The following is a 57,671-nucleotide window of genomic DNA, read 5'->3' as shown; positions in this document are numbered from 1 at the left end:
CTGCTGTACGTTGAGAGAAGATCTTATGCAGGAAGTCGAGAAGTTGGTTACTCGTGGAGACATCGACTGCATCGTAATCGAATCTTCGGGAATCAGCGAGCCACTTCCAGTAGCTCAGACCTTTTCATATATGGATGATGGAATGGGAATTGATTTAACGAAAAGCTGTAGGTTGGATACTTTAGTCACCGTAGTGGACGGCTATGCTTTTTGGCAGGATTTTGCATCGGGGGAATCACTGCTCGAAAGAAAGCAGGAAGCAGCGGCAGGAGACGTCCGTGAAATTTCAGACTTGCTGATTGACCAGATAGAGTTTGCTAATGTCATTTTATTGAACAAAGTAGATTTGGTGGCCCCAGAGGAGCGGGGGCGATTGAAAGAGCTGCTTGCAACTTTAAATCCGGATGCGCAGATAATTGAAACCGAGCATTCGAAAGTGGCTTTGAAAAATGTAGTGAACACCGGTTTATTCGACTTTGTTAAATCGAGTCAGAGTGCGGGGTGGATCAAAGAACTGAATGAAGAGCATATTCCAGAATCCGAGGAATACGGCATAGATTCATTTGTTTACCGGAGCCAGCAACCGTTTCATCCGGAACGGCTGATGGATTGGGTCAAGGAATGGCCGGTGGAAATTGTCCGCGCCAAAGGATTTTTGTGGTTGGCGACAAGAACCGAGTCGGCTGTTTTGCTGTCCCAGGCTGGACCATCACTCGGCATTGAGCATGCGGGCCGATGGGAACTGGAAAAAGGAGTGAAAATGACCGAGCTGGTATTCATTGGTATTGATATGGACCAGGCGGACATCGTCAGCAGGCTGAATCTGTGTTTGCTGACGGATGAAGAAACTGCACAGGATTGGAAAACATTCTATGACCCACTTCCAGCATTTCAACTACTTGAGGAGGAAAAAAGATGAGAGTCAATATTACATTAGCATGTACAGAAACCGGGGACCGGAATTACAGCACAACAAAAAACAAGCGGACCAATCCGGAACGTATTGAATTGAAAAAGTACAGTCCGCGTCTAAAAAAGGTCACGATTCACAGAGAGACAAAATAATTTTTTATAAAATCCAAATGATCATCATTACTTTTAGGAGGAAAAAGAATGGCAAAGAAATCGAAAATTGCACGTCATCATAAGCAACAGGCCATGGTTGCACAATTTGCAGAGCTGCGGCAAGAATTGAAGGAAAAAGGCGATGTTCAGGCCTTAGCTGATTTGCCGAAAGATTCGTCTCCGGTTCGTCTGAACAATCGATGCGAAGTGACAGGAAGACCGCGTGGCTTTATGCGTAAATTCGGGATGTCACGCATCGTGTTTAGGGAGTTGGTCCATAATGGCCGGATTCCAGGTGTGAAGAAGGCCAGCTGGTGAGGCGATTTTTTTAAGATTATCCTTCTAAAGGCATTAAAAGAAGAGCCGTTGGTTCAGCTCAAGAAAGTTCCATATCCTCGGAAGCAGCAGACGCCAGTCTGCTGCTTTTATTAGTTGTATAAGAAGCTGATTCAAAGGAATGGGTTTTTCGAAGTAGGGCGAATATTTTTAGGTAATACCCGGTTAAAGGAGTCTATTGATGCTATCATAAGGTTATATTTTACTTTTAAATAATATATTAATCCTTTCAATAGGTATCTTCGTAGGGGGCAAGAAACGTAATGGGAATGGATGTTTTAAAGCGTAATAATGTTCGGGTCACGGGCCAAGGGCAAAAGACAATAATGTTTGGACACGGCTTTGGCTGTGATCAGCAGGTTTGGAACAATACGATTAAGGATTTTGAGGGGGACTACCGTGTCGTCACATTCGATTATATCGGTTCGGGAAATAGTGATAAGGCTGCTTATTCAAAAGAACGCTACAGCACATTGAACGGCTATAAACAGGATCTGTTGGATGTCTGTGACGGGCTGGAGATTAAGGAAATAATCTTTGTGGGGCATTCTGTCAGTGCCATGATCGGCATGCTGGCTTCAATTGAGCGTCCGGAATTGATGGAGAAAATGATTATGATCGGACCATCTCCTTATTATATGAATGAACCGGGCTATAATGGCGGATTTGAACGCAGTGATATTGATGAACTGCTGGATATGATGGAAACCAATTACAAGGAATGGGCCAAATATTTGGCGCCTGTGGTTATGCAGAATGAAGAGCGCCCTCAGCTGGCGGAGGATTTTGAGCAACTGTTGTGTTCGAATGACCCACTGATTGCCCGGCAATTCGCGGAAGTGACATTTACTTCGGATCTCCGAGACAAATTGGATCAAGTAACAGTTCCTACGTTGATTCTCCAGCCGAAGTTCGATGCGATTGCGCCGCTGGAAGTTGGGCAATATGTCCACGACCACATCAAGGGCAGCCAAATGATCACAATGGAGGCTGTGGGCCATAATCCACACCTGAGTGATTCAGGAGAAACGGTCAAATACATCAAGGCATACCTGAAACAATAGAGGAGTGGATACAGTGGAACAGCAACTCGATAGGGCGCCTTGCGGTTATTTAGTTCTGGACCAGGACTTGCGTATCGTCGAAATGAACAAAACGCTGCAGAAGATGACCGGGGTAAAGAATCCACAGCATATGCATGATTTATTGACAATCGCTTCGCGGGTTTATTTCCAGACCTATTTTACGCCCTCCATTAAAATGCACGGGACGGTAAATGAAATGTTTTTGACCTTGAAAAGTGACGAGGGTCCAATGCCTGTGCTGATGAATACGGCAGAACGAGACGGATTTTATGAATGTGCTTTGATTCAGATGAGCGTCCGAGGAGAATATGAAAAAGAGTTGCTGCTGGCCAAACGCAATGCAGAACAAATCAACCGGGAAACAGCAGAAGCTTATGAAAAACTGCAGGCCTTACTGGCTGAAGTGGAATGCAAACAGCAGGAGCTGATGGATCTTAACCGGAAACTGCAGCAGTTGGCTACGACAGATCAGCTGACAGGCTTGAAAAACCGCCGCTACTTGGAAGAAAGGCTCGCTGAGTTTTTAGCGCAGGCGGAAAATGGCAGAAAAGTGGCTGTCCTGATTTTGGACATCGATCATTTTAAGCAAGTCAACGATACATATGGACACCTGATGGGGGATGCCGTGCTGCAGGAATTAGCCTGGCGCTTGGAAACGGAAGTAGGACCTGAAGGGATTGTAACGCGTCTCGGTGGTGAAGAGTTCGTGGTGGTCATGCCGGATGCCGGAATAGAGGAAAGCCTTAAACTCGGCAATACTTTATGCAATCTTATGGAAACAGCTGATTGGCAGCACGTGCCGGTCACGGTCAGCATCGGTGCCGCAGCTTATGCAGCTGGAGATGGAGTGGATAGCCTGTTGGCGCGGGCTGATGGATTTCTCTATAAAGCCAAGGCCAATGGGAGAAACTGTGTGTTTGGAATCGAATAAAAGCTGAGCTAATCATCCGTTTTTAAAACGGGTGGTTTTTTATGCGGAAAACTCCTTACAATCACCGGCTCAAGAGCTATAATAATGGCATATGAAAATATCTTCACCTTTGGGGGTAATGATGGAAAATAAGAATCGATTGCTTGGTGAACGGGTGTCAGCGGATAAAGAATTGATCGCTCAATTGATTCATGAAGAAGCGGTCCGGGATGTTCCAATGGAGCAGCTTGAAATGAACAAAGCTTTTATCGACATTGTCAATAAGACTCGAATCGATTTTGTGGAACTTATCGGAAAGTCGATCAGCAATAGTTGTGATGTACAAAAAGTCTACGCGGATATTCAAGAATGGGGAGAAAAGACAGGGAACTTTTTTCTTGAAACGGGAAGGTCGCTTGAAGAAGCGCTCGCAGAAACATCACTTTACCGCAAACATATCGGAACAATCATTAAAACGGAAGCGGTTCGAAAAGACATGGAACTTCAGCTTCTTTTTAATGTCATGGAATTTTTCCATTCTCTACTGGATCATGCAGCTTATTCGTATACCCAAGCCTACACGGCCTCTTATCAGCGGAAATTGAAATTGGCAAGAAAAGAATTTCTCGAACTTTCCGCACCGGTCGTCCCTGTCAGTGACCAGATCGCGATTTTACCGTTAGTGGGAAGCATTGAAATTGACCGGGCGCGCTATATACTGGAACAGACTTTGCTTGCCGCAAATGAACTGAAAATCAAAGTGCTGATTGTGGACCTCTCGGGAGTGGTGAGAGTGGATTCGATGGTAGCCGAGCAGATCATCAAAATCATCCGATCGCTGAAGCTTGTCGGGGTACGCTCGGTTCTGACCGGCATCCGTCCGGAAATTGCCCGGACACTCACGGAAATCGGAGTCGATTTGAAGGACTTGGAGATCGGCGGCAGTTTGAAGCGCGTGCTTCATCAGATGAAAATTAATTGACCCTAAAAAAAACGCTGAAGCCTTTAGGCTCCAGCGTTTTTTTAGTAGTCAGTTAGTTACAGCTTCAGAATGCAGGTCAGGCAATGACTTGCGTAAAGTGACAGTTTCTTCTTCGGTCAATGGAATCATCGGCAAGCGTACACCGCCAACATCCACCCCCTTCATGTTAAGTGCCGCTTTGACCGGAGATGGATTAGGTGCAGCGAACAATGCTTTCATCGTCGGCACCAGTCTGCGGTGGATAGCAGCAGCAGTGCTCACATCGCCTGTTTTGAAGCTGGTGATCATGTCCTGCATATCGTTGCCGATGATATGCGCGGAAACTGAGACGATGCCAGTACCGCCAATTGACAGCAGCGGCAAGGTCAGGCTGTCGTCGCCGCTGTATACAGAAAATGTAGCCGGTGTTTTTTCGATGATCTCTGCAGCAGCGTCCAAGTCTCCACTCGCTTCTTTGACAGAAACGATATTGTCGATCTTGGACAGGCGAATGATCGTTTCTGGAGACATATTGACCACACTGCGCCCTGGGATGTTGTACAGCATGACCGGCAGGCTTGTAGACTGGGCGATCGCTTGGAAATGCTGGAACATGCCTTCCTGTGAAGGCTTGTTATAATAAGGCGTGACCAGCATGATCCCATCAACGCCTGTTTCTTCAGCCTGTTTCGTCAAGGAGATGGAAGCTCGTGTATTGTTGGAACCGGTTCCTGCAATTACCGGAATCCGTCCGGCGACTGTGTTGACGGTAAACTCAAATAACTCCACTTTTTCCTCTGTCGATAAAGTTGGGGATTCCCCTGTTGTTCCTGCGACGACAAGGCCGTCTGAACCGTTTGCGATCAAATGCTCTATCAGTTTTTGTGTTGCCGGAAAATCGATTTCTCCATGTTGGTCGAACGGCGTCACCATTGCTGTAATTACTTGGCCGAAATTCATAATGAACACACCCTTTTCTAATTTTTGTCGAAACTTAGAGGTGAGGGGCCAGTCAGGAATAAACAAAAAAAGCAGCAACGAGGGGGGTCCCGTTGCTGCAGTAGAAACAATGTTTAACATTCGTTCCTGTGCATCAGATAGCCCTCCATATAGTTTCCTATATGACAGTCCTGCATTTATTGAATGCAGACCCAGCGCACGGAAAAATGAGATTTCCGCCACTTCGGCAAATCCCCCTTTCGGCAAACGTCAATGGATCTCATCATCCTCGTTTTGCGTACTGATGGTTTTTGCGCCTCTATCCTACTCCATAAAAGCTGGAGCAAGAAATATTTAATTAGCTGTACTATAACAAATTTCCTTGTCAATTGCAAGACGAAAAACGTAAAATCTTATGAAAAAGGAGGGGTTCGGATGAACGAACAGCTACATGACCGCCGGTTGAATATTGCAACTGCAGGAAATCAGCAGGGTTTCACGGATTCCCTGCACCATAACCGATATGAACCAACTCCTTATGAGCTGCTGGACAGGCTGTTCGATAAGTACAGCTTGTCTTCTGGAGACCGGCTGGTGGATGTTGGGTCTGGAAAAGGGCGGCTGAATTTTTATGCCCATCATCTATTTGGTGTGGAAAGTGCGGGCATTGAGATGAATCCGGAATTCTACGCCGAAGCTTTGGAAAACAAAAAGAACTATGCAAAAAAACATAAAAGCGCTGAGCAGAGCATTGCCTTCTATAATTGCCTGGCACAGGATTATCCAATCGATGCGCGGGACAATAAATTTTATTTCTTCAATCCATTCTCAGTGCAGGTATTCATCAGTTTTATTAATAAGGTTTTGCGCTCTGCCGAAACAAATCCGCGGATGGTGGAACTGTTTTTGTTTTTTCCTCCACAGGAATACAGTGATTTCCTGGAAAACAGTACGGCCTTTGAGTTAGTGGAGGAAATTCAGCTGCTCGGTTTCCATAAAGAGCCACGCGAACGTTTTTTAATATACCGGCTGCCACATATGGATTAGAAGACAAGCGATAATGGGTATGCTTTAACTAAAAACAAATTTGAAGCGGGGGACCCTATATGGAATGGAAAGGCAGAAAAGCCAGCAGAAATGTTGAAGACCGAAGAGGGAAAGGCGGCGCCATGGTTGCAGGAGGAGGCATCGGCGGCATCTTGATTGTTCTGCTGGTGGCGTTTTTGGGCGGCGACCCGGGCGTTATCCTGGATCAATTAGGCGGATCGGCCGGAACAACTTCAAACGAGCCGTATGTAGCGACGCAGGAAGAAGAGGAGTTGGCTGAATTCGTATCGGTCGTTTTGGCCGATACCGAAGAGGTTTGGACAGAAGTATTTGCAGAAGAAGGCATGGAGTACGTTGAACCGACCCTTGTTCTGTATACCGGAAGCGTCGAGTCAGCCTGCGGAACGGCAGGTGCCGCCGTCGGTCCGTTCTATTGTCCCGGCGACTACAAGCTATACATCGATTTGAGCTTCTACAATGAATTGCAGAATCAGTTTCAGGCACCCGGTGATTTTGCCATGGCTTATGTAGTGGCGCATGAAGTAGGGCACCATGTCCAAAATCTGCTTGGCGTCATGGAAGAAGTGCAGCCTCTCCGCAACCAGTTAAGTGAAGAAGAATACAATAAAATACAGGTTCGCCTGGAGCTGCAGGCGGATTATCTATCCGGTGTCTGGGCACATCACGCCCAGGGAATGGGTTATTTAGAGGAAGGCGATCTGGAGGAAGCGTTGACAGCGGCAAGCGCGGTAGGGGATGACACAATCCAACAGCGCTCCCGTGGCTACGTAGTCCCGGAAAGTTTTACCCACGGCAGTTCCGAGCAACGCCAGCGCTGGTTCTATAAAGGCTTTCAGGCGGGAAATCTCAAAGAGGGCGATACCTTCAATGCAACTGACTTGTGATTCCAAAGCGCTTTTTGGCAGAAATCCAAGGGTGCGGCATTGATATTTTCGCTGTTGTGATTCATTATAAAGAATAGACAGTCTTTTCATCTATAATTGAAAAGAAATTCAGTTCTATAAAGGAAGTACAACATGACGCAAGATAATATTACACGCATAGAATACGGCGATAAAGAATTGATCCTGATCGGCACGGCACACGTTTCTAAGCTCAGTGCGGAACAGGTGAAAGAGGTTATTGAAGCTGAGCAGCCCGATTCAGTGTGCATCGAATTGGATGCACAGCGCTATGAATCGGTCACACAAGGCAGTAAGTGGAAAGAAACGGACATTTTTAAAGTCATCAAAGACAAAAAAGCCAGTCTGCTGCTGATGAACCTGGCAATTTCCTCGTTTCAGAATCGCCTGGCAGATCAGTTCGGCATCAAGCCTGGCCAGGAAATGATCCAAGGAATTGCGTCAGCTAAAGAAACAGGCGCGGAATTGGTGCTGGCTGACCGCAATATTCAGGTGACATTTTCACGCATCTGGGGAAATATCGGCTTTATGGGGAAAGCACAGCTCTTGACTTCGGTCTTCTTCAGCATCTTCAGCAAAGAGACGATTTCGGAAGAGGACCTGGAAAAGATGAAGTCCCAGGATACCCTGAATGCGGTCATGGATGATTTCACCCAGTCCTTCCCTAAATTGAAAGAACCGCTGATCGATGAACGGGACCAGTACTTGGCGCAGAAAATCAAAGAAGCACCGGGCAAAAAAGTTGTCGCAGTCCTCGGTGCTGCCCATATTCCGGGGATTATCAAGGAAGTCCACAATGAACATGATTTGGCGGAATTATCAAAAGTTCCACCGAAATCGAAGTGGCCGAAAATCATCGGCTGGGCCATTCCATTGGCTCTTGTCGCCATGATTGCCATTACATTCATGAACAATCCCGCAGCTGGGATTGATCAGACCGTCAGCTGGATTTTATGGACAGCTTGTCTCGGAGCTATTGGAGCCGCTGCAGCATTCGGCCATCCGTTGGCCATACTGACTGCTTTTGTGGGTGGACCGATCGGCGCCTTGCACCCGCTTTTGGCCGCAGGCTGGTTTTCCGGACTTGCGCAAGCCTATATCCGTCGGCCGAATGTCGGAGATTTCCAGACATTGTCGAAAGACGTTTTTACGCTCAAAGGATTTTGGGACAATAAAGTAACGCGTGTCCTGCTGGTCGTCGTGTTGACCAATATTGGTACTGCGGCCGGTAATGTCATCGGCGGTGTAGATGTCATCCGCTTGTTTTTCCAGAATCTATAATCGATTTTTCAACCGGACAGCTGAATTTGCTGTCCGGTTTTTTTTTTACTGGATGATGTTTATTTTTCAAAAAGGGGTATAGATTAAATAGAAGATTGACGAATGGGGAGGCGCGAAAAGGTGGGCTTCTTTTTAGTTGGGATTGTCTTATGGTCGCTTGTCATTGGTGGAATTGTCTTGGCAATTGTCGGTCTTTGGAGGAAGTCATGGCAAGCACTTGCCTGGAGCGGAATCGCTTTGCTGCCACCGATGCTGCTCATTTTTATGGGTGGAGAAGGAATTTGGTTCCGACTGTGTATTCTGTTGCCGTTGGTGTTGTTTATCGCCGCTTTTCTAATGAAACAGCAAAAAATGCAGAGCTTGTAGAACCGGATGGAAATTTCATCCGGTTTTTCTGTGCATTATACTGGCATTTTCAAAATCACAGTTATACAATTGTTATACAAAAAGTAGAGGGGCAAAGCTGATGAATTACATATTAGAGCGCAGCAAATTATTTATTTTCCTGATTCTGATCCTTTCAATAATAGGAGCTTACACGTTCCTGACCTTGCCTCAACGTGAAATTCCGGAAACACCGTCGAGCCTGGTACTGGTTTCGACGATTTTGCCGGGAGCGGGGCCGGAAGAAGTGGAGACATCCATCACCAACCCGTTGGAGCGTGAAATCCAGAAAGTGGATGGCATTTCATCCATGCAGTCCATATCATCCAATTCGGCATCCATCATCACCCTGGAACTTGAGGACGGTGAAAATCCGGATGAACTGATCAACAGCATCCAGCAGCAGACGGGAAGTGCGGCTTCGGGATTTCCCGATACAGCGCAGGAACCCACAGTTGAAAAGCTGGATCTGACTTTCCCATTGGTCTCCTACATGTTCTATGGAGATGAAGAAGAGCTGGTCACTATGGCTAATGCGTTATCCGATTTGTCAGATCAAGTGGAAGCCGTTTCGGGTGTTGCGGGAACGACGGTAAAAGGGCTGAACACGCAACAAGTACTCATCGAACTGGACAGTGAAGAACTGGCAGCCAATAACCTGCAGCCGTTCGAAGTGCTTGAATCGCTTCAGCAGGCCAACCAGCCCTTATCGCTCGGAACCCATGACAATGGCAATGAACAGGTGACCTTGACCATTCAGCAAAGTGAAGGCATCGAAAAGCTGGAACAGCTTCAGGTGGGTGGAGCAGCGGTTCCGCTTGCTGACGTGGCGACCATTGAAACGGTAGACCAGGAAACTGCGGATATCGTCACTTTCGAAGGAGAACCTGCGATTTCCTATACAGTCTTTTTGCAGACAGAGCAGGATGTTCCTTCTGTTGACGAAAATGTTTCAGAAGTAATTGAAGAATTCACCGAAACGCTGCCGGCAGGTGTGCAGGCAGAAAAATACGAATCCCAAGCGGATAATGTCAACACGATTTTTGATAGCTTGTATGTTTCATTGGCCATCGCGGTGCTGGCAGTTTTGATCGTCACCACAGCCGGCCTGACTTTGTACGGAGCTTTTGCAGTTGCTTTGACCGTGCTGGCTTCCGTATTGATCGGCATGATTCCGATTCCGTTCATGGGTGTCGACTTAAACCAGATTTCGGTCATCGGCCTCATCATTGCCATCGGGATTCTGGTTGATGACAGCATCGTGGTCAACGACAATATCCAGCGGCGCTATAAATTAGGGGATTCGCCGCTCAATGGAGCCATCACCGGCGTCCGTGAAGTGTACCCGTCGATTATTTCCTCCAGTTTGGCGATAGTCGTGACGTTTTCGCCATTGCTGCTGTTGTCGGGCGGCAACGGGGCATTCATCAAAGCTCTGCCAAGCATTCTGATCACCACCATTTTGGCTTCGACCGTGCTGTCGATTACGCTGGTGCCAATGATGCAATACTTAAAAACGAAAAGAAGAGCGAAGAAAATTTCAGACACTCCCGGATTTTTAGGGAAACCACTCGAGAAAATCGCCTTGTTCTATTCCAATAAAGTGCTGCGCGGCGTCTTGAAACGCCCGATTTTGGTAGGCGTTGGCGGGTTATTGGTAGCGACGGGCTTATTGTCCCTTGCACTCTTTACGCCATTTGAATTTTTCCCGGCAGCTGACCGCGAAGAGGTGACGATGGATGTCCGCCTTGCGGAAGGTACCACTATTGAAGAAACGAATGTATTCCTGACAGACTTGACTGAGCAGGTCGCTTCAGAAGATGGCAATGTGGCGGAAACAGCCATTTTCGCCGGTGAAGGTTTGCCGAACCTGTTCTCCGCATCGATGGACAATACTGGCGGCAATACTGGCCAGGTAGCGTTCCGGATCGATCGTGAAAGCACGACGGCTGCAGATTTCATCAGCAAATGGCAGTCGGAGCTGCGCGACCGTTTCCCGGAGGCTGAAATCTTCCTGGATACGATTGTCCAAGGGCCGCCTGTTGGTGCTCCAGTCACCGTCGACATTAAAGGTGAGGACATCGAGGAATTAGAGTCGCTTCGTGATGTACTGAAAGAGCAGATGCTTGAAAACGGCGCAACCATCGTCACGGACAATCTGGGAGATCCGGTGCCGGCGATCGAATACGTACCGAACCAGGATGCGCTGCAGACAAATAATATAGCGCTCAGTTCGGTGACCAACCAGCTGCAGCTTCTGACGCAGGGTGTGCCGTTGTACACCATTTACGAAGGGCAGATGCCATACGAAGTGTACCTGAAACAATCAGGCATTGAAGACGGGGAACCGATTGACCTGTCTCAGTTCGGTGTTCCTTCACTCGCTGAACAAGGGCCGCCGCAATTGGTGCCGATGGATGAGTTGCTGACAGCTGAAGAAACAGATCGCTTGGCTCAGATTCCACATAAGCAGGCCGATCGTTCCATCACGCTTCGCGCATTCGGTGAAGTGGATGACTTTGAAAACAAAATGCTGGATGTAGTGGATGCTGAACGTGAATCACTGCCGGAAGGCTATGAATTGTCGACTGGCGGCGAGAACTCGGATCAGGAAGCGTTCTTTGCGGAAATCGGCGTGCTGTTCCTGGTCGTGCTCCTGTTGGTTTACCTGGTCATCGCTTTCCAGTTTAAATCATTCAGCTTGCCATTCCTTGTGTTGATTGCCGTGTATTTGGGTATTTCCGGTGCGATTCTAGGCTTGTTCCTGACACAGACACCGCTCAGCTTCCTGGGTGTTATGGGAATTGTTTCCCTGACGGGGATTGTTGTGCGCAACGCGGTCGTTCTTATCGACTTTGTGGAAGCGCGCCGTTTGTCGGGTGACTTCGATATCAAAGAAGCCATCATCGAATCAGGCTATGCCCGCATCAAACCGATTCTATTGACCTCGATTACGTCGATCATTGCACTCGTGCCGGTCGCTTTGTCGGGCGATCCGTTATTTGAACCACTGGCAGTGACCATCATTGCCGGATTGGCGTTCTCAAGCTTGTTCACCTTGGTGATGATTCCATCATTGTACTTGGTGTTCTATCGTGTGAACCGCCGCAGAAATCAAGTTACAGAATAACTAGCGACTGCGCTGCCCTTGGGCTGCGCAGTTTTATTTATATCGGTGAATATTTGGAAAGTGAAGGGGTAAGCAATAAAGTAAAGATGATCTTAGGGGGAAGAGGCGATGATGGAAATCCGGCAGAAGGAAACAGAAAACGATATTGCGAAAGGGCCCTTCCTGGCGGTGCTGATGGCTGGGGTTTTTGTGGCTATTTTAAATCAAACCCTACTCGCGACAGCTTTGCCGCATATCATGGATGATTTAAGTATTTCTGCAAATACGGCACAGTGGCTGACGACCGTCTTTATGCTGGTCAACGGCGTCATGATTCCGATCACCGCTTTTTTGATCGGAAAATTTTCGACGCGCAACCTGTTTTTTGTGGCGATGGGTTTATTTGCGGCCGGCACGATCATTTGTGCTTTTGCTCCGGGCTTCTCGATCCTCATGGTCGGCCGGATTGTCCAGGCGGCTGGAGCAGGGATCATGATGCCGTTGACCCAGACAGTGTTGTTCATCATTTTCCCGGTGGAAAAACGCGGGCAGGCGATGGGCTTGTTCGGTTTGGTCATTTCCTTTGCTCCGGCGATCGGCCCTACGTTGTCAGGCTGGATCGTCGGCCAATACCCATGGCGCGCCCTGTTTTATATCGTCATCCCGATTGCCTTGCTGGATTTGATCTTGGCGTACTTCTTCCTGAAAAACGTCACCAAGCAAACCTTTCCGACTTTGGACTATTTATCGATTGTCCTGTCGACGCTGGGGTTTGGCGGAATTCTTTATGGCTTTTCGAGTGCCGGCTCGCTCGGTTGGGACAGTCCAGCGGTGTCTGTTTCCATTATCGTCGGCATCATTTCACTAGTGTTCTTTATCCGCCGGCAATTCCGGTTGGATGAGCCGATTTTGGAGTTTCGTGTATTTTCCTACGGCATTTTCACTTTATCCACTATCCTAAGTGTCATCGTTTTCATTTCCATGATCGGCAGCGCCACCATCCTGCCGATCTATATGCAGAACATGCACGGTTTTACCGCGCTTGAATCGGGGCTGATGCTGTTGCCGGGAGCGATCATCATGGGCTTGATGAACCCCATCACGGGCCGGGTCTTTGATAAAATTGGCGGCAAGTGGCTGGCGGTCGTGGGCTTATCGATCGTGACGGTGTCGACTTTCCAATTTACGGTGCTGACCGCGACCACTTCTTTCCTCTATTTAACCGTCATGCATGCCATCCGCATGTTCGGTGTAGCGATGGTCATGATGCCGGTGACAACGGCCGGCCTCAATCAGCTGCCTGAACGGCTGATTCCACATGGCACGGCAATGAGCAATACCATGCGGCAGGTATCGGGCTCAATCGGGACGGCACTTCTGGTGACCGTCATGACAAGCACTGCGCTGGATCCTGATCAATACGGCGTGCAAGGCCTGATACGAGGGGTCAATATTTCGTTTATCGTCGTCGGTATTTTGAGCATCATCGGTGTTGGATTGGCGTTTTTCCTCAGAAAAACCGGTCCAGGGATGGAAGCGGCGGATAAAGGCGAGTAAGAAGAATTGTATATGGAATAAAAACTGATGAATGCGTTATCATTTTGTCACACGATAGCCATTTACTTCTTTCGCTAGATTTGGTAAGATGTCTGACGACAGTGGAGTTAAACATATTATTTGCTTAATTTTCTGATAAAAAATATACCGATGAGGTGAAGTTGTGAATTTATTGTGGGGCATCTTTGGCGTATTCGTTGTTCTCGGAATCGCCTTCCTATTATCAAGCGGCAAGAAGTCTATTAAGCCACGGACAATTCTCGGCGGATTAGCCATCCAAATCACGTTTGCATTTATGGTGTTGGAATGGGACTTCGGCAGAAGCCTCCTTTTGGGTCTTTCGAATCTGGTTCAGAACGTCATCAATTATGCAGGTGAAGGAATCGCTTTTGTATTCGGCCCAGCGGCGGATACACAAGGATTCGGTTTCGTTTTTGCTTTTCAAGTATTGACGATCATCATTTTCTTTTCTTCTTTAATTTCAGTACTTTATTATCTTGGTGTCATGCAGATTATCATCAAACTTCTGGGAGGCGCGTTATCGAAGCTTCTTGGAACCAGTAAAGCGGAATCGATTTCAGCTGCAGCGAATATTTTCGTCGGCCAGACGGAAGCGCCGCTTGTGGTACGACCATTCATCGCGGGGATGACCAAATCTGAGTTGTTCGCTGTCATGACGGGTGGACTGGCATCTGTTGCCGGTTCGACCTTGGCGGGATATGCGCTTCTTGGCGTACCGCTTGAATACTTGCTTGCTGCAAGCTTCATGGCTGCACCAGCCGGTTTGATCATGGCTAAAATGATGATGCCGGAAACAGAGGAAGTCGAAGAAAAAGACTTCGTTATGGAAAAAGACCAAACGTCGGTCAACGTCGTGGATGCAGCGGCACGCGGTGCGTCTGACGGTCTTCAACTGGCGTTAAACGTCGGTGCGATGCTTCTTGCATTCATCGCGTTGATCGCATTATTGAACGGGGTGCTTGGCGGTATCAGCGGCTGGTTCGGCTTTGAAGGCCTGACTATCCAAGCTATTCTGGGTGTCATTTTCGCACCGCTTGCCTGGGCGATCGGTGTGCCTTGGGCAGAAGCTGTCCAAGCGGGTAGTTTCATCGGACAAAAATTGGTGCTTAACGAGTTTGTAGCGTACACAGCCTTTGCTCCGGAAATTGCTGACCTGTCACCTAAAACCGTCATCGTTGTCAGCTTTGCCCTTTGTGGATTCGCTAACTTGAGCTCACTCGCAATTTTGCTTGGTGGACTTGGTGCAATGGCGCCAAGCCGCCGCCCGGACATCGCCCGCCTCGGCATTCGCGCCGTTGCGGCTGGTATGCTCGCTTCGTTATTGAGCGCAGCCATCGCCGGAATGTTCGTCTAAACTTGATAATGTGAGGGACCTGCAGCTGCTGCAGGTCCTTTTTTTTAGGTTTTAGTGCTTTTCGCTTGCGGAAAGCGGGTATTCTGGGGGTTTTGGGTGGTTGGTTTTCGGGTTTAAATTGCCTGTTGAGCGCGAAAATGATTTTATGGGCGGTCAAATGGATTTGTGGGCGGTTGGAAGAGATTTGTGGACGCTCAAAAAAATTTATGGTCGTGCAGCCGGATTTATGGGCGTTCAGCTATTTTTGCATAAAATATCATGCAAAAAGCCCCGCAATTTGCGGGGCTCCATTCTCACTATTCTCTAAAATGATAGACGCGATTTTTGAGGGCGCCGGTGCTATCTAAATCCAGCCGTGTCAGTAAGCGTTTAGCCACAGTTCGAGATGCCAACCCACAAAACTCCCGAAGCTTTCGATTGGTGATCTCCAGCTCCACAAAAGTAAAGTATTCCTGGATCGCCAAAAGATGAGCGGAAGGGTCGCGCGCGCCGCACCTGCTGCAGATCCAGCTGCGTTGGTCCCGCTGCATCGACAGGGACTTGCAATGTCGGCAATAAACGCCGGGCCGCAAATCTTTTGGGTCGATGAAATAGTAGGTGCATAAAGGGGCTTGTTTATAAGGGGTTTGATTGGTCAAAATCGTTTTTTTTGATCTTCGCCAGTTTCTTATTGTCGGCTTCATGGGGGAAAGCCTGCAGGATCTTCAGGAGATATTCGACCATTTGATAGGTTTTGCAGATAGAGGCGCGATGCGGTTTCGACGCGAATTCGCAATCTTTGGCAGTAAAAACGATCAGGCCGGATACCGGCAGATTTATTTTTTTCATTTGGAAGAACTGCTTCAGAAAACGGATATGCTTATTCAGCTGTACGCGAGGGTCTTCCATGACGGTTTTTTCTCCAGCAGTATTAATTCGGAAAAATTCGCCCGTCTTTTCATCAAAATAGAGCTGGCCGTTGATGTTTTTGGACTCGATGATGACCGCGCAGCGCTCAGTGAGCAGCAGGCCATCCATCTGAACGGACCAACTGCCGATTTTCAAGCTGACGTCCCAAAGGATCTGGAATTCTTCCTCCGAATAGAACTCGTGGAACTTTTTCTGCAGGCGATCTTCGCCTCTTGTTCCAGCAGCGGCCCAGTGGAGTTCCCGCTCAATAAATGGCCGTTGAGGATGATGTTCGCCGAGCCGTATTAGCAATAGTTCCAATGCTTTCGCACGCGGTAATAAATCTACTATATGAATCCCTCCTTTTTAAATTAATAGAATTATAGCATTGCTCCTTTCCTTGCGGCTATCTTATTTTAAGAGCCGATGAAAAACCTGAATACCGGCTTTTCGCAGGCGAAAAGCGACCAACACCAAAGCTGTTCAGCCAAATGCAACCATTCTTGGAGATTTACAATCGTTCAAAAGGATTTGCAGTCGCTCATCCCGATTTGCAGCCGTTCGCAGAGATTTGCAGTCGTTTAGAAGGATTTACACTCGCTCGAAGAGATTTCCCACCGTTCAAAAATTCCAACCATTTACGCCATCAAGCATATCCTCTTGACACCCTAATCTTTTTAGATTACACTCCTATCTTGGCTTACCTATTTCGATAGGCAGAGCGGGTAGGGAGAGGGCTAATTTAATAGAAGGTTTTGGCTATGTTTAATTGGATGGACCGATATTTTGGTCTTCAGGAAAACGATACAACGGTCAAACGCGAAATGACAGCGGGATTGGTCGGCTTTTTTACGGTCGTCTATATCATCGCGGTCAATTCGCTGATCTTATCGGAAGCGGGAATGCCGCTTGAAGCGGCAATTGTCGCAACGATTGCGGCGTCGGTCTTTGGCTGTCTGATCATGGGATTTTGGGGCAATGCGCCGATTTTATTGGTGCCCGGTATGGGAATCAATGCGTTATTCTCATACACCATGGTCCAGTCGATGGGCTTGTCGTGGCAGGAAGCACTGGCGGTCGTGTTTGTTTCAGGCGTGATCTTTGTGGCGGTGGCATTCACGCGTTTCGCGAAAATGCTGAGCGCGGCAGTGCCTCATTCGCTGAAAGAAGCGATTACGGTTGGACTGGGTTTATTCCTGATGCTGATCGGCCTTGAGAAAGGCGGTATCGTGGAGCGGGGGACGAGTTCGATTCTGGCGCTCGGTTCACTTGCGGAAGCGCAGGTGCTGGCGACAGTGCTGACGTTCCTTATCGCGATCGTGTTGTTCATCCGCAACGTGCCGGGGAATTTCCTGATCACGATTGTGGTGGGAACGGTCATCGCTTCGTTTTTTGGCCTAATCGACTTCGGCAGTATGAACGAATCATCGATCAACGCGACGGAAGCATTTGCGGTATTTGGCGCATTGTCGTTCGGCAACATCCTGTCCATGACGTTTTGGGTCGCGGTATTTTCGCTGACGATGGTGCTGGTGTTTGAAAACATCGGCCTTGTCCACGGACAAGTGGCATTCATCGAGCGCCCGGAGAAATTTGGCCGCGCGTTCCAGGCGACTTCCGTGTCAGCGATGACATCCGGTATTTTCGGTACGAGCCCAACAGTGGCGACGGTCGAAAGTGCTGCAGGTATGACTGCAGGCGGCCGGACCGGATTGACGACGATTACGGCCGGCTTATTGTTTCTGGTCGCTTCGTTCTTCATTCCCGTCATCAAACTGATTCCGGATAGCGCAATTGCGCCGATTCTGATCATCATCGGCGGGTTGATGCTGCAGAACATCAAGAATCTCGATATGAAGGACATGACCGAAAGCTTTCCGGCTCTGTTGATTGTGGCATTGATCCCGTTTACGTACAGCATTGCGGACGGCATCGCTTTCGGATTCATCCTGTATCCGATTTTGAAAATCGCAACTGGCAGAGGGCGTGAAGTTTCGCTGACCCTGTTTGTGATTGCTGGCTTGTTCCTCGCAAATTTCGTGTTTCATTTTTTGGGTTGAGACCCGTCAACAGTAGCGCACTTGCTGAAGCAAGTGCGTTTTTTTCTATAGCAGTGTACAATGAAAGAAGAAGATCCAAAAGGAGCGGATAAAGATGAAATACACCAAATCCAAAATGGAGCAGTTGGTCAGCGATCATCCGGAATTGAAGAAGCGGTTGAAAATATTGATGAAGGAAATGGAGCTTGAAAAAGGCTTTGCCTTAAAAGCGCTCTACCATTCAGAAGTAACGGACAACGGAACTTACCAGAAAGACTATCAAGACCTCGACTGGGAATAAACTTATAAAAAATCTATACAAAAACGCCCTCAATCATCGATTTGAGGGCGTTTTGCATGTTGCTAAAATTTTTGTTGATCCAGCCATTGCTGCCAAACTTTGACATCGCTGCCCAAGTACCAGCGGTTGCCTTCAGTCTGCTCACAATCGACGCCTTGTCCCCCGAGGATAAAATGCATTTCAGGGTTGGCTTTAGCTAAGGCGTCAATGTACTTATTAGCTACCGGCAGGAGTTTGGGGGAGGCGATGGACATGCACATCAATTTGAAATTCTGTTTGGTGACCATTTCCTCTAAGCCTTCGAGAGGTGTATCCGGTCCAATGTAAACGACCGAAAACCCGTTCTCCCGCAGGAATAAAGTGAATAGCAGCAAGCCTAATTGATGTTGTTCACCGCTTGGGCTGAGCGCCATGACTTTCGGCAGATTAGGGGAAACCGGGAAAACACGGAAAAATTGATTGAAGCGTTGTTGGACGATGTGGGTGATCATATGCTCATGAGCCACACTGATGACGCCATTTTCCCAAGCCTCTCCAATACGCACCATCAACGGCGCGATGATATAAAAAAAGACTGTTTGGTGATGGAATAAAGAAAAATGAAGATCCAGCAAATAATTGAAACGTTCCGTATCCATCTCGGCAGCAGCCTGAAAAAGTTGATTTATTTGTTCTTCGTATTCCATTGCTTCTTTTTGAGGGAGTTCAGTATTCGGTACGATGAACTGCTTGCGTGAAGCATGAAGCTTTTTTACAGCTTCACTGATTTTCATGCCGTTGTCCTGGACTTGTATTTTTAGCCATTTCAAATCTTCCAGATTTTGATCCGAATACAAGCGGTGTCCAGATTCCGTACGGGCAGGCGTAATCGCACTGTAACGCGTCTCCCACGAGCGGATTGTCACTTTCGGCATATCTAAGATTTTGGCAGCTGCTTTAATATTATACATAGCATTACCTTCATTCTATAGATTTATGGTTAGGTGTTGTACAAATATTATACAACGTATAGACAGACCCGTAAAGCTGGAGACATAATTCGACAAAAAGGATGAAAAAAAATAGACTCTCCGGAGAGAGCCCATCATTAATGGATCTTTATACAGCTGCAGAAGCTTTGGCGGCGCGCGAACGCTGCCAAGAGACCGTGATGAACATGGTGATCATCAACATGATCAGACCCAAAATAAATGGATAAATGATATTGATATCGTAAAGGACACCTGCAAGCAATGGCCCAATCACATTCCCGATGCTCATATAGGCGTTGTTCATGCCCATGGCGAAGCCGACTTCACCGTCAGCCATTTTCGAAATCAAGGTATTCAAGACTGGACGCAAAATGGACGTAGCCATGAAGATCACCAATGAAACAACGAAGAACATGATGTAGCTTCCCGCGAACAGGGACATCAGGAAACCGAATGCCGCAACACCCAGAAACGCAACCAGGATGGCAACTTCTCCGTAACGGCGAACAATCCGGTCAACAATAAACAATTGCACAATAACGCTGACGACACCTGTTGCGGTAATCATGAAGGCGATGTCTTTTGCGGTCGAGTTGAATTGATTGTCCAGATACAGGCCAACTACGGATTCATATGCCAATAAGCCGAAGCTCATGACGAGTGTAATGACCAATGGAATGAAATACGGCATCTTGGTGGAGCGGCCGATTTTAGTGAACATGGATTCCTCATCAGTCAATGTAGCAGCCAATACAGGATTGGCATCTGTTGCATCATGTTCCTTCAGCCAGATGACCGAAAAGAGTACTGCGCCCAGGGATACCAATGCAGAGACAAGGAATGGCAGCTTCAAGCCATAATCAGCTAAAAATCCGCCGATGCCAGGCCCTACGACAATCCCCAGCGACATGGCGGCAGACACCAGGCTGGTTCCTTTAGCTCGCTGGTCAAAGGTCGTGATATCTGCAATATAAGCGAAAATAGCGGGGATCAGCATCGCTGCTCCCACGCCACCGATGACACGGGATAAGTACAATACCCAAATAGAGTCAGAAGCGTAGAAGACGAACATGGAAATCGTTAAACCGAGTAAGCCGTAAATGATCATCTTCCGGCGTCCATATTGGTCGGCCCATTTTCCGGCAATCGGAGAAAAGACGAATTGGGCAGCGGCGAAAATAGCGATCATCAAACCTGCCGCCATACCGCCTTGGTTGATGGATTCCAGATAGGAAGGCAGGATCGGGATGACGATTCCAAAGCTTGCGATGGCGATGAACATATTGATCATCAGGATAAAAATTTTCTTTTTTTGGTCTGCAGACATGACAGATTTCCTCTTTTCTTCTATGTGTTTATACGAAGTTTTTTTCTTCAGCTTTTCCATATTATTTGAGCTTCCACTTCTTGTCAATAGAACAGACTTGAACGGATTATTGACTTTTAAACCCATAAAAAAAGGAATCTCTAGACCAGAGATTCCGCTTCAGCTGTTTCATTCGCTTTGAGTCAAAGCAAGCGTTTTGGCTGCGCATGAACTGCGCCAAGCCACGGCGATCAATAAGGTGATGGTCAGCAGTCCGGCCGATAAAGGACTCAGCACATTGCCGAGGCTCATAAGCACAATTATCTTAAGCAAAGATAAAATACTTTATTATATTTTAGTAAGAGGAGAGGGCAAACGCAGTTAGGAAAAAGTTTGGTTGATTTTTAGAGATCAGGGAATAAGACGTAATAAATGGAAAAGCTTTAAAAACTAAAGTTTTTGAAGGGTGATAAAGGTGGACAAAAAACTTCGTCGTATAAAGGCTATCGAATTACAGAATCGGGTTGTCTCTCCCGAAGAGGCAGCTTCTTGGATCGAAGATGGAATGACGTTAGGGCTAAGTGGATTCACGCGTGCTGGCGATGCCAAAGCCGTACCGTATGCATTGATTCGCCGTGCAGAAACAGAGAAGTTTAAAGTGAATGTCTTTACCGGCGCTTCGCTGGGTTCGGATGTCGATAAACTCATGGCAGAAGCGGGGATCATCCATAAGCGTTTGCCCTTCCAAGCAGATCCGGTGATGCGAAGAAAGATAAACAGCGGCGATCTGCTGTTTGTCGACCACCATCTGTCCCAGACCGCTGAATGGATTCGGGCAGGTGTCATTGAACCGATCGACTTTGCGGTAATCGAAGCTTTGGAAATCACAGAAGATGGCATGATCATTCCAACGACATCGGTCGGGAATTCATCGGTTTTCGTAAAACATGCCAAAAATGTCATAGTGGAAATCAACCTGTCACAGCCTGAATTGTTTAAAGGAATCCATGATATTTACGAACCGGGAATGCAGGGGCAGCGTTCGCCCATTCCATTGACTCGTGTCGATGACCGCATCGGAACAATCGGGATACCAGTAGATCCAGAAAAGGTCCGGGGCATTGTCTTTACTGCACAGCAGGATTCCCCTTCCACTATTCTTCAGCCCGATGCCGAATCGGAAGTGATGGCTGGCCATCTATTGGATTTCCTGCGAGCGGAAGTGAAGTCGGGGAGGTTGACCAATCGACTCGCTCCTCTGCAGTCGGGAATCGGTTCGGTTGCGAATGCCGTTCTTCACGGCTTGATCGAGTCTGAATTCAATGAGTTGGACGTATACTCAGAAGTTCTCCAGGATGCGGTTTTCGATTTGATGGATGCAGGAAAGGTGAAGTTCGCTTCCGCTTCCTCGATTACGCTGTCTCAGGAGAAGATGAAGCAGGTATTCGGAAACTTTGGCGAGTACCGGGATAAAATCATCTTGCGTCCGCAGGAAATTACGAATCATCCAGGATTGATTCGCCGTCTCGGTTTGATTTCCATTAATACAGCACTGGAATTCGATATTTACGGCAATGTAAACTCGACCCATGTGTCCGGCATTAAAATGATGAACGGCATCGGTGGGTCCGGTGATTTTGCCCGCAATGCCCGTTTGTCCATCTTTGTTACAAAATCAATTGCCAAAGGCGGCATCATCTCAAGCGTAGTCCCATTCGCCACGCATGTAGACCATACCGAGCACGATGTCGATGTTGTCGTGACCGAGCAGGGCTACGCGGACTTGCGCGGACTCGCTCCGCGTGAGCGGGTGCCTCTGATCATCGAGAACTGTGTCCACCCGATGTACCGGGACCAAATGCAGGCTTATTATGAGGAAGCACTGCTGCGTGGAGGGCAGACGCCTCATGTGCTGGAAAAAGCCTTTTCCTGGCACACTAATTTAATGGAAAATGGAACAATGCTCATTTCTGAATAATCGTACAAAACCAGTCCTTGCGAAGGGCTGGTTTTTCTAATAGAAGAAGGGCTTTTCGTGTATAATCAAAGCATTGAGTTGAAACAGGAGGGTTATAATGGAGAGCTTTACACTAGGTTCACTATTGGATGTCATGGGGGAATTATTCTCTGACGAAATTTCAATAGCTGTGACCAACACAAAAGAATATATCTATTACAGGCCGAGCAAGCGTGTAGATCTGAAAATAAAATCAGGAGACCAGGTGAAGCCGGGGACCATCGCACATAAAGCGCTGCTGTCGAATCAGAAAACTTCCGAATTCATCAATCGGGAAATTTTCGGCGTCCCTTACCACGGAATGGCTGTACCGTTTGAACACGAAGGGGAACTGCAGGGCTGTGTCATGGCCATCTATCCAGCATTTACGGAAGGAAAGTCCGTTGTGACGGTGAAAAGCCCCGATGGCTGGAAACCGATTCCTTTTACCGAAGTTAAGTATCTGGAAGTGAAGGACCGCAAAACCCATGTCCATGCTGAGGGTTATTCCGGAACCAATAAAAACTCCCTTCAGGAATTTGAATTCCTGCTGCCCCGTGAATCGTTCATCCGGTGCCATCGTTCGTTTATCGTCAACGTACATCATATAGAAGAAATTTATCCGGATACCCATTCCACATTCGTCCTGGCAATGAATAACGGAGAGCGAATCCCCGTCAGTCAGTCCTATTCCAGCTACTTCAGAAAACTATTGGGGTTCTAAAGAAAAGCGGAAGCGCCCATCTAGATTCGGCGGGCATAAGACAGACCAGCAGTGTGGCGTTCTTTGCCACGCAGCTGGGTTGGCTTATGACCCTAGAATCTGGGCGCTGGAGCTGGACAATAGAAAAGTGAAAGTGCCTGTTCAGCTCTAACAGGAAAGAGATGGTTCAAAGGTAGTTTGAGCCATCTCTTTGCGACGAAGCATGAAGTGCTGCAGGAGCAGTAAGTTTTTTGGCGAAGCGGCATGTTTTCAGCCGCACAGCCAGAGTGGCTTACATCCCGAAGAGCTAGGCACTTGCAACTGGACAGCATAGAAAAGCGGAAGCGCCCGTTTAGCTCTGCCGGGCATTAGACAGACCAGCAGTGTGGCGTTCTTTGCCACGCAGGTGGGTTGGCTTATGACCCAACGTGCTGGGCGCTGGAGTCTGGACAACATAGAAAAGCGGAAGCGCCCGTTTAGCTCTGCCGGGCATTAGACAGACCAGCAGTGTGGCGTTCTTTGCCTCGCAGCTGGGTTGGCTTATGACCCAAAGAGCTGGGCGCTGGAGTCTGGACAACATAGAAAAGCGGAAGCGCCCATGTAGAACCGACAGGCTTAAGGCGGTTTGCCGAAGCGGCGTTTTGTGCCGCACAGGCAAATTGACTTAAGACCCCGAGGTTCTGGGTGCTGGAGCTGGACAAGAAAAGCGCCCGCTCCTGCTGGAACTGAAAAATGCTAAGCATCGGTACAATCCTTTCAAGGATTGTCTCGATGCTTTTTTGCGTTATTAAAAATATGCTGCTTCAATCGCCTTTTTAACTGCTTGGCAGAAATAAACTCTTTTCCAATCTGCAAAGCTCAATAACATATCAAAACAAGTTAAAATTATCTAATAATTAAGTTGTTGATAGATAATGAAAAACTATACCCATTTTTGTACGGATTGCGATTTTCAACTGAGCGGCCGCTCATGAAAACGCTTTATCAAGCGAGCATTATTTAAAACTAAAATTTGAAAGAGAGTGATTACAATGGAAAAGAAACTTGAGCGCATCAAAGCGAAACAATTACAGGACCGGGTGGTTACACCAGAAGAGGCAGCTTCATGGATACAGGATGGAATGACATTGGGTCTTAGTGGGTTTACACGCGCTGGAGACGTGAAAGCGGTTCCTTTGGCATTAGTTAAACGTGCGGAAGATGAAAGCTTTAAAGTTAATGTTTTCACAGGCGCTTCTTTAGGTTCAGACATCGATCGATTGTTCGCGGAAGCGGGAATTGTCAACAAACGTTTGCCATTCCAGGCAGAACCAGCAATGCGCAAGAAAATCAACGACGGTGAAATGCTGTTTGTGGACCATCACTTATCGCATACTTCAGAATGGATTCGCTCTGGAGTGACAGAATCGATTGATTTTGCAATTTTAGAAGCTCTGTCCATTACGGAAGATGGCATGATCATTCCGACAACTTCTGTCGGAAATAATGCTATTTTTGCAAAACATGCTAAGAACATCATTCTAGAAATCAACATGGCACAGCCTGAATGGTTTGAAGGGGTTCATGACATCTATGATACCGGCAAGCAAGGCGAGCGTTCGCCGATTCCATTAACTGCTGCAGATCAGCGTATCGGTACCATCGGAATTCCGATCGATATGGAAAAAGTCAGAGGCATTGTGTTCACTGAGCAATTGGATTCTCCTTCAAACATTGTACCGCCGGATGAAGAAACAAAAATTATGGCTGACCATTTGCTTGAGTTCCTGCGTTCTGAAATTCGTGCAGGCCGTTTGACAGAAAAATTAGCTCCTTTGCAGTCAGGAATTGGATCTGTAGCGAATGCTGTTTTGCATGGCATGATCGACTCTGAATTCAAAGATTTGGAAGTATACTCGGAAGTTCTTCAAGACGCTGTCTTTGATTTGATGGATGCCGGAAAAGTAAGTTTCGCATCTTGCTGTTCAATTACATTATCTGAACCGAAAATGAAGCAGGTTTTTGCTGAATTTGAAAACTATCGTGAGAAAATCGTGATGCGTCCTCAAGAAATCTCAAACCATCCTGAGATTATCCGTCGACTCGGATTGATTTCAATCAATACTGCTTTGGAATTCGATATGTATGGAAACGTCAACTCCACGCATGTATCTGGTACGAAAATGATGAACGGCATCGGGGGTTCAGGTGATTTCGCACGAAATGCCCGTTTGGCGATTTTTGTCACAAAATCAATTGCCAAAAACGGAAACATTTCAAGCGTAGTACCGTTTGTATCCCATGTGGATCATACAGAACACGATGTGGATGTGGTAGTAACAGAGCAAGGATATGCAGATCTTCGCGGACTGGCTCCACGTGAACGTGTAGAAGTCATCCTTGCAAACTGCGTACACCCGTCGTACCGCACTCAACTTCGCGAGTATTACGACGAAGCTTTGACACGCGGCGGACAAACACCGCATGTGTTGGAAAAAGCATTCTCATGGCACGCCGATTTAGCGAAAAACGGCACAATGCTACAGAAGAAAGAGCAATTGGTATAAGAAAAGCGGAAGCGCCCGTGTAGCTCTGCCGGGCATAAGACGATCTGGCGAAGCGGCGTACTTTGCCGCATAGCCAGAGTGGCTTATGACCCAAAGAGCTGGGCGCTGGAGCTGGACAAAAGAAAAGCGAAGGCAGCCGTCTAGCCCCGACAAGCGCTGGAAGCCTTACCGGTAATGGCGTTCTTTGCCATTGCAGGTAGGGCTGAAGCGACTCGAGGGGCTGGCTGCCGGAGTCTGGACAATAAAGAAAAGCGAAAACACCCGATAACTTAGAAAAACCAGACAGCCTAAATAAGCTGTCTGGTTTTTTCAATTACTTGTTTCCATAGATTTCAGAAGTGCTGCGAGTGTACAGTTCAACCACATGGCCGAAAGGGTCTTCAGTATAAACCAAATAATGAGGTTTGCCTTTATTGATATTCCAGATTTTACTGCGTTGTTTACCACCATGCTGCACGGCTTTTTCGATGGTTCCGACAAGATCATCGACAACCAGACATATGTGGATAAAACCGGCATGTGGTGAGTAATGATCGCTGTAATATGTAGGATCCTGGAATTCAAAAAGCTCGATGCCGACGCCGCCTGAAGACATCAGGTGGACGTTGCGCATCTTCTTCAGCTCGCTTCCTTGCAAATCCAATGTCATGGCACTCGCTTCTTCCTCAGCATTAAAGTCGAACGGACCAGCCAATATATAGAAATCAAACACTTTTTTGTACCAATCGATGGCTCGATTCAAGTCGGGAACGGCAAGTCCCACATGTGTAATGGTGCTCATAAAATCCACTCCTTCCTATCATTCTCTACCCATACAAGAAGCAGAATAAGCACTATTTAAATCAGAGTTTTCTGTCTAAACAAAAATAGTTGTTGTCAAGCGTTATTTTTAGTATTATAATAAGCAATTGTGAAATTTGAAATGAGGGTACTAAAATGAAAAATTCCATCTATGGATTAACGATAGATCAGTTAAAAGAATGGTTTTTAGAAAACGGCCAGAAAAAATACCGTGCGGAACAGGTATGGGATTGGCTGTATATTAAACGCGTCACCGAATTTTCAGAGATGAACAATCTTTCGAAGGATTGCATTCAATTGCTTGAAGATAACTTTGCGATCCGCACTTTGAAAGAAACCGTTAAGCAGGAATCGGCAGACGGCACGATTAAATTCCTGTTCCAAATGCAGGACGGCAACTTGATTGAAACTGTATTGATGCGCTTCAAATACGGAAATTCGGTCTGTGTAACGACACAGGTTGGCTGCAACATCGGCTGCAGTTTCTGCGCCAGCGGACTTTTGAAAAAGAGCCGCGATTTAAATGCGGGCGAAATCGTTGAACAGATCATGCAGGTACAAGCGCATTTCGACTCCCAGCAAAAAGACGAGCGTGTCAGCCATATTGTCGTAATGGGTATCGGCGAACCGTTCGATAACTACACGAACTTGATGGGCTTCCTGAACATCGTCAACTCACAAAAAGGTTTGGCTATCGGAGCTCGCCACATTACGGTATCGACAAGCGGTATCGTACCGAAAATCTACGACTATGCAGACGAAGGCCTGCAAGTGAACTTGGCCATTTCAATCCATGCGCCGACCAATGAATTGCGTACGCGCATCATGAAAATCAATAAAGCTTATCCGATTGAAAAATTGATGGCATCCATCGATTATTACCTGGAGAAATCCAACCGCCGCATCACGTTTGAGTATATTTTATTGCGCGACGTTAATGACCATGTTGAAGAAGCGAATCAATTGGCGAAATTGCTGGAAGACAAACGTCATCTGTCATACGTCAACCTGATTCCCTACAATTCAGTTGATGAGCACGATCAGTATCAGCAAAGCACGCCGGAAGCGATCACTGCTTTCTATGATGCTCTGAAAAAGAAAGGCATCAACTGCGGTGTCCGCCACGAGCAAGGCGCCGACATCGATGCAGCTTGTGGACAATTACGAAGCAAGCAAATCAAAAAAGAGAAAAAAGTAGCAACCGTCTAATAATATAAAAAAAGCGTTCCTGAAATTTCAGGAACGCTTTTTCTTATTGTCCAGACTCCAGCAGCCAACTCCTCGGATCATAAGCCAATCTGGTGTCCAGTTTCAAGTACCTAGCTCTTCGGGTCATAAGGCGGACCAGCTGCGCGGCAAAGAACGCCGCACTGCTGGTCCGCCTTATGCCGGTCAGAGCTGAGCAGGCACTTTCACTTTTCGTGCTATGCGGCTGAAAACATGCCGCTTCACCAGCCTGTCTTATGCCTTTCGGAGCTGAACGGCTGCTTCCGCTTTTCCTATTTCCCGCCAGACGACAGGTTGATTCCTTGGATAAAGTACTTCTGAAAAAAGAAGAACAGCAGAATGACGGGAAGGAGCACGAGAAGCGATCCGGCCATCAGGTAATTCCATTGTGTACTGAGCTGTCCTTTGAATACCGCTAGCCCAAGCTGCAGGGTATAGAGATTTTCATCATTTAAGTAAAGCAACGGTCCGAGGAAATCATTCCAAGCGCCGTTGAACGAGAAAATTACAACAGTTGCAAGTGCCGGCTTTGTTAAAGGAAGGCCGATTTTCCACCAGATATAGAAATGGCTTGCCCCTTCCATTTTAGCGGCTTCGATCAATTCAGTTGGAATGGTCATGTAGAATTGCCGGAGCAGGAAAATGTAAAATGCGCTTCCAAAGAAATGCGGGACAATCAACGGGTAATACGTGTTGACCCAGCCCAAATTGGAAAATAGGATGTATTGCGGAATGAGCGTTACAAATCCGGGAATCATCATGGTCGATAGCACAATGGCGAACCAAATACTCTTCCCCCGAAAAGGTATCTTGGCAAAGCCGTAAGCAATGAACGAATTCGCCATGACACTGCCGATCACCACAAAGGTCGTAATCGTGATTGTGTTAATGGTATAGGTGGTAAAAGGTGCGGCGTTCCAGGCGCGTATATAATTGGTCCATTCCCAGGATTCCGGGAAGAAGGACGGCGGATAGGACATGACTTCTGCCATGGTCTTTAGTGACGTGGCGAACATCCACCAAAGTGGCGACAGGATCAGTAGGCTTCCTGCAGCCAGCAAGACGAAATTGAATATCCGCCACATATTATTCCGGTTTCCACGGTGTTCCAAATAGCGCAATTTTGTGTTGGGGACAGATCGGTTTTCGATTTTATCTTCTTCATCAAGAAACTTGGTTTCTTCGTTGGTTTTAGCCATTTATTTCTCCTCTCCTTCGTAATGTACCCAGCGAGGAGCCAGCTTCAGGTTGATGATTGTCAAAACAAAGACGATAACAAATAAAATCCAGGACATTGCCATGGCATAGCCCATGTTGAAATTCTCGAAGGCTTGATTCCACATATAAAGGTTGTAGAACAGCAGGGAATTTGCAGGTCCGCCTTCACCGTTCCCTGACATGATGTAGGCTTCCTGGAAAATCTGGAAGCCTCCAATCGTGCTGGTGACTACATCGAAAAATATGACTGGAGTAATCATGGGAATTGTAATATGGAAAAATTGGCGCAATCTGCTCGCTCCATCAATTTCAGCTGCTTCATAGAGATTTTTTGAAACCCCCTGCATACTGGCAAGATAGAGGAGCATTGATCCGCCGACACTCCAAAGTTTCATCAAAATTAAGGATGGCTTGGTCCAATCCGGATCATACAGCCAGTTCGGACCGTCGATGCCGACCCAGCCAAGAACGAGATTGACCATCCCGGTTCCAGGTTCAAGCAATTGCATCCAAAGCAGGTAAACGCCGACACCTGACAGTACAGCGGGCAAATAATACAAGGTCCGGAAATAACGGATGCCTGGGACCTGCTGATTCAACAGCGAAGAAATGAAAATAGCGCCTATTGTTGTCAAAGGGACGGAAAACGCAACGTAATAAATTGTATTCCAAAGGGAAGTCCGAAAAAGACCATCTTCCGTGATGAGCGATTGGTAGTTTTCCACTCCGGTGAAATTCATCTGTGATGTAATATTATAGTCTGTGAAGCTTCCTGCTAAAGAAAACAATAAAGGTCCGGCAGTGAAAGCGAAGAATCCGACAATAAACGGCAAAATGAAAATATAGCCGTATATGCTTTCCTTACGCCTCATGGTCAATTTTCTTTTTCCCATGGGATTTCCTCCTAGCTCACTGGTTTTCCTCGATTAAATTTTTCACATCCTCTTCCGCTTGTGCAAGTGCTTCTTCGGCTGTCTTTTGGCCCAAGAAGAATTCATCGACTTGCGGATTGATGTAATTGTAGAACCCTGGTGCTTCCACAGGAGCTGGTGTGAGCAAAGTATCTTCCATGCTTTCAACTGCAATCTGATAGACCATCTGGCCTTCTTCCGTTAACTCATCGGATTCTGAAGCTGCTTCTGCCGCTTCGATATTAGCAATATTATCAAAGTTTTCCACTGCCCAGTATGTCTGTGCTTCTTTACCTGTCAGATATTCGATAAACTCCCATGCGGCTTCCGGATCGCTTGATCCTTCAGGAATTTCAGCTACGAAACCGCCGCCCCAACTCGTGTGGCCGCTGCCCGGTTCGTATTCAGGAAGCTGCACTACACCGAAATTCAGGTCTTCCGCATATTCGCTGATTTGCTGGTAGAAAGTCGGCTGTTGCACGATCATAGCCAAATCACCGCTGAAGAAAGGATTTCCCTGCTGACTGTCGATTTGAGCCTGGTATGAATTGACGACATCTTCCCCGATTCTTTCTCTCCAAGATTTCAGCCAGTTCAAAACTTCAACATTTCTTTCTGTATTGATGTTGACTGTATCTGTATTATTGTCTTCACCGAAATAGTTTTGGCCGTTGGCATTCAGCAGCCAGACATCGTAACCGACTCCCCAAAGAGGATAGAAGCCGAGGCGGTCATACTCCCCATTCTCCTTTACATCCAGCTTAGTTGCGTATTCTTCCAGTTCTGCCCATGTTTCCGGTGGATCTTCCGGATCCAGACCGACTTCTTCAAAGGCGTCTTTGTTATAGAAGAGGACGCGCGTATCAGTATTGAAAGGGATGCCGTAAGAATCGCCTTCATAGAGCGTAGCCTCCCAAAGTTCAGGATAGAATTTTTCTGAGAAATCTTCATCGATGAATTCTGAAAGGTTCATGGCCTGATTTTCCTTGCCGCGGATTGCAGTAGCGTTGATGTCATTGATTACGACATCAGGAGGATTGCCCGCTGCAATGGCAGCCAGCTCTTTGGTCCAGATGTCTCCCCAAGGGCTGTACGTATGTCTGACTTCGATTTCATCCTGGGATTCATTGAAGTCAGCGACGATTTTGTCAATGATGGGGCGTCTGAGTTCCGAACCCCAGAAAGACCAGAAATCAACGACTGTTTTGCCATCTTCGTTAACATTGGCTTCTTCATTGTTGCTGGTCTGGAAGCCGGCGCAGCCACTTAGCGTCAGAGTCAGGATTGTCAGAAGAAGCATGGAAATTCGTATGTTTTTCATTGGATGACACTCCTTTTTATAAAATTATGATGTAGTTCTGAAAATCTTCGACTTACGAAGTGATTCTCGGAATCCAACGAACCGGAGCACAGTGAAGTCCATCTCATTTATATCTTATTAACTAAATATTCTATTTACTTAATAATAAGGAGTATACATCACTTCTATTTGAAATTCCAATAGGTATTTGTAATTTACCGACAATTGACTATAATTAAGAATAAAATAGCGGGAAAGGAGAATGCGAAATGGCAGAGATTGAAATTAATAATCTGGGGAAAAGGTATGATAAAGGTGCTCTTGCCGTGTCAAATTTCACTCTCCATATTAAAGATGAAGAATTCATCGTTTTTGTCGGACCGTCAGGATGCGGAAAATCAACCACTCTTCGGATGATAGCCGGCTTAGAGGAAATAACAGAAGGTGAATTTCATATAGATGGCAAACGGATGAATGAGGTAGAGCCGAAGGAACGCGATATTGCGATGGTCTTCCAGAATTACGCTTTGTATCCGCATATGTCAGTCTATGAAAACATGGCGTTTGGACTGAAGCTCCGGAAGTTCAAAAAGGCGGAAATTAAGCGTCGTGTCGATGAAGCTGCCGCAATCCTTGGCCTGGAGGAATTTTTGGACAGAAAACCGAAAGCGTTGTCGGGCGGGCAGCGCCAGCGTGTAGCTCTTGGCCGTGCCATAGTTCGTGACGCTAAGGTCTTTCTGATGGATGAGCCGCTGTCCAATCTGGATGCCAAATTGAGAGTCCAAATGCGTGCCGAAATTGCTAAATTGCACAGGCGGCTGAAAACCACCACTATTTATGTAACGCACGATCAGACGGAAGCCATGACGATGGCCAGCCGGATCGTGGTTATGAAGGATGGGTTAATCCAACAGGTCGGCTCTCCGAAAGAAGTGTATGATTTCCCGGAAAATCGGTTTGTAGGCAGTTTTATCGGTTCTCCTGCGATGAACTTTTTTGAAGGAAGAATTGATAAAGGTACCTATTTGATGGGGGATAAAGTGATTGATATTCCCTCATCTGTAATGACGATGCTGAGAAATGAAGGGTATGATGGCAAGGCGGTGACTTTAGGCATCCGGCCGGAACATATTCATGTCAATAACGAAGATTTGTCGGGTTTCCCAGCAAGTGAATTCGAAGCGACCATTACAGTTTCTGAATTGACAGGGGCTGAAACCATCCTCTATGCCGTATATGCGGATCAGGAATTCATCGCACGCATTGATGCTTCTACCACAATTGAAGCGGGTGATACGGCAACGCTTGCTTTTGATATGAGCCACGTACACTTTTTTGATGCGGAAACGGGAAATCGCATAAAAGCTGTAGAATTTTCTGAAACTATGATATAGTGATTTCGAAAACACAACTAAAAAACACCACTAGGGGAGCCGGATATCGGCTGAGACGGGCATAAGCCTGGACCCTTTGAACCTGATCTGGATCATACCAGCGGAGGGAAGTGGCGGCCGTCTGCTATTTCCATTATCGACTGCATACGCCGCTTCCCTTTACTGGGAAGCGGTGTTTTTTGTTTTGTGGAAGAAAAGGAGATGGAGAAATGACATTTTGCAAAGAAGTAAGAAAAGAATGCGACACCCTGTGGCAAGCTAGTTTTGATCACCCATTTGTGAAAGGAATCGAAGACGGGACGTTGCCGATTGATAGATTTCGCTTTTATGTAATGCAGGATGCCTATTATTTGACGCATTTTGCGAAAGTGCAGGCTATTGGCGCATCCAAAGCTGCAGATCTGGAAACCACTCAGCGTTTTGCCATCCATTCTGCACATACCTGCAGTGCTGAGCTGGCGCTTCATGAATCGTTCATGGAAATTCTCGAAGTCACTGAAGAAGAGTGGACTGTTTTTGAACCTTCTCCGACCGCTTACGCCTATGTATCGCATATGTACCGCTCATCCGAAGGCGATTTAGCGGATGTGCTGGCGTCCATTTTACCTTGCTACTGGCTTTATTACGAAATTGGAGAGCGGTTGAAAAATGCGGAACCCGATCATCCGATCTACAACCGGTGGATCGCAACTTATGGTTCCGAGGAGTTTGGGGCATTAGTCAACGAACAGATTGCCCGTATGGACAGGCTGGCAGAAGGGCTGCCGGAAACGCGCCGGCAGGAGTTGAAAAACCGTTTCCGGAAGAGCAGCTATTATGAATGGAATTTCTGGGATCAGGCTTGGAAAAAAGAATCCTGGTCCGTAGATTCCATCGACAAAGTAGGTGTCTAATATGCTCCAGCAGATAAGAAGTGAAAATCCGCTTGTCCATTGCATCACCAATCATGTTGTTTCCAATTTTCAAGCCAATGGGCTGCTGGCGATCGGTGCATCCCCGGTCATGGGAGAAGCACCTGAAGAAGCGGCAGAACTTGCTGCAATGTCGAAGGCGTTGTCGTTGAATATCGGAACTTTACATGCACAATCTTTGAAAAGTATGCTGATTGCCGGAGTATCGGCCAATCGGCTGGGAATACCTGTGGTCCTGGATCCTGTCGGCGTAGGAGCCAGTAACTTTCGAAAGCAGGCGGTCCGCGAAATTCTGGACACAGTTGACGTCAGCGTCCTTCGGTGCAACGCAGGAGAGCTTGCAGCTATAGCCGGGAAACAGTGGCAGTCAAAAGGTGTTGATGCCGGAGAAGGGCTCCTGGACGTCAGAGAACTTGCCGTCTCCACTGCTCAGAAATTAGGGTTGGTAGTCGCAGTCACTGGAAAAACGGATATTGTCACAGACGGAAAAAGTGTAACGGAAATTTCTTTTGGTGATCCGATCATGGCTTCGATTACGGGAACGGGCTGTTTGCTCAGCAGTATTGTGGCTGCAGCCTTGGCAGTCCAACCAGAGGATCCTTTAAAGACTGTCGGCAATGCGCTGCACTTTTATGCGATTGCTGGACAGAAGGCCGCGAAGTCTGCAGTTCTTCCAGGGGATTTTCAAGTCGCTTTCCTCAATCAACTTGCCAGGCTGACGGACAGTGAAGTGAAAGAACATGTCTATTTATAGGAGGAAATACTATGAGTAAAATTCCACAAACGTTGACGATAGCCGGATCGGATTCTGGAGGAGGCGCCGGGATCCAGGCGGACCTGAAAACATTTCAGGAGCTCGGTGTCTATGGCACATCTGTAATCACGGCCGTGACGGCTCAGAATACGACGGGAGTCACAGACATCTACCCAATGTCGTCTCAGGCTGTAAAGACGCAATTGAAGGCAGTGGGAAGTGATTTCGAGATTGCGGCTGTGAAAACGGGCATGCTGTTCAATCCGGAAATCATTAAGGAAAATGCTGCGGCCGTTCGAGAGTATGGGTGGGGAAATCTGATAGTAGACCCGGTGATGATTGCGAAGGGCGGTGCCAATTTGTTGCAGCAGGAGGCAGTGGAAGCGCTTAAAGTCCACTTGCTGCCGCTGGCTTTGCTGGTAACGCCGAACATCCCGGAGGCAGAAGCGCTGACAGGCATCGCAATCACAGATTCCTTCAGCCGCCGGCGGGCTGCTGAAAAGATTTTATCGCTGGGAGCTGAGGCTGTCGTCATCAAAGGCGGACATGGGAGCGACCCTGAATATGCAGAGGATTACTTATTGCAGGATAACGGAGAATCGCTGTTGTACCGCTCAACCCGGGTTGCAACGGATCAGACACATGGGACAGGCTGCACCTTTGCAGCGGCCGTGACCGCACAGTTGGCCAAAGGACAGGAACTGCAGGATGCTGTCCATACGGCAAAGCAATTCATCCAGGCTGCGCTCAGTGAACCGTTGAATATCGGTTCGGGGCATGGACCAACCAATCATGCCGCGTATAAAGCAAGACTTGAAAAAAACAGGGAGGTGGCGAACATTGAAGTTTTCCGATAAACCGGCCATCTATTTTATAATGGGCTCCCGAAATTCGGGAAAAAGAAATCTGGTGGAAGTATTGGAGGCGGCTTTGAAAGGCGGCATCACCCATTTTCAGTTGAGAGAAAAAGGGGTGGGAGCTTTGACGGGTGCAACATTGGTTGAATTCGCTGAACAATGCCAACAACTATGCAGTGAATATGGTGTTCCGTTCATCATCAACGACCTGGTCGACCTGGCATGCCAAGTTGGAGCGGATGGGGTGCACATCGGGCAGGACGATCTGGCTGCTGGACAGACCCGTAAAATGATCGGCAAGGAAAAACTTCTGGGCGTTTCCGTCCACTCCCTGGAAGAAGCGCGAACGGCTGTGAAGGACGGAGCGGATTATATCGGAATGGGCCCGGTCTTCGGGACGACCTCCAAGGCGGATGCGAAAAAGCCTGCCGGCGTCAAAGAAATTCTACTCGTCAAAAATGAGTTTCCGGACTTGCCGATTGTGGGAATCGGCGGGATCACACCCGATAATGCCAATCACGTATGGCAATCCGGTGTTTCAGGGATTGCCGTGATATCCGCTATAGCGGAAGCAGAAGATATTGCAGCGCAAATTGCTGCCTTCCAGTCTTCCTGTAAAGAAGGTGCAGGGAAATGAAGACAAGAAAACTCATCTTGATGGCGATGTTCGTCGCTATCGGAGTGGCTGGATCTGCTTTTGTTTATTTTCCAGCTGGAATTGCTCGTGCATATCCAATCCAGCATGCCATCAATGTTATCGCCGCGGTTCTTTTTGGACCCGGTCCGGCGGTAGTGATCGCTTTTTTGACGGGTGTCGTCAGAATTTTGACAGGGACCGGATCTCTATTGGCTTTTCCTGGAGGAATGATCGGGGCTTTGCTGGCTGGACTCATGTATGCGAGGTTCGGAAAAATCTGGATTGCTGCTTTAGGGGAAGTAGTGGGTACGGGAATAATCGCTTCCTTGGTTGCCGTACCTTATGCCAAGCTTTTGCTGGGTACAGAGTTTGGGGCATTATTTTTTATTCCTCCATTCTTCATTTCCAGCTTGAGCGGTGCTGTATTGGGCATTGTTCTGGCGGCTCGCTTGATGAATACGGACAGAATAAAAATCTGGCAGTAAATTACCGAATTTTTAGAAAGAAGTTTATAATTTCGCAATTGAGGGGAAACAGTGAAATATAGACTTTTGAAAAGGGAGTGGACAGAACATGGTGAAAATTGCAGTCGAACATCCATTTACGTCAGTACGTGAAGCATTAGAGAAAAAAGGGTACCAAGCAGAGATGCTGGAAGATAAATCGGATTCAACCGATTATGACGTCATCGTTGTGAGAGATCAGGAAGATTTAGCTGACTATCACATGAGCGTGTCACTCGTTGAAGCTAAAGGACGTACGCTGTACGAAATCGTAGAAGAAGTGGAAGAGCGTCTTGTGCGCGGCGGTAAGATCCAAGCGCCGCAGCCAACAGAAGCTGAACGTAAAGAAAGCGGCGGAGGCGGCGGTTTCTTAGCTGGTGCAGCAACCGGTGCAGTTATCGGTGCAGCAGCAGGTCTATTGTTCGCTCCAAAGAGCGGTAAGGAACTTCAGGAAATCGTTAAAGAAAAGGCGTCCAGCTCTAAGGACGGGAACGATGAAAGTTCAGGCGGCGCAATGGATCAAGTGAAAGAAAAAGCCAATCAACTCAAAGATAAGACTAGCGGCATTACTGAAAAAGCTAAAGGCAAAGCTGATGAGCTTAAAGCAAAACGTGTTGAAAAACAGGAAGAAAAAGAGTTGAAGAAACAAGAAAAAGTCGTCCAAAAAGAAGCAAAAGAGCAAGAAAAGGCTGAAAAAGAACATGAAAAAGCCGAAAAAGCGGTAGAAAAAGAAATCAAAAAAGCCGACAAGGAAGCCGATAAAGAAAAAAGCGGCATCGAAGTTGTTGAACTTGGCGATGCATCTGTGCAAAAAGACAGCACCGGCAGCGTAACTGTAAAGGCTGAAGATAAAAATAAAAATTAATACCGAAAAAGGTGTCCGCCAGATGGATTGGCGGACACCTTTTTATTTGGGGTTGATTGTGGTGCTTGTCGGGGCTAAACGGCTGCTTCCGCTTTTCGTGTTGTCCAGCTCCAACGGCCAACTGCTTGGGTCATAAGCCACTCTGGCTGTGCGGGAAAGGACGCCGCTTCGCCAGACCGTTTATGCCTGTCGGAGCTGTGCGGCTGCTTCCGCTTTTCCTACTCAGCTGCCACCTTATCTACTGGCTCGTGCGGTTTTGGTTCGGGCACGCGGGACAGGACGATGAGACCGATAACGAATAGGATCACCAGGCTGAATACACCCATGCTTGAATTGCCGGTCACTTGTGAGGTGACTGCTACAAGCAGGGGACCTGTGATTGCGGCGAATTTACCGAAAACATTATAGAAGCCGAAAAATTCGTTTGAATTTTCTTTCGGCACCAACTTGCCGAAATAAGAACGGCTGAGTGCCTGAATGCCACCCTGGCTGGTAGCGACGAGCATAGCCAAGATCCAGAAATCCGTAATGGTTTCTAAGAAAAAGGCATAAATACAGACCACAATATACACGCAGATTCCTACGTACAGCATTTTCTTGCCGGTGAACCGATTTGCCAACCGCCCGTAAAGGATGGCAAATGGAGCAGCTACAACCTGGGTGACAAACAGGACAATGAGGAGGTTGGTGGCGCTAAGCCCCAAATCAGTCCCATACGCTGTGGAGAGGGAAATGATTGTGCCGACTCCGTCGATATAAAAGAAGTAAGCAATCAGGAACAGGAATAACGCACGGTACTGGCGTATTTCTTTGATGGTTTTTCCGAGCCGCTTAAAACTTTGATGGACAGGATTAGGTTCTCGCTCGATATAATGGATTTGCTTAACATGGCGGAACATTGGAAGTGAGAAGCAAGCCCACCAAACGGCGGTAATCAAAAAAGCAATGCGGCTGGCAACGGTGGCAGAAATGGGCAATACGCCATTTTGAGCCAGCAGGATGATGGCAATCGATAGGATAAATGGGATGGTTGAGCCAATATAGCCAAGTCCGTAGCCAAAGGCAGAAACGCTGTTCATCCGTTTTTCTGTAGTGACATCGACAATAAATGCGTCATAGAACAAGTTGGCACCGGTCGCTCCGAGAGCCGCGAAGACATAACAGATCAGCATCAATAACCAGTTTTCACTTGGGACAAATGCCAGTAGGGCGGTAGAGATGGTGCCCAACAGGAAAAAGGCGGTAAAAAACTTTTTCTTCATGCCCTGGTAATCAGCAATGGTTCCCAGTATAGGGCCGATCATCGCCAAAATAAATGTGAAAATCGCAATCGTGTAGCCCAAGTAAGCCGTCGAATCGGATAAACTGACACCGGCTTCAGTAGCAGATGCTTTATAATAAATGGGGAAAACTGCTGTCGTGATGATGATGGAGTAGGCGGAACTCCCCCAATCGTATAAAGCCCAGCTTTTTTCTTCTTTCGAAAACTTTTTCATCGTTCTATCCCCTTTGCCCTGCTTTAGCGAACCATGGACATGCTTTTATCCAGGGTCCGCTTCTCTTTGTCAGATAACTTCATTGTACAAGAAGGTGTTTGAAAATGATGCAGAATGTTTAAAAAAATACAGAAATTTTACATTTTTAAACATATACAATTTTCTAAGCTGAAACAAATAAGGCTTGCTGAATAAAGATTTCTTGAATGGAGCAGGGCGTAGCTCATTTGTTGTGTTCTGGTGGGAGAGTGTTTAAACTAGTGTATGAAAAGAAAGAAGGGTTATTTTTGAAACTAATTTCATGGAATGTCAACGGACTTCGAGCTGTGATGAAAAAAGGCTTCATGGATTTCTTTGCAGCAACAGATGCCGATGTGTTTTGCCTGCAGGAAATTAAATTACAGGAAGGCCAAATAGAAATGGATTTACCCGGCTACTATACATATTGGAATTATGCCCATAAAAAGGGTTATTCAGGTACAGCAATCTTTACAAAACAACAACCTTTATCGATTCAATACGGCCTGGGATTGGAAGAACATGATACCGAGGGACGGCTGATTGCATTGGAGTTCGAAGGCCATTATGTGGTAACGGTCTATACCCCGAATTCCCAGCACGGCTTGCTTCGTTTGGACTATCGTCTACTTTGGGAAGATGCCATCTTATCATTTGTGAAAAAGCTGGAAGCCCACAAACCCGTTATTTTATGTGGTGATTTGAATGTCGCCCATGAAGAAATCGACTTGAAGAACCCAAAAGCCAATAAGAAAAATTCAGGGTTTACTCCTGAGGAGCGCGGAAAAATGACGCAATTTTTGGCAAGCGGATTTGTGGATACCTTCCGTTATTTTCACCCGGAAAAAACTGGCTTCTATTCCTGGTGGTCGTACCGTTCCAATTGCCGTGAAAAGAATGTTGGGTGGAGAATCGATTATTTCCTCGCTTCCCAAAAGTTGCTGCCGCATTTGAGCAACGCAAAAATCCATGCGGATGTATGGGGATCAGATCACTGCCCAGTCGAACTGCAGATAGAATTATAAAAAACACACTCAATTTGAGTGTGTTTTTAACTTTATAAATTTCCTGAATAGTTTCACGTGAAACTATCACGTAAGACTATGATAGGTTCATGACCCGCTTCGTAAGGCGTTTACAGTTGTCTTGATCGAAGTAATCGATATAGTCAGTTGCCTTTGGATACCAAGCATTATATGTTATTTTTTCCTCGATAATTTTTTTGAGATACTCATATACATGGTCGATTGAATTTGCTTTATACCCGTATAAATCCGTATCCATATTCAAGTAAGTCCCTCTTTTTTCCAAATACTCTTGCTGATCGAACATATAGAAAATAATGGGTTTATTCAGGTAAAGAAAATCCCAGGATACACTGGTGATGTCCGTCAACAGCATATCGTTGTGATCGATTGAATATTCGATGGTTTCTTGATTGAAGTCCAGGAATCTGATGCCATGTTCGTTGTCTGTCAGTCCGGTAAAATACTTTTCAAACTTTTTCATGAAAGGATGCAAGGCGATATTCAGTTTGAGATCGTGATCAGAAAGCAGTTTTTGAATGCCTTCATGCTTCAATAAACCTACGGTGCTCTTAAAGTAAACACTGTCGATAAATTCTTCTTTCGTCAAGTCAAAAAGCCATTCGCGCCAGGTCATCATCATCAAAATATTTTTGACTTCCGTGGAAGGCTGATTCGGCGGATAACGATCGAAGCGTGGAAATCCGGTTATAATCAACTTCTGCTCGGGGATTTTCCACTTATTGAGCTTTAGTTCATACTCGTATTGAGAGGCACAATTAAAGTAATCAGTACGCTTCAACAATGGAACATCTTCTTTTTGGATCAGGATTTTCTTGAATCCCTCAATGCCGTGGCTGACATGGGTAATGATGGTTTTCCGGTTAAGGAATAGAAATTTATCGGCGGCTGGAACGATGTCGTAAAGAAGAGAATGTCCATGAAATGTGTAATCTGCCCGAAAAAAAAGCAGATAATTTTTAAAGCTTCCAAGTGGAACTGCATTTTCGATTTTTTGCTTTTGAGCATAGGAAGTCTTTGGATCGTACATCCAATAGGCCGTCACCTGGTCTTTATGGTTATTCAACAAGTACTTATGGTACACAGCAGCATTGTCTTCATATTTTTCACCAAGATTCCCTCCCACTAAAGCGATTTTCTTTCCATTTTTTTTCTTCATGAAGAAGGAGAGGAGGTATGCGGCTGAAACTTTGGCAAATACCATCAAGGGATCCCATCTTCCTTTTTCTTTTAATTCTACACTCATCTATAAGCCCTGCTTTCTACTGGTTGTCATTACTTTAGTTTTTCATATAACGCTGCCTTTGTCTATCTTCACTAAGAAACTAATTTTTCAATTACTTTCTGGATAGGCGTTTATTTTCTTGAAAAGTGGGAAGAATATTAGGTGATAGCACATTGCAGAGGAGGATATTGATGAAAGAGAGTAATGAAGAGAAAAAGAAGAAAATGGGCACAGGCGAAAGTGAAGAAACATTGACGAACCGCCAAGGCCATCCGATCAGAGACAATCAGAATATGCGAACTGTCGGCAACCGGGGCCCTGCTACACTTGAAAATTATCATTTCGTTGAAAAAATCTCACATTTCGACCGTGAAGAGATTCCCGAGCGAATTGTCCACGCGCGTGGCGCAGGTGCATTTGGTTATTTTGAAACTTATGGAAAAGTCGGCGATGAGCCGGTAGAAAAATATACCCGCGCAAAAGTATTTTCAGGTGCAGGGAAACAGACACCGTTGATGGTGCGCTTTTCGACTGTGGCAGGATCCAGGCATTCACCGGAAACCGATCGCGACCCTCGCGGATTTGCAGTTAAAATGTATACAGAGGACGGCAACTGGGACTTGGTCGGCAACAACCTTAAAATATTCTTTATCCGTGATGCGATGAAATTCCCGGATATGATTCATGCCTTTAAAACAGATCCAGCGTCAAATGTCGCAGATCCACAGCGCATGTTCGACTTTGTTGCCCGTTCACCAGAAGCGACCCACATGATTACATTCCTGTTTTCACCATGGGGCATTCCGGCAACTTATCGCCATATGCAGGGATCTGGAGTCAACACTTACAAGTGGGTCAACGATAAGGGAGAAGCTGTCTTGGTTAAGTATCACTGGGAGCCGAAGCAAGGCATCCGCAACCTCACACAGAAAGAAGCTTCTGAAATCCAGGCGGAAAACGTCGGACATGCAACACAGGATCTTTATGAAGCGATTGAAAGCGGGGATTATCCGGAATGGGAATTATTTGTCCAAATCATGAGTGATGATGAACATCCGGAATTGGATTTCGATCCGCTGGATGATACAAAATTATGGCCTCAGGATAAATTTCCGTTCCTTCCAGTAGGAAAAATGGTATTGGACCGAAATCCGGTCGATTATCACGCTGAAATTGAACAAGCGGCATTCGGTACAGGTGTTCTTGTGGATGGTCTGGATTTCTCGGACGACAAGATGCTGCAGGGACGCACATTCTCTTATTCTGATACGCAGCGTTACCGTGTTGGAGCCAATTACTTGAAGTTGCCGGTCAATGCACCGAAGAAACGTGTGGCAACCAATCAGCAGCGTGGAGCAATGGATGTGAAGAATCCTGACGAAAACCCTTCAAATCCGTCCATCAACTATGAACCCTCTGTTCTTGGCGGCTTTACAGAAGCGGATTCAAGCAAGACGCCGGCTCACGAACCGGCATATAACGCAAAAGTCGTATCAGCACCGATTGATCGCACCAATAACTATGGGCAAGCGGGTGAGACTTACCGCAGCTTTGAAGATTGGGAACGCGAAGAGCTGATCAATAATCTGGGAGATGCATTATCGGTATGCGATCCTCGGATCCAGGAAGAAATGATCTATCACTTCACTCAGGCGGATGAAGAGTATGGCCGCCGCGTCCGTGAGAACATGGAGCAAAAGATTAAAGAAAACGAAGAAATGAAAAAGGCAGGACCAAAAGTATACGGTCAACCCGCTGCCAATAAAGTAGCGCAAGGGGCGGCTGCAAAAGGACATGAAGCTAAACCATATTAACAATTTTAAAGCACCGGCAAGCCTCCATGGCTTGCCGGTGCTTTTTCGGTATTTAAGTGTAATGGTTTTATCAGGCTTTCTTGTCATTGTTCCAGGTTGCCAAGTGAAGAATGATTGACTCCAAAAACTTTTTCGACATCCAAGAGAAAGGCGATGCCTTTGCCGGGGGCATTCAAATCGACAGCCTGCTCGATATACTTGACCACTTCTTCTGCATAGCTGCTTGGAACCAGTGTCAATACGACATCTTTTTCCGGATCGATTGTAAAATTCATGAACTTCTGCTGCTCGTTGACTCCTGTCCCGCGCCCATTCAGGATTGTTCCGCCTTCGGCACCGGCTTTGGCTGCAGCTTTAACCACTGCTGCTGAGTCTCCTGAGTTTACAATCGTTACAATCAATTGAAAATCCTTTAATTCAGATTCCAATTCCGTAGCACCTCTCTTTCTTTTTCGGTCATCCATGCGTTCGGATAAATGAGGAACACCAAGCAATTTGCTGAGGTGCACAGTGAAGCCCAGGCCATAACCAGGCTTTCCTAATTTTCCGGCTTCCGAGACGGCCTCTGCGACTGCTTTTTCATTGTCCCCATCCAATGCGAAAAAAATCACATCTTTTTCATGGGTAGCCGGAAGGCCTAAAAATGTAGGTTTTTCATTTCTGCCGATGCCTTCGCCATAGATGATAGTTGCGCCATCAACCCCTGCTTTTTTGGCGGCGGCGATCACTTCGCGTGAATGGCCTCTTTTGACGATGGCGATCATTAGTCTGTGATTGAGAGTCATAGGTTTATGTCCCACCTTTTTTAGTGAAGATTAGACCCAGTATGAGTACGGCGATGATTGGCGTCAAGGCCACAAGTGCAATCATTCCGAATCCATCGGTCAATGGATCGCTGCCTTCTATTGCGCTTGAAATCCCGACTGCAACGGCAACGACAAAGGTGACCGTCATGGGGCCTGTCGCGACTCCTCCGGAATCAAAAGCAATGCCGATGAAGGTCTGGGTTGAAAAGAGCAGAAGAATAAATGCCAGCAGGTAACCTGGAATGATGAAATACCATAACGACCAGCCGGTTAAGATGCGCAGCATGGATAAAGCGATGGAAACGCCAACCCCAACGGACAATGTGTAAAGCATCATTTTGCGGGAAATGTATCCGCCGGTTTCCTGGTCGACTTCATCTGTCATGATGCTGACAGCTGGTTCAGCGAAAGTAGCGGCGAACCCAAGGATAAAACCAATCGGGATCAACAACCATTTGTTTTCCCAGCTTCCAAGCGTTTCTCCCATCATGGTCCCTACAGGCATAAAGCCTATATGAACACCTTGAAGGAAAAAGGAAAGGCCAAGAAAAGCTAAAATAAAACCGATGCCTACTTGCATGACACGCTGCATGGGCAGTTTAAGCATGAAAATCTGAAATGCGGCGAAGAAAGCCAGAAGAGGAAGCAGTGCCAAGCTGACTTCCAGCATCACTGTTTGAAATCCTTCGAAAACGTGGATATTCACCTGAATAACACCCCCAGTAGCATAACTGCCAGGATGGGGCCAATGGACGCCAATCCGATTAAGCCGAACTTTTCACCGGAACTGTCATCCTCTGACCGCAGGACAGAGGCTACGCCGATGCCTAGCGCTAAGATGAATGGAACTGCCATTGGGCCGGTGGTGACGCCTCCGGAATCAAAGGAGATGGATATAAAAGCTTCGGGGACAAAGAAAGAGAGCAGAAAAACTAAAGCGTAACCGCCGATGAGTAAATATTGCAGGGGGATGCTGAAGATGGTGCGAATCATTGCCAAAGCTACAAAGATGGCTAAACCAAGTGAGACAGACAGGATAAGAATTGTTGCACTGATGGCGCCTTCAGATACCTCTTCAATTTGTTTGGCTAAGACCCGGACATCGGGTTCAGCTACGGTAACAGCGATGCCCAGCAAAAATCCGGTAGCAATAATCAAACCGGCTTTTTTTGTGCTCGGCAACCTCCTGCCGATCATTTCGCCGATAGGCAAAAGCCCTGCATTGACGCCGATAAGAAAAAGGAAAAAGCCGGTACTGACGAAAAGAACACCGATGAGAAACTGGATTACCGCTTCAAAAGGCATCCTGATAAAAACAATTTGCAGAATAATGACGACTAGAGTGACTGGAAGGATGGCAGCGGCAACTTCTTTAAAAGTGTCTCTTACATTTTCCATCGAGAGTCCGTCCTCATTTCTGTTTTTTACTCCTATTCCCTGAGAACCCTTTCGTAAACTTTTGATTTTATTCGTAAAAAAAAGCATTGCTGCACTCGTTGGAGCGGCAATGCCTTTTCATGTCTATATTGAGGCTTCTCTTTACTTCTTAAACAATTCCTCTAATGCATCTTCTGTAGAAGAGTCCGCCAACTTAACGTTGGAACGGTAAGCTGCACGTGTAATGAGATGGCCTGACACAGGTGCTGTTAAAAAGACGAATATTATGCCCAATATAAGCCTGACACTGATAAAGTTTTCGGTTGCCCAAAAGTAAAGGAAGGTTCCTGACAACGACAGCAAAACGGCTAACGTAGAGCTTTTGGTAGCTGCATGAGAACGAGTATAGACATCGGGAAGGCGGAGAATCCCGATTGCACTGATGACTGCCATAATGCTTCCGATCAATATCAGGAAAACACCAAAGTATTCAACGATCATGCTTATGTTCAACAATATCGCCCCTTTCAACAAAGCGTGCTAAAGCAAGGGTGCTGATAAATGCCAGAATACCGACAATCAGGATGACTTCGAGAAAAGCATGCGTATTGAGGACGACTGAAAATACAGCCACTCCTGAAATCAGATTGACGCCGATCATATCCAGCGCCACCACGCGGTCCGGCATGGAAGGGCCACGGATAATCCGGTAAAGAGCCAGGATGATTGCCAGGATGAATAGGGAAAGGGCGACCGTCAGGATCGTATTTATCAATTTCTCGTCACCTCCATGATTGCTTTTTCAAAGACCTTGATGGATTTCAGTACGGAATCACGTGAGCTTTCCACATCCATGGCGTGGATATAGAAGATTTTTCCGTCCGACGACACTTCCATTACGACAGAGCCAGGTGTCAGGGTCAGCAGAAGGGCAAGTGTAGTCAATTCATAATCACCTTCCATACTATGTTCATAGGTGAAGATGCCTGGTTTTATATTGAGTTTCGGGCTTAAGATCTGTTTCATGATGAGCAGGCTGGATAGGAAAAGTTCCGAGACGAAAATCAGCAGCAGTTTAATAGTGGAGTAAACGCGCAATAAGTAGAACTTGGTTCCGAAAAAACGGTGCATAAGGAAAAGGATTCCGATACCAATTAAATATCCGGACAGAAAAGTCGTGAGATAAAAAGCGTCTTCATCCATCAATAAGGTCCATAGCAAAGCAATGGTGATATTCAACAGGAACTGCGCTGGCACTTTAATTCACTCCTTTCAATAATAAGTGGATTTATTGGATTTTACCTAATACAGCATCAATATAAATCTCCGGATTCAATAATGTCTCAGCAGCATCAGTGACATATGGCGCCATTCCTTCGGTGCCCAGACCGATGCCGATCGTCAGAAGTACAAGCGCTAGACAAGGCCATAACACGCCTTTGCGCAATGGGGGCTGCTCTTCTTTACTGACAATGGTTTCGCCCCAGAAACAGTTTTTGAAAATGCGGAGCAGCGAGTAAAGGACAAAAATACTTGAGAGAAGTGCCAATGCCAGCAAACCGTATGAACCGCTGTCGATCGCTGCAGCCGAAATCAGGACTTTTCCGATAAAACCGCTGAGCGGCGGAATACCGGCAAGCGACAGCATAGTGATGAAGAAAGACCAGCCGAGCAATGGATAGTTTTTCATCAGTCCACTCATCCCGGCCATTTTCGATGTGCCGCTGAGTGTGATCATTGTGCCGACCAGTAGGAACAGCAACGCTTTGGCGACCATGTCGTGGATCAAATAGTAAATGGCCCCTTCCATAGCCGCTGGAGTGGCGATGGCCAGCCCGACGAGTATGAAACCGACGGCAATTACAACGTTATAAGCTGCAATTGTACGGATATCGTTAAACGCGATAGCCCCGAGACTTCCCCCGATCAAGGTGAGGGCAGCCATAATGCCGATGATGGTGTGCGTAATTTCCGGCTGATGGTGGAAAATCAGTGAGAACATCCGGAAAAGGGCGTAGATGCCGACCTTTGTCAATAATGCGCCGAAAAGGGCAGACGTGACAATGGGCGGTGAACTGTAGGATCCCGGAAGCCAGAAGTAAAGAAGCAATCCGGCCTTCAAACTGAAAACAACTAAAAAGACGATGCTGATGGTGGTCAGGAGAGGGGTTTGACCCGATTCTGCCACCCGTTCAGCTACATGCGCCATATTCAAGGTGCCGATAGATCCGTATAAGTAAGCTAAAGCCACCAGGAAGAACCAGGAAGAAACGATATTGATGGATACATACTTAATGGCTTCACGCAGCTGGCGTTTGGAATTCCCCAAAGTCAGCAGGACATAGGACGACAACAGCATCACTTCGAAGCATACAAACAAGTTGAATAAATCGCCCGTCAAAAATGATCCGTTGACACCTGCTGCAAGGAACAGCACAGTGGGATAAAAATACATGGTCTGCAGCTCTTTGCTGGTGGAGATCAAAGCGTAGCTCAGACAAATGGTTGTTACGATACTGGACGTCAGTACGAGAAGGACAGCAAAGGAATCGGCAACGAACAAAATGCCGAAAGGCGGTTCCCAGCCCCCAAAATCCAAACGGAGGATTCCATCGGTTTGAATTTTATACAAAAGATAAAACGATATTCCCGTCGTCACCGCCATAGAGGCGATACTGACCCAGGCCTGGAGACGGCCGTAAGTCCGGAGGAAAATCAGCAATACACCTACAATAATCGGCAGCAGCATGGGGATGACTAAGATATTATTCATCATCAGAACCTCTCATAGCTCCCAGATTATCGGTTTCCAACTCCTGATAGGCGCGATACGCGAGCACCAGGATAAAGGCTGTAACGGCAAAACTGATGACAATAGCCGTTAAAATCAATGCTTGAGGCAAAGCATCAACGTAAGATCCAGCTTCTTCGCCGAGCAAGGGGACAGTCCCCAGTTTCAAGCCGCCCATCGACAAAATCAACAGATGGACTGCGTGGGAAAGAATGGCTGTTCCCAGAATGACGCGAACTACATTTTTGGATAAAACAAGATAGATGGCGACCGTGGTAAGGACGCCGACCAAGATGATGATCAATGATTCCACAGGCTACTCATCCTCACTTATACTAAGAATTATATTCACGACAACGCCGACGACTGTCAATGCGATGCCGGCTTCAAATACGGTGACAGTGGCAAGTTCGGTTTTGCCGAAAATCGGCAAATCAAAGTAGCCAAAACTTTGGCTCAGAAATGCCCCGCCAAAAAACATAGGGGCTACGCCACTTAGCATCGCCAGCAATACACCGAGTGCGGATAGCTTCTTGAAATCAATCGGCAATGCTTCACTGACGGTTTCAGAGTCATAAGACAAGAACATCAGCACAAAAGCAGAGGCAATAACCAATCCGCCGATAAATCCGCCGCCTGGCTGATTATGCCCGGAAAGGAAAAGGTAGATGCCGAAAGTTAAAATAATCAAAACGACGGCTTTTGATACAGTTTTTAGAATCACATCATTTATGTTCATCTTTTTCCGGCCCCTTTCCAAGCTTTAAACGAATCAATGTATAGACGCCAAGTCCGGCAATGAACAAGACAAGTGATTCCAGCAGAGTATCAAAAGCTCGGAAATCACCCAAGATCGCATTGACGATATTGTCTCCTCCTGCAAGTTCATAGGAATTCTCGAAATAACCGGAAATGCTTTCAAATGATTGTCCACTGTTGACCGTCAGTCCAATTAACGTAACCGTGATTCCAGCGCTGATTGCAATAACCGCATTCCGGATTTTTATCCGTTTTGCAGAATCTTCTTTTGCCCATTCCGGCAAAAAGTTAAAGCACAACAGGAAGAGGACGGTGGTCACCGTTTCGATGACCAATTGCGTCAATGCCAGATCGGGTGCGCGGAACAGGACAAAGAAAATGGCGATGGAGAAGCCCAATACACCATTCAGCAAAATTGCTGTCAGACGGGATTTCGCAAACAGGATGCTGACAGCCGCTATCGCCATGGCAGTAACCAACATGCCTTCATAGAAGCTGATGGGCGAATCTGCTGTCAGATCAATCGATAATGCACCAGTGAAAATAAGGGCGCCACCAGCTGTGGCAATGAAGAAAATGAAGATATAAGCAAAGTAAGCCGGCAGATGGCCTGTCATATAATGTGTCGTAATCCAATTGGATACTCGTTTCAAGTCCTTCAGGTAAGAATTATACAATGCAGTGAACGTCCATCCTGGAGGCTGCAGGAGATAGATTTTGTACCAGCTGCGGAAAGTGAGGAAAAGAAGAGTTCCTACAATTATGATTCCAAAAGTCATGAATAATTCAGTGTTAAAACCATGCCATGCGGAAATATGCGGGGCTGCTCCTGAAATACCAGGAATAATGCCGTTTAAAGCTGGTCTAAGCAGATGATCACCTAATAAATTAGGGACGAAGAACAAACCGACAATCAGTACGCACAGGATGGCTGGTGAAATGAGCATGCCAAGGGATGGCTCTACGGGTTTTCTGTCCAGCTTCTTCAGTTGCGGTCTTCCAAAGAAAGTGCGGAACACAATAATCATACAGTAGACGAAAGTGAAGACGGAAGCGACCCAGGCAATGGCCGGAATCAGTAGACCCCAGGCCGAATCACCGAAAACAGGGAGGCCGATCGCATTGACAGAGGCTGTAAAAAACATCTCCTTGCTCAGGAATCCATTGAAGAAGGGCAGTCCAGCCATTGAGAAGCTGCCTATGACAGCAAATGTAAATGTGATGGGAAGGAATGACATCAGCCCGCCAAGACGGCGGATATCACGTGTTCCGACCTGGTGATCGACGATGCCGACCACCATAAAGAGTGCACCTTTGAATGTCGAATGGTTGACCATATGGAACAAAGCCGCAAAAATGGCTAAACCGTAAAATGCACCTTGTTCGCCATCGCCAAAATACATAGCCGCCGAGCCCATACCGAAAAGGCTCATGATTAAGCCGAGCTGGCTGATTGTGGAATAGGCCAGTAAAGCCTTCAAGTCGGTCTGGCGGACGGCGCAGAATGCCCCCCACAATAAGGTCACGAGTCCGACAAGCGTCACTGTCCAGAACCATTCAGCAGTCCCGCCAAAAATCGGCGTGAACCGGGCGACCAGGTAAAGGCCCGCTTTAACCATTGTGGCCGAATGCAGATAGGCGCTGACAGGAGTAGGTGCTTCCATGGCATCTGGCAGCCAGATGTGGAAGGGGAATTGTGCCGATTTAGTGAAGGCGCCGAGCAACACCAGGAACATTGCGGGATAAAACAGTGTGTGATCGGTGTATTGGCCGATTACAGATAGCGTTTCCCGGATACTGAAAGTCTCTGTCATAGAATGCAGCATCAAGAATCCGGCAAGCATTCCCAATCCGCCGAAAAAGGTGATCAATAAGGACTTTTGTGCACCATAACGGGAATTTTTCCGGTGATACCAGAATGCAATCAATAGGAAGGAAGATATACTGGTCAATTCCCAGAAGATATACAACACTAGAAGATTGTCAGATAGGACGATGCCGAGCATGGCCCCCATGAACAGCAACAGGTAAGCATAGAAATGCGGGAAGGAGTCGGATGCAGATAAATAGTAGATGGAGTAGAGAACTACCAGGCTCCCCATACCGGTGATCAGCAAAGCCATGATCAAACTGAGGCCGTCAAGGTAAGCAACAAAGTTAATGCCTACTGAAGGGATCCAATTGATTGTCTGGATCAACGTGTCACCATTGGAGATGACGGGGATCTGCAAGGCGAATATGACGAATAGTGCGGTAGGAATCAGCAGCACGAGCCAGCCGATGTGCAAGGTTCCTATGCGGTTATGTATGAGTGGAATCAGAGCGGTAGCGATAAAAGGAATTAAGATGGCTATGATCAATAAAGACACGGCAGAACCTCCTGTAATGGGAAAACGATCAATTGTGAATGGAAAAATCCAAGAGCGGGTATATAATAAGGGAAATAGGTTTCGCTTTTCCTGCAATATGATATGATAAGGGCTCTCAAAGCAGTCAACATTAATTATACAGTAAAATCAAGGCTTTTTCATTCCTCAGCTAACCCACAAAATGAAAAGTGGGTATTTCTTTGTGAATCGAAAATCTAAAGTTAAACAAATGCCCTTGATTTTTTAAAATAGAAGAAGTATAATTTCATGGTTTTGAATGTCAGTATATAAATAATATTCCCAGGGGGGTGAACATAAATGAAAAAAATCAGAGGACGAATGGATGAAAGCATCCTGGTATGTGTTTTTTACGGACCGAATGGTGAACGTTTGATCAACCGGGGTAATAGACTTGCTACCATGCTGGATTGCCCGTTGTACATTTTAACGGTGGACCCGACATCTGTTGACGAATTTGACGCTGAAAAAGCATCTTATATTGAACGATGGAGAGAGCTGGCTGAAGAATACGAAGCTGAAGAGTTTATTGTTCGTGATAAAGAAAAGCGCCCCTCTGCAAAAGTGATTGCAGAAGTGGCTCACGAATTTAATATTACGCAAATCATTATTGGACAAACTGCTAGAAGCAGATGGGAAGAAATCACGAAAGGATCATTCCTGAATATGCTGCTTCGTGAAATTCCGTTTGTTGATCTTCATGTCGTCTCATTGGCGCGCACAGTGAAGGGCGTTGAAGGGGACGAGTTTGAAAAAGGCGTACGCTGTTACTTGGTAAAAGATGGAGACAGCTACAAAATCAATTTCACCCAATCGAAAAACTGTCAGCTTGAAGGGATTTTCTTTAAAGAAATCGGTACCGATTTCGATAATGGAATCTTTAAATTCATGCATGACAATAAATTGTATCAAGCGGAAGTGACGGAAGACCGGATCGACTTGCCTGAAATCATTGATGAATGCTTGGACAAAGAATTAGTGAAAAAATAAATACCAACAACAAAAGGCTGCTTCGCTATCGAGGCGGTCTTTTGTTTACCCAAAAGGAGAGTTAAGGAGTCATGAAGAAAACCAAAAGATTTGTACCGCTTATCCCACCGGAACTGGAAACCCGCTCGTTTACAGCAGCCATAGATGATCATTACATAAGCAATTGCAGGATTTCGCAGGAAACCATTGATTTCAGCACTGAAGAAGCACTTCATATCGATAATGTGGTCTTTGAAAACGTCAACTTTCTGGAGACCAGTTGGCCGCGTTCCGAATTTGTTGATGTCGTTTTTTTGAATTGTGATCTATCGAATGCGGATTTGAGCCGCGCCGTCTTTCACCGCACTGAATTCCGGAACTCCAAATTAGTGGGAACCAATTTTGCCGAAGCTGGAATTCGCCATACGCTATTTGAGGAATGTCTCTTGAATTACGCCACATTTGGCTTTTCTTTATGCAATACAGTAAGTTTCGTTTCTTCTTCTATGCGCTTTGCAGACTTTTACCAAATGGAGTTGAAAACGAGTGAATTCCGTCTGTGCGATATGAATGAAATCAATTTCACTGAAACCAGCTTAAAAGACATCGACCTAAGTACGAATAGCTTCGACAGCATTCAAGTGTCGATTGAGAAATTGCAGGGATGCAAGGTGTCGCCGGATCAGGCCATTGCTTTTGCCCGGCAGATGGGAATGATTGTAGAAAATAACTAATATTATAGAAGGAACACGAAAAAATGCCCGACAGTTTTGACCTGTCGGGCATTTTTTTGCTGGTATTGTCTCTTTTGTTTTCTTTATTTGCTTCAGTGCTTGTCGGGGCTAAACGGCTGCTTGCGCTTTTCTTGTTACCGGACACCTTTCATGAAGCCTTGGATGCGTGGTGCGAAGATGAACAACAGGATGCTGAGGACGATCGAAGCGCCCCCGATGATTCCGAAGTACATCATTTCGTTTTCCACTGTATAGAATTTGACCAATTGTGCGTTGATTGCCTGAGCTGCTGCGTTGGATAGGAACCACAGGCTCATCGTTTGAGCAGAAAAAGCAGCAGGTGCCAATTTGGTTGTTGCTGATAGTCCCACCGGAGACAGGCAGAGTTCGCCGAGTACAACGATGAAATAACTAAGGACAAGCCAAAGTGGATTGACTAATGCTGCTGGTCCTCCGAAGTAAGCAGGCAATAGGATGACCAGGAAGGACAATCCGGCAAACAACAGGCCAAGTGAGAATTTTTGTGGAATCGACGGTTGTCTGCTTCCAAGTTTAACCCATAGCCAAGCAAAGACTGGAGCCAACATGATGATGAACAACGGGTTCAAAGATTGGAACCAGGCAGGGGAAATCGAAATCCCTGCAAATTCAAGATCCGTGCGTGTATCCGCGTATGCCGCAAGGATGGTTGATCCCTGTTCCTGGATTGCCCAGAACATGACGGATGCGATAAACAATGGAATGTATGCCAGCAGATGTGAACGTTCCACTTCTGTTGTTTTTTTGCTGCGGTACATAACTGTGAAATAAACGACGGGAATCAAAATGCCAAAAATACCGACAATCGCTACAAAGCTGTCAAAAGTCAATAATCCAGTTGGAATACCGATTGCAACTGCTGCTGCAATGACCAATGCGCCGATTGTAAAGATTTTAATCGTTGTTTTACGTTCTGAAGGCAATAATGGATTTGGCACAACCGTTCCTGCCAGACCAAGGTTTTTCTTCTTGGTAGAGACAAAAATCACTAAGCCCAAGAACATGCCGGCAGCGGCAATACTGAACCCTAAATGGAAGCTGATGTTCATTCCGACAGTACCGACAATTAGCGGCGCCAGGAAGCCCCCCATATTAATACCCATATAGAAGATACTGAATCCGGCATCGCGGCGATCGTCATTATCCGCGTAAATTTCGCCTACAACACTGGATACGTTCGGTTTCAATAAACCGGTACCGAGAACGATCAAGACCATGGATACGAAAAATAAAGCGAGGTTACCTGGAATCGCTAATGCGATATGTCCAAGCATGATGAGAATCCCACCATAAAAGACAGCTTTTGAAGTGCCGAATATCCGGTCAGCCAGCCAACCGCCGATGATTCCGGACATATAAACGAGTGATCCATAAATGGACATGATGGATAAAGCAGTCGTTTGATCAAGTCCCAGACCGCCATCGGAAATTTCGTAATACATATAAAAAACCAGGATGGCTCTCATTCCATAATAGGAGAACCGTTCCCAGAATTCTGTAAAGAATAACGTGAAAAGCCCTTTTGGATGGCCAAAAAAGCCTTTTTGAGGAACACTTTTAACAATCTCTTGCCGAGAATACTTTTCAGACATTACACTAACCTCCATTTGTTTATTCTAACATAATACTTTTTTTAGTTAAAAAAATCAAAATAAATTTCATAAGTAGGTATATAGGTGTTATTTTGGATTTATTAAAGGATTTTAATCTATTTCAAAATGAATATACTTTATTGGAATAGTTATTAAATTCAAATTAGTGCTATTTATTAATTTTATCCGAACTTTACGAGGCATAGTTTGATCGGCAAGAGAATGATTGAAGAAGGCACGGCATTTGGAAGATTTAGTTTAAATTTTACTGGCGGGTTGTTGAAGACCCAGTGGAGGATTCACCTGACTTTTATAGGTGGTATGGCATTTAAAGGTAATTAAACGATGAAGTGTCTATTTACCTGTCAATTTAAACAACTTTGAAATTGGTAAATTAAGTAACTATAAAAACCTAGTTAATTACCATATTTAGTAATCTCTAGTTAGTGTTCACTAATTATTCACACTTTTTTAAAGAATTATCCAAAAAAGATTGTGAAAAAGCGCAAGGTGCAGTATATTTAAAATAGTTAGAAAATTATTTAGGGAGCAGGAGTATAAATGAAACAGTTGAGTAAACGCATCAAGGACTTAAGGGAAGCAAAAGGACTATCTACTGAAGAGTTGGCAGAAGCAATCGGCTTTGCGAAAAGTACGGTTTGGGCTTATGAAAGTGGAAAGAAACAAGTGTCTGTAGTGCATCTCGAGAGGCTTGCCGATTATTTTGAGATATCTGTCGACAGTTTGTTGGATCGCAACGAACGGACAATCAATGTGGATCTTCAAAATACCAGTTTTTTAAATGATTACAATCTCATGTTGGATGACCAGCCGTTGAATCAGAACGAACTTGCTGAAGCTGCATCTTTCATTCAAGTTAAACGCCGTATGGGTAGTTACGGTGTCGCATCGAACTGACTTTCCATAAGCCCGCTTAAAATGCTCATTCCTTTTCGAGGGAGTGGGCATTTTTTTGTTTCATGAAGTCCATAGAAGCTCAGTTAAGAATCCAATGCTCTGCTAAGTCCTGTTTATTTTATGCTTCTCGGGGAAGACATAAAGTATAAAATAGGAATACAGGAGGCTGGATTAATTGAGTAAAACAATTTTTATCACAGGAGCCGGTAGCGGTTTGGCAAAAGGAACAGCATTCGGACTTGCAGAAAAGGGGCATAAGGTTATAGCGCCAGTGGAAACCGCTCCGCAGGTGACAGCATTACGTGAGGAAGCTGCTGCAAAAGGTCTGGAATTGGATGTTTTCAAAATGGACATCAAAAATCCACAGGATCTGGCACAGATGCTCGAATACGATTTTGATATCTTCGTCGCTAATGCAGCCGTAAATGAAGGTGGGCCGCTTTCGGAGGTGCCGATGTCGAATTTCCGGGAATTATTCGAGGTGAATGTCTTCAGCACGTTGGAAACGGCGCAGGTTGCTGCACGTAAGTTCGTGGATAAAGGAAAAGGAAAAATCATTTTTATGTCTTCAATGGCAGGAATAATGGCGACGCCTTATGTCGGGCCATATACGGCAACCAAGCATGCAATCGAAGCGATAGCGACGACGATGCAGAAGGAATTGGAAGGTCACGGAGTACAAGTGGCGACCATCAATCCAGGTGCGTTTGCGACAGGTTTCAATGACCGCAGTGCGGAAGCGAAATGGAAATGGTACAACGAAGCCATACATTTCACGCGGAAAGAGGACATGGAAGAGGCGGATAAAGCACTGGAAAATCAGTATGATCCCGAAGAAATGATTGCGAAGATGGTGGAAGTCATCCCTCTGGATACACATAAATTCCGCACTGCCTTCCCAGAAGAAACAGAAAAGCAGATGAAGGAAGAAGAAGCGAAACGCTGGGAAATGGAAATTTGAAGGGGAGATGAGCATGGAGTCTCAAGCCGAGATTGTCGCTATGCTGGAAGAAGGAACAGCAGATCTTCATACTGCCTGCAAATTATTCGATTCACTGGAGACCGTAGATTTGGAATCCCTTCTCGGAACTTGGAAAGGAAAAGAATTTCATACGGGCCATCCACTGGATGGGGTATTGGCGAAATTAAGATGGTACGGCAAGGAATTCCATGACGCGGACAATGTGGATCCCCTGCTTTTTGAAATCAAAAAAGGAAAAGTGGTAGCGGTTGATCCTGTGCCGTTCCTGACAAAGCAGAAGCTATCGGAAGCGGCAGGCGGTGAAGCCCGCATGCGGATGGTTGAGTTCCGCGGCAAGGTAAGTGCAACCATCATTTATGACCATTTGCCAATCCATGATCATTTGCGGAAGATCGCTGATGGAAAGTTGCTCGGCATGATGGATCTTAAAGGAGATAAGCAGCCTTTTTTCTTTTTGCTTGAGAAATTGGAAAAATAAAGAATCGTCCTGAGAGCTTAGGCTTAGGGGCGATTTTTTGTCTTTGTGAAGCAATACTTTCCAAGATTTAACCGAAGAAAAAGGTGCTAAAATGTGGTAAGCTAACTCATACGATACGAGTATTAGGAGTGTTCAATTTTGTTGGAAAGCGCAAAGAAATTACTGCAGTCCCATTTTGGTTATGAGTCTTTCCGGATCGGCCAGGAGCAAGCCATTACGCAGGTATTTGAAGGCCATAATTCGATTTGTGTCATGCCGACAGGCGGAGGCAAGTCCATGTGCTATCAAATTCCGGCGCTTGTCATGGAAGGGACCACAATTGTCGTGTCGCCTTTGATTTCATTGATGAAAGACCAAGTGGATGCACTTTTGGCAGCTGGGATTCCCGCTGCTTTTATAAACAGTTCCCTCGATTTTGATGAGGTGAGGGAAACGCTGATGGATGTGCAGCGCGGTGCCATCAAACTGCTGTACATTGCGCCGGAGCGATTGGATTCGGAAATGTTCCTCAATGAGTTGCAAGGAGTCCATGTGCCGCTGATTGCGGTCGATGAAGCTCACTGTATCTCGCAATGGGGTCATGACTTCCGCCCAAGCTACCGTCTAATCAGCCGTATGACGGAATTGTTTCCGAACAATCCGACAGTCTTGGCCTTGACGGCAACAGCTACACCTCAGGTGCGCGAAGATATTTGCCGGATTTTGAACATCGAAGAACAGCATACCATCATGACCGGATTTGAACGGGCTAATTTGATGTTTTCCGTCATACGCGGCCAGGACCGGGAGCGGTTTGTGAAAGAGTATGTAGAGAAAAATGATAAAGAAGCAGGCATTATCTATGCAGCTACTCGAAAAACAGTGGATTCGGTTTATGAAATGTTATTGAAAAAAGGCATTAAGGCGGCAAAATACCATGCAGGCATGCCGGATCATGAAAGAAAGCTTGGCCAGGAGCGATTCCTGAATGATGAAGTGACCGTCATGGTTGCGACCAATGCATTCGGTATGGGAATCGATAAATCCAATATCCGATTTGTCATCCATTATCAGCTGCCGAAAAATATGGAAAGTTATTACCAGGAAGCGGGGCGTGCAGGACGGGACGGGTTGCCGAGTGAGTGTATCGTTCTCTATGCA

57 protein-coding genes and 2 riboswitches (2 of these 59 only partly in view) are annotated in these 57,671 nt (G+C 46.3%); of the genes, 35 read left to right on the top strand and 22 right to left on the bottom strand.

The genetic code is table 11. From position 1 onward, the window contains the following. From K8U60_RS14125 to K8U60_RS14100, 6 genes are all read left to right on the top strand, one after another. Window positions 1-919, top strand: the 3' portion of a protein-coding gene (locus K8U60_RS14125) for a GTP-binding protein (protein ID WP_223641168.1). It extends 215 nt beyond the left edge of the window; the window shows 919 of its 1,134 coding nt (coding positions 216-1,134); its start codon lies off the left edge, out of view; the stop codon is at window positions 917-919. Beyond that, window positions 916-1,065 carry a 50S ribosomal protein L33 gene (rpmG, locus tag K8U60_RS14120; RefSeq protein WP_142826743.1) on the top strand — a complete coding sequence of 50 codons (150 nt, stop codon included), beginning with the start codon at window positions 916-918 and terminating at the stop codon, window positions 1,063-1,065. The genes K8U60_RS14125 and rpmG overlap by 4 nt, the downstream gene beginning before the upstream one ends. Before the next feature lie 48 nt (window positions 1,066-1,113). Then, a complete protein-coding gene (gene rpsN, locus K8U60_RS14115; RefSeq protein ID WP_223641165.1) occupies window positions 1,114-1,383 on the top strand; it encodes a 30S ribosomal protein S14 in 270 nt (89 codons plus the stop codon). Window positions 1,384-1,664: 281 nt separating this feature from the next. Beyond that, entirely contained in the window at window positions 1,665-2,465 is an 801-nt protein-coding gene (locus K8U60_RS14110; protein WP_223641161.1) for an alpha/beta fold hydrolase, read from the top strand. Window positions 2,466-2,478: 13 nt separating this feature from the next. Next, window positions 2,479-3,417, top strand: a complete 939-nt coding sequence (locus tag K8U60_RS19120) for a GGDEF domain-containing protein (protein ID WP_223641158.1) — start codon at window positions 2,479-2,481, stop codon at window positions 3,415-3,417. A 118-nt stretch (window positions 3,418-3,535) separates the two neighbouring features. Then, window positions 3,536-4,378 carry an STAS domain-containing protein gene (locus K8U60_RS14100; RefSeq protein WP_223641155.1) on the top strand — a complete coding sequence of 281 codons (843 nt, stop codon included), beginning with the start codon at window positions 3,536-3,538 and terminating at the stop codon, window positions 4,376-4,378. A 48-nt stretch (window positions 4,379-4,426) separates the two neighbouring features. On the opposite strand, the gene dapA is transcribed toward K8U60_RS14100, so the two are convergent. Continuing rightward, on the bottom strand, window positions 4,427-5,317 hold the full coding sequence (gene dapA, locus K8U60_RS14095; RefSeq protein WP_223641152.1) for a 4-hydroxy-tetrahydrodipicolinate synthase: 891 nt from the start codon (window positions 5,315-5,317) through the stop codon (window positions 4,427-4,429). A 130-nt stretch (window positions 5,318-5,447) separates the two neighbouring features. After that, window positions 5,448-5,626, bottom strand: a riboswitch (Lysine riboswitch). A gap of 105 nt (window positions 5,627-5,731) precedes the next feature. On the opposite strand from dapA, the gene K8U60_RS14090 reads away from it, so the two are divergent. The 8 genes from K8U60_RS14090 (at window position 5,732) to K8U60_RS14055 (ending at window position 15,279) form a co-directional block, all read left to right on the top strand. Beyond that, a complete protein-coding gene (locus K8U60_RS14090) occupies window positions 5,732-6,343 on the top strand; it encodes a class I SAM-dependent methyltransferase (protein WP_223641149.1) in 612 nt (203 codons plus the stop codon). Between the two features lie 59 nt (window positions 6,344-6,402). Continuing rightward, entirely contained in the window at window positions 6,403-7,248 is an 846-nt protein-coding gene (gene ypfJ, locus K8U60_RS14085) for a KPN_02809 family neutral zinc metallopeptidase (protein ID WP_223641131.1), read from the top strand. 132 nt (window positions 7,249-7,380) lie between these two features. Then, on the top strand, window positions 7,381-8,547 hold the full coding sequence (locus tag K8U60_RS14080) for a TraB/GumN family protein (RefSeq protein ID WP_223641129.1): 1,167 nt from the start codon (window positions 7,381-7,383) through the stop codon (window positions 8,545-8,547). A 120-nt stretch (window positions 8,548-8,667) separates the two neighbouring features. After that, entirely contained in the window at window positions 8,668-8,913 is a 246-nt protein-coding gene (locus tag K8U60_RS14075) for a hypothetical protein (RefSeq protein WP_223641126.1), read from the top strand. Window positions 8,914-9,013: 100 nt separating this feature from the next. Then, a complete protein-coding gene (locus tag K8U60_RS14070; RefSeq protein WP_223641123.1) occupies window positions 9,014-12,061 on the top strand; it encodes an efflux RND transporter permease subunit in 3,048 nt (1,015 codons plus the stop codon). Between the two features lie 108 nt (window positions 12,062-12,169). Next, window positions 12,170-13,597, top strand: a complete 1,428-nt coding sequence (locus tag K8U60_RS14065; RefSeq protein WP_223641106.1) for a DHA2 family efflux MFS transporter permease subunit — start codon at window positions 12,170-12,172, stop codon at window positions 13,595-13,597. Between the two features lie 163 nt (window positions 13,598-13,760). Further along, window positions 13,761-14,972, top strand: coding sequence for a NupC/NupG family nucleoside CNT transporter (locus K8U60_RS14060; RefSeq protein ID WP_223641102.1), 1,212 nt, complete (start codon window positions 13,761-13,763; stop codon window positions 14,970-14,972). Window positions 14,973-15,072: 100 nt separating this feature from the next. Then, the gene (locus tag K8U60_RS14055; RefSeq protein ID WP_223641099.1) at window positions 15,073-15,279 is read left to right on the top strand and encodes a hypothetical protein; all 207 of its coding nucleotides are present in this window, start codon (window positions 15,073-15,075) and stop codon (window positions 15,277-15,279) included. Window positions 15,280-15,587: 308 nt separating this feature from the next. Here the strand turns inward: K8U60_RS14055 and K8U60_RS14050 are convergent, their stop codons facing one another. After that, entirely contained in the window at window positions 15,588-16,181 is a 594-nt protein-coding gene (locus K8U60_RS14050; protein WP_223641096.1) for a nuclease-related domain-containing protein, read from the bottom strand. Between the two features lie 440 nt (window positions 16,182-16,621). On the opposite strand from K8U60_RS14050, the gene K8U60_RS14045 reads away from it, so the two are divergent. Together K8U60_RS14045 and K8U60_RS14040 are read left to right on the top strand one after the other, a co-directional pair. Next, window positions 16,622-17,920 (top strand): NCS2 family permease, encoded by a 1,299-nt coding sequence (locus tag K8U60_RS14045; RefSeq protein ID WP_223641092.1) that lies wholly within the window; start codon window positions 16,622-16,624, stop codon window positions 17,918-17,920. 94 nt (window positions 17,921-18,014) lie between these two features. After that, the gene (locus tag K8U60_RS14040) at window positions 18,015-18,200 is read left to right on the top strand and encodes a hypothetical protein (protein ID WP_223641089.1); all 186 of its coding nucleotides are present in this window, start codon (window positions 18,015-18,017) and stop codon (window positions 18,198-18,200) included. Window positions 18,201-18,262: 62 nt separating this feature from the next. On the opposite strand, the gene K8U60_RS14035 is transcribed toward K8U60_RS14040, so the two are convergent. The 3 genes from K8U60_RS14035 to K8U60_RS19065 form a co-directional block, all read right to left on the bottom strand. Further along, entirely contained in the window at window positions 18,263-19,150 is an 888-nt protein-coding gene (locus tag K8U60_RS14035) for a MerR family transcriptional regulator (RefSeq protein WP_223641086.1), read from the bottom strand. 148 nt (window positions 19,151-19,298) lie between these two features. Further along, window positions 19,299-20,558, bottom strand: a complete 1,260-nt coding sequence (locus K8U60_RS14030) for an MFS transporter (protein ID WP_411730369.1) — start codon at window positions 20,556-20,558, stop codon at window positions 19,299-19,301. Window positions 20,559-20,666: 108 nt separating this feature from the next. Then, window positions 20,667-20,789: a hypothetical protein gene (locus tag K8U60_RS19065; RefSeq protein ID WP_263298676.1), complete on the bottom strand. Its 123-nt coding sequence runs from the start codon at window positions 20,787-20,789 to the stop codon at window positions 20,667-20,669. A 163-nt stretch (window positions 20,790-20,952) separates the two neighbouring features. Between K8U60_RS19065 and K8U60_RS14025 the strand changes: the two genes are divergently transcribed. From K8U60_RS14025 to K8U60_RS14015, 3 genes are all read left to right on the top strand, one after another. After that, window positions 20,953-22,455 (top strand): acetyl-CoA hydrolase/transferase family protein, encoded by a 1,503-nt coding sequence (locus K8U60_RS14025; protein WP_223641080.1) that lies wholly within the window; start codon window positions 20,953-20,955, stop codon window positions 22,453-22,455. A 97-nt stretch (window positions 22,456-22,552) separates the two neighbouring features. Next, window positions 22,553-23,197: a LytTR family DNA-binding domain-containing protein gene (locus K8U60_RS14020; protein ID WP_223641077.1), complete on the top strand. Its 645-nt coding sequence runs from the start codon at window positions 22,553-22,555 to the stop codon at window positions 23,195-23,197. A gap of 1,010 nt (window positions 23,198-24,207) precedes the next feature. Continuing rightward, entirely contained in the window at window positions 24,208-25,722 is a 1,515-nt protein-coding gene (locus tag K8U60_RS14015) for an acetyl-CoA hydrolase/transferase family protein (RefSeq protein WP_223641074.1), read from the top strand. Between the two features lie 313 nt (window positions 25,723-26,035). On the opposite strand, the gene K8U60_RS14010 is transcribed toward K8U60_RS14015, so the two are convergent. Then, window positions 26,036-26,503: a VOC family protein gene (locus K8U60_RS14010; RefSeq protein WP_223641071.1), complete on the bottom strand. Its 468-nt coding sequence runs from the start codon at window positions 26,501-26,503 to the stop codon at window positions 26,036-26,038. 155 nt (window positions 26,504-26,658) lie between these two features. Here K8U60_RS14010 and rlmN point away from each other — a divergent pair, with 155 nt between their 5' ends. Continuing rightward, complete coding sequence (gene rlmN / locus K8U60_RS14005; protein ID WP_223641068.1) at window positions 26,659-27,732, top strand: dual-specificity RNA methyltransferase RlmN; 1,074 nt, start codon at window positions 26,659-26,661, stop codon at window positions 27,730-27,732. A gap of 290 nt (window positions 27,733-28,022) precedes the next feature. Here the strand turns inward: rlmN and K8U60_RS14000 are convergent, their stop codons facing one another. The 3 genes from K8U60_RS14000 to K8U60_RS13990 are packed head-to-tail and all read right to left on the bottom strand — an operon-like array spanning window position 28,023 to window position 31,200. Then, window positions 28,023-28,949, bottom strand: coding sequence for a carbohydrate ABC transporter permease (locus tag K8U60_RS14000; protein WP_317851931.1), 927 nt, complete (start codon window positions 28,947-28,949; stop codon window positions 28,023-28,025). After that, a complete protein-coding gene (locus tag K8U60_RS13995) occupies window positions 28,950-29,861 on the bottom strand; it encodes a carbohydrate ABC transporter permease (protein WP_223641065.1) in 912 nt (303 codons plus the stop codon). It abuts the gene before it with no gap. Between the two features lie 16 nt (window positions 29,862-29,877). Beyond that, window positions 29,878-31,200 carry an ABC transporter substrate-binding protein gene (locus K8U60_RS13990; RefSeq protein WP_223641062.1) on the bottom strand — a complete coding sequence of 441 codons (1,323 nt, stop codon included), beginning with the start codon at window positions 31,198-31,200 and terminating at the stop codon, window positions 29,878-29,880. A 248-nt stretch (window positions 31,201-31,448) separates the two neighbouring features. Here K8U60_RS13990 and K8U60_RS13985 point away from each other — a divergent pair, with 248 nt between their 5' ends. The 7 genes from K8U60_RS13985 (at window position 31,449) to K8U60_RS13955 (ending at window position 37,100) form a co-directional block, all read left to right on the top strand. Beyond that, window positions 31,449-32,573: an ABC transporter ATP-binding protein gene (locus K8U60_RS13985; protein WP_223641047.1), complete on the top strand. Its 1,125-nt coding sequence runs from the start codon at window positions 31,449-31,451 to the stop codon at window positions 32,571-32,573. A gap of 22 nt (window positions 32,574-32,595) precedes the next feature. Beyond that, window positions 32,596-32,699: riboswitch (TPP riboswitch) on the top strand. A gap of 83 nt (window positions 32,700-32,782) precedes the next feature. Beyond that, window positions 32,783-33,466 (top strand): thiaminase II, encoded by a 684-nt coding sequence (tenA, locus tag K8U60_RS13980; protein ID WP_223641044.1) that lies wholly within the window; start codon window positions 32,783-32,785, stop codon window positions 33,464-33,466. Window position 33,467: 1 nt separating this feature from the next. Next, window positions 33,468-34,238: a hydroxyethylthiazole kinase gene (thiM, locus tag K8U60_RS13975; protein WP_223641041.1), complete on the top strand. Its 771-nt coding sequence runs from the start codon at window positions 33,468-33,470 to the stop codon at window positions 34,236-34,238. A gap of 11 nt (window positions 34,239-34,249) precedes the next feature. Next, on the top strand, window positions 34,250-35,095 hold the full coding sequence (thiD, locus tag K8U60_RS13970; RefSeq protein ID WP_223641038.1) for a bifunctional hydroxymethylpyrimidine kinase/phosphomethylpyrimidine kinase: 846 nt from the start codon (window positions 34,250-34,252) through the stop codon (window positions 35,093-35,095). Further along, entirely contained in the window at window positions 35,079-35,732 is a 654-nt protein-coding gene (thiE, locus tag K8U60_RS13965) for a thiamine phosphate synthase (RefSeq protein WP_317851930.1), read from the top strand. Before thiD ends, thiE begins: the two co-directional genes overlap by 17 nt. After that, complete coding sequence (gene thiW, locus K8U60_RS13960; protein ID WP_223641035.1) at window positions 35,729-36,217, top strand: energy coupling factor transporter S component ThiW; 489 nt, start codon at window positions 35,729-35,731, stop codon at window positions 36,215-36,217. The genes thiE and thiW overlap by 4 nt, the downstream gene beginning before the upstream one ends. Before the next feature lie 88 nt (window positions 36,218-36,305). Next, a complete protein-coding gene (locus K8U60_RS13955) occupies window positions 36,306-37,100 on the top strand; it encodes a YkuS family protein (RefSeq protein WP_223641018.1) in 795 nt (264 codons plus the stop codon). Window positions 37,101-37,318: 218 nt separating this feature from the next. Here K8U60_RS13955 and K8U60_RS13950 read toward each other — a convergent pair whose 3' ends face one another. Further along, window positions 37,319-38,596, bottom strand: a complete 1,278-nt coding sequence (locus tag K8U60_RS13950) for an MFS transporter (protein WP_223641015.1) — start codon at window positions 38,594-38,596, stop codon at window positions 37,319-37,321. A gap of 287 nt (window positions 38,597-38,883) precedes the next feature. Between K8U60_RS13950 and K8U60_RS13945 the strand changes: the two genes are divergently transcribed. Next, the gene (locus K8U60_RS13945) at window positions 38,884-39,639 is read left to right on the top strand and encodes an exodeoxyribonuclease III (RefSeq protein WP_223641012.1); all 756 of its coding nucleotides are present in this window, start codon (window positions 38,884-38,886) and stop codon (window positions 39,637-39,639) included. A 76-nt stretch (window positions 39,640-39,715) separates the two neighbouring features. Here K8U60_RS13945 and K8U60_RS13940 read toward each other — a convergent pair whose 3' ends face one another. Then, window positions 39,716-40,906: a CDP-glycerol glycerophosphotransferase family protein gene (locus tag K8U60_RS13940; protein WP_223640998.1), complete on the bottom strand. Its 1,191-nt coding sequence runs from the start codon at window positions 40,904-40,906 to the stop codon at window positions 39,716-39,718. 170 nt (window positions 40,907-41,076) lie between these two features. Between K8U60_RS13940 and K8U60_RS13935 the strand changes: the two genes are divergently transcribed. Next, window positions 41,077-42,699, top strand: a complete 1,623-nt coding sequence (locus K8U60_RS13935; protein WP_223640995.1) for a catalase — start codon at window positions 41,077-41,079, stop codon at window positions 42,697-42,699. Between the two features lie 83 nt (window positions 42,700-42,782). Here K8U60_RS13935 and K8U60_RS13930 read toward each other — a convergent pair whose 3' ends face one another. From K8U60_RS13930 to K8U60_RS13885, 10 genes are all read right to left on the bottom strand, one after another. Next, window positions 42,783-43,484, bottom strand: a complete 702-nt coding sequence (locus tag K8U60_RS13930) for a P-II family nitrogen regulator (protein ID WP_223640992.1) — start codon at window positions 43,482-43,484, stop codon at window positions 42,783-42,785. 4 nt (window positions 43,485-43,488) lie between these two features. Beyond that, on the bottom strand, window positions 43,489-44,211 hold the full coding sequence (locus K8U60_RS13925) for a DUF1538 domain-containing protein (RefSeq protein WP_223640989.1): 723 nt from the start codon (window positions 44,209-44,211) through the stop codon (window positions 43,489-43,491). Further along, window positions 44,208-44,903 (bottom strand): DUF1538 domain-containing protein, encoded by a 696-nt coding sequence (locus K8U60_RS13920; RefSeq protein WP_223640988.1) that lies wholly within the window; start codon window positions 44,901-44,903, stop codon window positions 44,208-44,210. Before K8U60_RS13920 ends, K8U60_RS13925 begins: the two co-directional genes overlap by 4 nt. A 141-nt stretch (window positions 44,904-45,044) precedes the next feature. Further along, the gene (locus K8U60_RS13915) at window positions 45,045-45,395 is read right to left on the bottom strand and encodes a Na+/H+ antiporter subunit G (protein ID WP_223640976.1); all 351 of its coding nucleotides are present in this window, start codon (window positions 45,393-45,395) and stop codon (window positions 45,045-45,047) included. Further along, on the bottom strand, window positions 45,373-45,657 hold the full coding sequence (locus tag K8U60_RS13910) for a Na(+)/H(+) antiporter subunit F1 (protein ID WP_223640973.1): 285 nt from the start codon (window positions 45,655-45,657) through the stop codon (window positions 45,373-45,375). Before K8U60_RS13910 ends, K8U60_RS13915 begins: the two co-directional genes overlap by 23 nt. Continuing rightward, entirely contained in the window at window positions 45,654-46,139 is a 486-nt protein-coding gene (locus K8U60_RS13905) for a Na+/H+ antiporter subunit E (protein WP_223640971.1), read from the bottom strand. The genes K8U60_RS13910 and K8U60_RS13905 overlap by 4 nt, the downstream gene beginning before the upstream one ends. A 31-nt stretch (window positions 46,140-46,170) precedes the next feature. Beyond that, window positions 46,171-47,655, bottom strand: a complete 1,485-nt coding sequence (locus K8U60_RS13900) for a Na+/H+ antiporter subunit D (RefSeq protein ID WP_223641348.1) — start codon at window positions 47,653-47,655, stop codon at window positions 46,171-46,173. Next, complete coding sequence (locus tag K8U60_RS13895; protein ID WP_223640955.1) at window positions 47,648-47,986, bottom strand: Na(+)/H(+) antiporter subunit C; 339 nt, start codon at window positions 47,984-47,986, stop codon at window positions 47,648-47,650. Before K8U60_RS13895 ends, K8U60_RS13900 begins: the two co-directional genes overlap by 8 nt. 3 nt (window positions 47,987-47,989) lie before the next feature. Next, entirely contained in the window at window positions 47,990-48,412 is a 423-nt protein-coding gene (locus tag K8U60_RS13890) for a Na(+)/H(+) antiporter subunit B (RefSeq protein ID WP_223640950.1), read from the bottom strand. Continuing rightward, window positions 48,399-50,801: a Na+/H+ antiporter subunit A gene (locus K8U60_RS13885; protein WP_223640947.1), complete on the bottom strand. Its 2,403-nt coding sequence runs from the start codon at window positions 50,799-50,801 to the stop codon at window positions 48,399-48,401. The genes K8U60_RS13890 and K8U60_RS13885 overlap by 14 nt, the downstream gene beginning before the upstream one ends. A 318-nt stretch (window positions 50,802-51,119) precedes the next feature. Here K8U60_RS13885 and K8U60_RS13880 point away from each other — a divergent pair, with 318 nt between their 5' ends. Both K8U60_RS13880 and K8U60_RS13875 read left to right on the top strand, forming a co-directional pair. After that, window positions 51,120-51,809: a universal stress protein gene (locus K8U60_RS13880; protein ID WP_223640944.1), complete on the top strand. Its 690-nt coding sequence runs from the start codon at window positions 51,120-51,122 to the stop codon at window positions 51,807-51,809. 71 nt (window positions 51,810-51,880) lie between these two features. Further along, the gene (locus tag K8U60_RS13875; RefSeq protein WP_223640926.1) at window positions 51,881-52,522 is read left to right on the top strand and encodes a pentapeptide repeat-containing protein; all 642 of its coding nucleotides are present in this window, start codon (window positions 51,881-51,883) and stop codon (window positions 52,520-52,522) included. A 134-nt stretch (window positions 52,523-52,656) separates the two neighbouring features. On the opposite strand, the gene K8U60_RS13870 is transcribed toward K8U60_RS13875, so the two are convergent. Further along, entirely contained in the window at window positions 52,657-54,153 is a 1,497-nt protein-coding gene (locus K8U60_RS13870) for a peptide MFS transporter (RefSeq protein ID WP_223640922.1), read from the bottom strand. Between the two features lie 561 nt (window positions 54,154-54,714). Here K8U60_RS13870 and K8U60_RS13865 point away from each other — a divergent pair. The 4 genes from K8U60_RS13865 to recQ form a co-directional block, all read left to right on the top strand. Continuing rightward, a complete protein-coding gene (locus tag K8U60_RS13865) occupies window positions 54,715-55,071 on the top strand; it encodes a helix-turn-helix domain-containing protein (protein WP_223640906.1) in 357 nt (118 codons plus the stop codon). Window positions 55,072-55,246: 175 nt separating this feature from the next. Continuing rightward, window positions 55,247-56,032 carry an SDR family oxidoreductase gene (locus K8U60_RS13860; protein ID WP_223640903.1) on the top strand — a complete coding sequence of 262 codons (786 nt, stop codon included), beginning with the start codon at window positions 55,247-55,249 and terminating at the stop codon, window positions 56,030-56,032. Window positions 56,033-56,045: 13 nt separating this feature from the next. After that, the gene (locus K8U60_RS13855) at window positions 56,046-56,531 is read left to right on the top strand and encodes a DUF4334 domain-containing protein (protein WP_223640901.1); all 486 of its coding nucleotides are present in this window, start codon (window positions 56,046-56,048) and stop codon (window positions 56,529-56,531) included. Between the two features lie 138 nt (window positions 56,532-56,669). Next, a protein-coding gene (recQ, locus tag K8U60_RS13850) for a DNA helicase RecQ (RefSeq protein WP_223640898.1) crosses the window boundary here: on the top strand, window positions 56,670-57,671 show its 5' portion. 771 nt of this gene lie beyond the right edge of the window; the window shows 1,002 of its 1,773 coding nt (coding positions 1-1,002); it begins with the start codon at window positions 56,670-56,672; its stop codon lies off the right edge, out of view.

This window comes from Planococcus circulans, from assembly GCF_020023385.1.
GTDB lineage: Bacteria > Bacillota > Bacilli > Bacillales_A > Planococcaceae > Planococcus.
This window is presented reverse-complemented; position numbering and strand designations above follow the sequence as displayed.

Excerpts from the sequence above, each read along its gene's own strand:
- rpmG (WP_142826743.1), top strand. The coding sequence starts at position 916 with ATGAGAGTCAATATTACATTAGCATGTACAGAAACCGGGGACCGGAAT.
- rpsN (WP_223641165.1), top strand. The coding sequence starts at position 1,114 with ATGGCAAAGAAATCGAAAATTGCACGTCATCATAAGCAACAGGCCATG.
- K8U60_RS14110 (WP_223641161.1), top strand. The coding sequence starts at position 1,665 with ATGGGAATGGATGTTTTAAAGCGTAATAATGTTCGGGTCACGGGCCAA.
- K8U60_RS14100 (WP_223641155.1), top strand. The coding sequence starts at position 3,536 with ATGATGGAAAATAAGAATCGATTGCTTGGTGAACGGGTGTCAGCGGAT.
- dapA (WP_223641152.1), bottom strand. The coding sequence starts at position 5,317 with ATGAATTTCGGCCAAGTAATTACAGCAATGGTGACGCCGTTCGACCAA.
- K8U60_RS14090 (WP_223641149.1), top strand. The coding sequence starts at position 5,732 with ATGAACGAACAGCTACATGACCGCCGGTTGAATATTGCAACTGCAGGA.
- ypfJ (WP_223641131.1), top strand. The coding sequence starts at position 6,403 with ATGGAATGGAAAGGCAGAAAAGCCAGCAGAAATGTTGAAGACCGAAGA.
- K8U60_RS14080 (WP_223641129.1), top strand. The coding sequence starts at position 7,381 with ATGACGCAAGATAATATTACACGCATAGAATACGGCGATAAAGAATTG.
- K8U60_RS14070 (WP_223641123.1), top strand. The coding sequence starts at position 9,014 with ATGAATTACATATTAGAGCGCAGCAAATTATTTATTTTCCTGATTCTG.
- K8U60_RS14065 (WP_223641106.1), top strand. The coding sequence starts at position 12,170 with ATGATGGAAATCCGGCAGAAGGAAACAGAAAACGATATTGCGAAAGGG.
- K8U60_RS14045 (WP_223641092.1), top strand. The coding sequence starts at position 16,622 with ATGTTTAATTGGATGGACCGATATTTTGGTCTTCAGGAAAACGATACA.
- K8U60_RS14040 (WP_223641089.1), top strand. The coding sequence starts at position 18,015 with ATGAAATACACCAAATCCAAAATGGAGCAGTTGGTCAGCGATCATCCG.
- K8U60_RS14035 (WP_223641086.1), bottom strand. The coding sequence starts at position 19,150 with ATGTATAATATTAAAGCAGCTGCCAAAATCTTAGATATGCCGAAAGTG.
- K8U60_RS14030 (WP_411730369.1), bottom strand. The coding sequence starts at position 20,558 with ATGGAAAAGCTGAAGAAAAAAACTTCGTATAAACACATAGAAGAAAAG.
- K8U60_RS19065 (WP_263298676.1), bottom strand. The coding sequence starts at position 20,789 with ATGAGCCTCGGCAATGTGCTGAGTCCTTTATCGGCCGGACTGCTGACC.
- K8U60_RS14020 (WP_223641077.1), top strand. The coding sequence starts at position 22,553 with ATGGAGAGCTTTACACTAGGTTCACTATTGGATGTCATGGGGGAATTA.
- K8U60_RS14015 (WP_223641074.1), top strand. The coding sequence starts at position 24,208 with ATGGAAAAGAAACTTGAGCGCATCAAAGCGAAACAATTACAGGACCGG.
- K8U60_RS14010 (WP_223641071.1), bottom strand. The coding sequence starts at position 26,503 with ATGAGCACCATTACACATGTGGGACTTGCCGTTCCCGACTTGAATCGA.
- rlmN (WP_223641068.1), top strand. The coding sequence starts at position 26,659 with ATGAAAAATTCCATCTATGGATTAACGATAGATCAGTTAAAAGAATGG.
- K8U60_RS14000 (WP_317851931.1), bottom strand. The coding sequence starts at position 28,949 with ATGGCTAAAACCAACGAAGAAACCAAGTTTCTTGATGAAGAAGATAAA.
- K8U60_RS13995 (WP_223641065.1), bottom strand. The coding sequence starts at position 29,861 with ATGGGAAAAAGAAAATTGACCATGAGGCGTAAGGAAAGCATATACGGC.
- K8U60_RS13990 (WP_223641062.1), bottom strand. The coding sequence starts at position 31,200 with ATGAAAAACATACGAATTTCCATGCTTCTTCTGACAATCCTGACTCTG.
- K8U60_RS13985 (WP_223641047.1), top strand. The coding sequence starts at position 31,449 with ATGGCAGAGATTGAAATTAATAATCTGGGGAAAAGGTATGATAAAGGT.
- tenA (WP_223641044.1), top strand. The coding sequence starts at position 32,783 with ATGACATTTTGCAAAGAAGTAAGAAAAGAATGCGACACCCTGTGGCAA.
- thiM (WP_223641041.1), top strand. The coding sequence starts at position 33,468 with ATGCTCCAGCAGATAAGAAGTGAAAATCCGCTTGTCCATTGCATCACC.
- thiD (WP_223641038.1), top strand. The coding sequence starts at position 34,250 with ATGAGTAAAATTCCACAAACGTTGACGATAGCCGGATCGGATTCTGGA.
- thiW (WP_223641035.1), top strand. The coding sequence starts at position 35,729 with ATGAAGACAAGAAAACTCATCTTGATGGCGATGTTCGTCGCTATCGGA.
- K8U60_RS13955 (WP_223641018.1), top strand. The coding sequence starts at position 36,306 with ATGGTGAAAATTGCAGTCGAACATCCATTTACGTCAGTACGTGAAGCA.
- K8U60_RS13950 (WP_223641015.1), bottom strand. The coding sequence starts at position 38,596 with ATGAAAAAGTTTTCGAAAGAAGAAAAAAGCTGGGCTTTATACGATTGG.
- K8U60_RS13940 (WP_223640998.1), bottom strand. The coding sequence starts at position 40,906 with ATGAGTGTAGAATTAAAAGAAAAAGGAAGATGGGATCCCTTGATGGTA.
- K8U60_RS13935 (WP_223640995.1), top strand. The coding sequence starts at position 41,077 with ATGAAAGAGAGTAATGAAGAGAAAAAGAAGAAAATGGGCACAGGCGAA.
- K8U60_RS13930 (WP_223640992.1), bottom strand. The coding sequence starts at position 43,484 with ATGACTCTCAATCACAGACTAATGATCGCCATCGTCAAAAGAGGCCAT.
- K8U60_RS13920 (WP_223640988.1), bottom strand. The coding sequence starts at position 44,903 with ATGGAAAATGTAAGAGACACTTTTAAAGAAGTTGCCGCTGCCATCCTT.
- K8U60_RS13900 (WP_223641348.1), bottom strand. The coding sequence starts at position 47,655 with ATGAATAATATCTTAGTCATCCCCATGCTGCTGCCGATTATTGTAGGT.
- K8U60_RS13890 (WP_223640950.1), bottom strand. The coding sequence starts at position 48,412 with ATGAACATAAATGATGTGATTCTAAAAACTGTATCAAAAGCCGTCGTT.
- K8U60_RS13880 (WP_223640944.1), top strand. The coding sequence starts at position 51,120 with ATGAAAAAAATCAGAGGACGAATGGATGAAAGCATCCTGGTATGTGTT.
- K8U60_RS13875 (WP_223640926.1), top strand. The coding sequence starts at position 51,881 with ATGAAGAAAACCAAAAGATTTGTACCGCTTATCCCACCGGAACTGGAA.
- K8U60_RS13870 (WP_223640922.1), bottom strand. The coding sequence starts at position 54,153 with ATGTCTGAAAAGTATTCTCGGCAAGAGATTGTTAAAAGTGTTCCTCAA.
- K8U60_RS13865 (WP_223640906.1), top strand. The coding sequence starts at position 54,715 with ATGAAACAGTTGAGTAAACGCATCAAGGACTTAAGGGAAGCAAAAGGA.
- K8U60_RS13855 (WP_223640901.1), top strand. The coding sequence starts at position 56,046 with ATGGAGTCTCAAGCCGAGATTGTCGCTATGCTGGAAGAAGGAACAGCA.